This window comes from Thioclava sp. (assembly GCF_048263065.1).
Classification (GTDB): domain Bacteria; phylum Pseudomonadota; class Alphaproteobacteria; order Rhodobacterales; family Rhodobacteraceae; genus Thioclava.
The window spans coordinates 1-56,626 of sequence record NZ_JBLXEM010000011.1; the positions used below are offsets into that span (position 1 = coordinate 1).

Annotated in this window: 54 protein-coding genes, 1 tRNA gene and 2 pseudogenes (1 of these 57 cut by a window edge); 39 read left to right on the forward strand and 18 right to left on the reverse strand. The window is 60.5% G+C overall.

The features are described from left to right. Positions 1–88 precede the first annotated feature (88 nt). The 9 genes from ACN0SD_RS13915 to ACN0SD_RS13955 all read left to right on the forward strand — a co-directional run bounded on the left by ACN0SD_RS13915 (position 89) and on the right by ACN0SD_RS13955 (position 9,868). Complete coding sequence (locus tag ACN0SD_RS13915; RefSeq protein WP_417808836.1) at positions 89–583, forward strand: spore coat U domain-containing protein; 495 nt, start codon at positions 89–91, stop codon at positions 581–583. Positions 584–655: 72 nt separating this feature from the next. Then, a complete protein-coding gene (locus ACN0SD_RS13920; RefSeq protein WP_417808837.1) occupies positions 656–1,093 on the forward strand; it encodes a molecular chaperone in 438 nt (145 codons plus the stop codon). 69 nt (positions 1,094–1,162) lie between these two features. Next, positions 1,163–3,571, forward strand: a complete 2,409-nt coding sequence (locus tag ACN0SD_RS13925) for a fimbria/pilus outer membrane usher protein (RefSeq protein ID WP_417808838.1) — start codon at positions 1,163–1,165, stop codon at positions 3,569–3,571. Then, entirely contained in the window at positions 3,568–4,545 is a 978-nt protein-coding gene (locus tag ACN0SD_RS13930; protein ID WP_417808839.1) for a spore coat U domain-containing protein, read from the forward strand. The genes ACN0SD_RS13925 and ACN0SD_RS13930 overlap by 4 nt, the downstream gene beginning before the upstream one ends. A 134-nt stretch (positions 4,546–4,679) precedes the next feature. Then, a complete protein-coding gene (locus tag ACN0SD_RS13935; protein WP_417808840.1) occupies positions 4,680–6,581 on the forward strand; it encodes an HWE histidine kinase domain-containing protein in 1,902 nt (633 codons plus the stop codon). 4 nt (positions 6,582–6,585) lie between these two features. Then, on the forward strand, positions 6,586–6,993 hold the full coding sequence (locus ACN0SD_RS13940) for a hypothetical protein (protein WP_417808841.1): 408 nt from the start codon (positions 6,586–6,588) through the stop codon (positions 6,991–6,993). Between the two features lie 151 nt (positions 6,994–7,144). Further along, positions 7,145–7,663 carry a hypothetical protein gene (locus ACN0SD_RS13945; protein ID WP_417808842.1) on the forward strand — a complete coding sequence of 173 codons (519 nt, stop codon included), beginning with the start codon at positions 7,145–7,147 and terminating at the stop codon, positions 7,661–7,663. 89 nt (positions 7,664–7,752) lie between these two features. Next, entirely contained in the window at positions 7,753–8,169 is a 417-nt protein-coding gene (locus ACN0SD_RS13950) for a universal stress protein (RefSeq protein ID WP_417808843.1), read from the forward strand. A 58-nt stretch (positions 8,170–8,227) separates the two neighbouring features. Continuing rightward, positions 8,228–9,868 (forward strand): BCCT family transporter, encoded by a 1,641-nt coding sequence (locus ACN0SD_RS13955; RefSeq protein ID WP_417808844.1) that lies wholly within the window; start codon positions 8,228–8,230, stop codon positions 9,866–9,868. A 75-nt stretch (positions 9,869–9,943) separates the two neighbouring features. Here ACN0SD_RS13955 and ACN0SD_RS13960 read toward each other — a convergent pair whose 3' ends face one another. Both ACN0SD_RS13960 and ACN0SD_RS13965 read right to left on the reverse strand, forming a co-directional pair. Beyond that, a complete protein-coding gene (locus ACN0SD_RS13960; RefSeq protein WP_417808845.1) occupies positions 9,944–10,465 on the reverse strand; it encodes a hypothetical protein in 522 nt (173 codons plus the stop codon). Next, positions 10,452–11,180, reverse strand: coding sequence for a response regulator transcription factor (locus ACN0SD_RS13965; RefSeq protein WP_417808846.1), 729 nt, complete (start codon positions 11,178–11,180; stop codon positions 10,452–10,454). The genes ACN0SD_RS13960 and ACN0SD_RS13965 overlap by 14 nt, the downstream gene beginning before the upstream one ends. A 692-nt stretch (positions 11,181–11,872) precedes the next feature. Here ACN0SD_RS13965 and ACN0SD_RS13970 point away from each other — a divergent pair. The 11 genes and pseudogenes from ACN0SD_RS13970 to ACN0SD_RS14020 all read left to right on the forward strand — a co-directional run. Continuing rightward, positions 11,873–13,333: a hypothetical protein gene (locus ACN0SD_RS13970; RefSeq protein WP_417808847.1), complete on the forward strand. Its 1,461-nt coding sequence runs from the start codon at positions 11,873–11,875 to the stop codon at positions 13,331–13,333. 180 nt (positions 13,334–13,513) lie between these two features. Then, complete coding sequence (locus ACN0SD_RS13975) at positions 13,514–15,655, forward strand: hypothetical protein (RefSeq protein WP_417808848.1); 2,142 nt, start codon at positions 13,514–13,516, stop codon at positions 15,653–15,655. Between the two features lie 275 nt (positions 15,656–15,930). Then, on the forward strand, positions 15,931–17,754 hold the full coding sequence (locus tag ACN0SD_RS13980; protein ID WP_417808908.1) for a type I secretion system permease/ATPase: 1,824 nt from the start codon (positions 15,931–15,933) through the stop codon (positions 17,752–17,754). Next, complete coding sequence (locus ACN0SD_RS13985; protein ID WP_417808849.1) at positions 17,751–19,091, forward strand: HlyD family type I secretion periplasmic adaptor subunit; 1,341 nt, start codon at positions 17,751–17,753, stop codon at positions 19,089–19,091. The genes ACN0SD_RS13980 and ACN0SD_RS13985 overlap by 4 nt, the downstream gene beginning before the upstream one ends. Before the next feature lie 76 nt (positions 19,092–19,167). Next, on the forward strand, positions 19,168–20,601 hold the full coding sequence (locus ACN0SD_RS13990) for a hypothetical protein (RefSeq protein WP_417808850.1): 1,434 nt from the start codon (positions 19,168–19,170) through the stop codon (positions 20,599–20,601). Between the two features lie 151 nt (positions 20,602–20,752). Next, a complete protein-coding gene (locus tag ACN0SD_RS13995) occupies positions 20,753–21,070 on the forward strand; it encodes a FeoA family protein (protein WP_417808851.1) in 318 nt (105 codons plus the stop codon). Next, entirely contained in the window at positions 21,067–22,968 is a 1,902-nt protein-coding gene (gene feoB / locus ACN0SD_RS14000) for a ferrous iron transporter B (RefSeq protein ID WP_417808852.1), read from the forward strand. The genes ACN0SD_RS13995 and feoB overlap by 4 nt, the downstream gene beginning before the upstream one ends. A gap of 143 nt (positions 22,969–23,111) precedes the next feature. Continuing rightward, positions 23,112–23,759, forward strand: coding sequence for a HupE/UreJ family protein (locus ACN0SD_RS14005; RefSeq protein ID WP_417808853.1), 648 nt, complete (start codon positions 23,112–23,114; stop codon positions 23,757–23,759). Next, complete coding sequence (locus ACN0SD_RS14010) at positions 23,749–24,552, forward strand: hypothetical protein (protein WP_417808854.1); 804 nt, start codon at positions 23,749–23,751, stop codon at positions 24,550–24,552. Before ACN0SD_RS14005 ends, ACN0SD_RS14010 begins: the two co-directional genes overlap by 11 nt. After that, a complete protein-coding gene (locus ACN0SD_RS14015) occupies positions 24,549–25,133 on the forward strand; it encodes a DUF1007 family protein (RefSeq protein ID WP_417808855.1) in 585 nt (194 codons plus the stop codon). The genes ACN0SD_RS14010 and ACN0SD_RS14015 overlap by 4 nt, the downstream gene beginning before the upstream one ends. A 335-nt stretch (positions 25,134–25,468) precedes the next feature. After that, positions 25,469–25,615, forward strand: a pseudogene (locus ACN0SD_RS14020) (IS3 family transposase); the annotation flags it as partial. Between the two features lie 343 nt (positions 25,616–25,958). Here the strand turns inward: ACN0SD_RS14020 and ACN0SD_RS14025 are convergent. Together ACN0SD_RS14025 and hisF are read right to left on the reverse strand one after the other, a co-directional pair. Continuing rightward, on the reverse strand, positions 25,959–26,267 hold the full coding sequence (locus ACN0SD_RS14025) for a phosphoribosyl-ATP diphosphatase (protein ID WP_417808856.1): 309 nt from the start codon (positions 26,265–26,267) through the stop codon (positions 25,959–25,961). Continuing rightward, positions 26,267–27,025, reverse strand: coding sequence for an imidazole glycerol phosphate synthase subunit HisF (hisF, locus tag ACN0SD_RS14030; protein WP_417808857.1), 759 nt, complete (start codon positions 27,023–27,025; stop codon positions 26,267–26,269). The genes ACN0SD_RS14025 and hisF overlap by 1 nt, the downstream gene beginning before the upstream one ends. Positions 27,026–27,196: 171 nt before the next feature. Here hisF and ACN0SD_RS14035 point away from each other — a divergent pair, with 171 nt between their 5' ends. Next, the gene (locus tag ACN0SD_RS14035; RefSeq protein WP_417808858.1) at positions 27,197–27,670 is read left to right on the forward strand and encodes a hypothetical protein; all 474 of its coding nucleotides are present in this window, start codon (positions 27,197–27,199) and stop codon (positions 27,668–27,670) included. A gap of 31 nt (positions 27,671–27,701) precedes the next feature. Here ACN0SD_RS14035 and ACN0SD_RS14040 read toward each other — a convergent pair whose 3' ends face one another. After that, positions 27,702–28,289, reverse strand: coding sequence for a TetR family transcriptional regulator (locus ACN0SD_RS14040; RefSeq protein WP_417808859.1), 588 nt, complete (start codon positions 28,287–28,289; stop codon positions 27,702–27,704). Positions 28,290–28,401: 112 nt separating this feature from the next. On the opposite strand from ACN0SD_RS14040, the gene ACN0SD_RS14045 reads away from it, so the two are divergent. The 3 genes from ACN0SD_RS14045 to glpX all read left to right on the forward strand — a co-directional run bounded on the left by ACN0SD_RS14045 (position 28,402) and on the right by glpX (position 31,209). Next, entirely contained in the window at positions 28,402–28,653 is a 252-nt protein-coding gene (locus ACN0SD_RS14045) for a hypothetical protein (RefSeq protein ID WP_417808860.1), read from the forward strand. Positions 28,654–28,812: 159 nt separating this feature from the next. Continuing rightward, positions 28,813–30,117 (forward strand): homoserine dehydrogenase, encoded by a 1,305-nt coding sequence (locus tag ACN0SD_RS14050; RefSeq protein WP_417808861.1) that lies wholly within the window; start codon positions 28,813–28,815, stop codon positions 30,115–30,117. Positions 30,118–30,243: 126 nt separating this feature from the next. Then, entirely contained in the window at positions 30,244–31,209 is a 966-nt protein-coding gene (gene glpX / locus ACN0SD_RS14055; protein WP_417808862.1) for a class II fructose-bisphosphatase, read from the forward strand. A gap of 67 nt (positions 31,210–31,276) precedes the next feature. On the opposite strand, the gene ACN0SD_RS14060 is transcribed toward glpX, so the two are convergent. Next, positions 31,277–31,705: a SufE family protein gene (locus ACN0SD_RS14060; RefSeq protein WP_417808863.1), complete on the reverse strand. Its 429-nt coding sequence runs from the start codon at positions 31,703–31,705 to the stop codon at positions 31,277–31,279. 123 nt (positions 31,706–31,828) lie between these two features. On the opposite strand from ACN0SD_RS14060, the gene ACN0SD_RS14065 reads away from it, so the two are divergent. After that, a complete protein-coding gene (locus ACN0SD_RS14065) occupies positions 31,829–32,326 on the forward strand; it encodes a hypothetical protein (protein WP_417808864.1) in 498 nt (165 codons plus the stop codon). Positions 32,327–32,372: 46 nt separating this feature from the next. Here the strand turns inward: ACN0SD_RS14065 and rnd are convergent, their stop codons facing one another. The 3 genes from rnd to purM form a co-directional block, all read right to left on the reverse strand. After that, entirely contained in the window at positions 32,373–33,536 is a 1,164-nt protein-coding gene (rnd, locus tag ACN0SD_RS14070) for a ribonuclease D (protein WP_417808865.1), read from the reverse strand. Between the two features lie 132 nt (positions 33,537–33,668). Next, the gene (gene purN / locus ACN0SD_RS14075) at positions 33,669–34,256 is read right to left on the reverse strand and encodes a phosphoribosylglycinamide formyltransferase (protein ID WP_417808866.1); all 588 of its coding nucleotides are present in this window, start codon (positions 34,254–34,256) and stop codon (positions 33,669–33,671) included. Continuing rightward, on the reverse strand, positions 34,253–35,299 hold the full coding sequence (gene purM, locus ACN0SD_RS14080; RefSeq protein WP_417808867.1) for a phosphoribosylformylglycinamidine cyclo-ligase: 1,047 nt from the start codon (positions 35,297–35,299) through the stop codon (positions 34,253–34,255). Before purM ends, purN begins: the two co-directional genes overlap by 4 nt. A 134-nt stretch (positions 35,300–35,433) precedes the next feature. Between purM and ACN0SD_RS14085 the strand changes: the two genes are divergently transcribed. The 4 genes and pseudogenes from ACN0SD_RS14085 (at position 35,434) to ACN0SD_RS14100 (ending at position 39,357) form a co-directional block, all read left to right on the forward strand. After that, a tRNA-Ile gene (locus ACN0SD_RS14085) sits at positions 35,434–35,510 on the forward strand. A gap of 289 nt (positions 35,511–35,799) precedes the next feature. Next, positions 35,800–38,046: a Hint domain-containing protein gene (locus ACN0SD_RS14090; protein ID WP_417808868.1), complete on the forward strand. Its 2,247-nt coding sequence runs from the start codon at positions 35,800–35,802 to the stop codon at positions 38,044–38,046. A gap of 26 nt (positions 38,047–38,072) precedes the next feature. After that, a pseudogene (locus ACN0SD_RS14095) lies at positions 38,073–38,425 on the forward strand (choline-sulfatase); the annotation flags it as partial. Positions 38,426–38,529: 104 nt separating this feature from the next. Further along, the gene (locus tag ACN0SD_RS14100; protein WP_417808869.1) at positions 38,530–39,357 is read left to right on the forward strand and encodes an aldo/keto reductase; all 828 of its coding nucleotides are present in this window, start codon (positions 38,530–38,532) and stop codon (positions 39,355–39,357) included. Between the two features lie 19 nt (positions 39,358–39,376). Here ACN0SD_RS14100 and ACN0SD_RS14105 read toward each other — a convergent pair whose 3' ends face one another. The 8 genes from ACN0SD_RS14105 to tatA form a co-directional block, all read right to left on the reverse strand. After that, entirely contained in the window at positions 39,377–40,666 is a 1,290-nt protein-coding gene (locus ACN0SD_RS14105; protein ID WP_417808870.1) for a DUF3422 family protein, read from the reverse strand. Between the two features lie 118 nt (positions 40,667–40,784). Beyond that, positions 40,785–42,086: an NAD(P)/FAD-dependent oxidoreductase gene (locus tag ACN0SD_RS14110; RefSeq protein ID WP_417808871.1), complete on the reverse strand. Its 1,302-nt coding sequence runs from the start codon at positions 42,084–42,086 to the stop codon at positions 40,785–40,787. Positions 42,087–42,090: 4 nt separating this feature from the next. Continuing rightward, the gene (locus ACN0SD_RS14115; protein WP_417808872.1) at positions 42,091–43,455 is read right to left on the reverse strand and encodes a glutamine synthetase family protein; all 1,365 of its coding nucleotides are present in this window, start codon (positions 43,453–43,455) and stop codon (positions 42,091–42,093) included. A 3-nt stretch (positions 43,456–43,458) separates the two neighbouring features. After that, the gene (locus tag ACN0SD_RS14120) at positions 43,459–44,157 is read right to left on the reverse strand and encodes a type 1 glutamine amidotransferase (protein ID WP_417808873.1); all 699 of its coding nucleotides are present in this window, start codon (positions 44,155–44,157) and stop codon (positions 43,459–43,461) included. A gap of 220 nt (positions 44,158–44,377) precedes the next feature. Further along, positions 44,378–45,220 carry an ATP-binding protein gene (locus tag ACN0SD_RS14125; protein WP_417808874.1) on the reverse strand — a complete coding sequence of 281 codons (843 nt, stop codon included), beginning with the start codon at positions 45,218–45,220 and terminating at the stop codon, positions 44,378–44,380. After that, positions 45,217–46,077: a twin-arginine translocase subunit TatC gene (gene tatC / locus ACN0SD_RS14130; protein WP_417808875.1), complete on the reverse strand. Its 861-nt coding sequence runs from the start codon at positions 46,075–46,077 to the stop codon at positions 45,217–45,219. Before tatC ends, ACN0SD_RS14125 begins: the two co-directional genes overlap by 4 nt. Next, entirely contained in the window at positions 46,074–46,661 is a 588-nt protein-coding gene (gene tatB, locus ACN0SD_RS14135; RefSeq protein WP_417808876.1) for a Sec-independent protein translocase protein TatB, read from the reverse strand. Before tatB ends, tatC begins: the two co-directional genes overlap by 4 nt. 67 nt (positions 46,662–46,728) lie before the next feature. Beyond that, positions 46,729–46,953 (reverse strand): twin-arginine translocase TatA/TatE family subunit, encoded by a 225-nt coding sequence (tatA, locus tag ACN0SD_RS14140; protein WP_417808877.1) that lies wholly within the window; start codon positions 46,951–46,953, stop codon positions 46,729–46,731. Positions 46,954–47,147: 194 nt separating this feature from the next. Between tatA and ACN0SD_RS14145 the strand changes: the two genes are divergently transcribed. From ACN0SD_RS14145 to ACN0SD_RS14155, 3 genes are all read left to right on the forward strand, one after another. Continuing rightward, complete coding sequence (locus ACN0SD_RS14145) at positions 47,148–47,534, forward strand: helix-turn-helix transcriptional regulator (RefSeq protein ID WP_417808878.1); 387 nt, start codon at positions 47,148–47,150, stop codon at positions 47,532–47,534. 34 nt (positions 47,535–47,568) lie between these two features. Beyond that, a complete protein-coding gene (locus ACN0SD_RS14150; RefSeq protein WP_417808879.1) occupies positions 47,569–48,207 on the forward strand; it encodes a MarC family protein in 639 nt (212 codons plus the stop codon). Between the two features lie 75 nt (positions 48,208–48,282). After that, the gene (locus ACN0SD_RS14155; protein ID WP_417808880.1) at positions 48,283–48,876 is read left to right on the forward strand and encodes a retropepsin-like aspartic protease family protein; all 594 of its coding nucleotides are present in this window, start codon (positions 48,283–48,285) and stop codon (positions 48,874–48,876) included. 2 nt (positions 48,877–48,878) lie between these two features. On the opposite strand, the gene ACN0SD_RS14160 is transcribed toward ACN0SD_RS14155, so the two are convergent. Continuing rightward, a complete protein-coding gene (locus tag ACN0SD_RS14160; protein WP_417808881.1) occupies positions 48,879–50,258 on the reverse strand; it encodes an L-serine ammonia-lyase in 1,380 nt (459 codons plus the stop codon). Positions 50,259–50,413: 155 nt separating this feature from the next. On the opposite strand from ACN0SD_RS14160, the gene ACN0SD_RS14165 reads away from it, so the two are divergent. The 7 genes from ACN0SD_RS14165 to ACN0SD_RS14195 form a co-directional block, all read left to right on the forward strand. Next, positions 50,414–51,427 (forward strand): Hint domain-containing protein, encoded by a 1,014-nt coding sequence (locus ACN0SD_RS14165; protein WP_417808882.1) that lies wholly within the window; start codon positions 50,414–50,416, stop codon positions 51,425–51,427. A 97-nt stretch (positions 51,428–51,524) separates the two neighbouring features. After that, entirely contained in the window at positions 51,525–52,310 is a 786-nt protein-coding gene (rpiA, locus tag ACN0SD_RS14170; RefSeq protein ID WP_417808909.1) for a ribose-5-phosphate isomerase RpiA, read from the forward strand. Between the two features lie 91 nt (positions 52,311–52,401). Beyond that, positions 52,402–53,757, forward strand: coding sequence for a glutathione-disulfide reductase (gorA, locus tag ACN0SD_RS14175; RefSeq protein ID WP_417808883.1), 1,356 nt, complete (start codon positions 52,402–52,404; stop codon positions 53,755–53,757). 55 nt (positions 53,758–53,812) lie between these two features. After that, a complete protein-coding gene (gene hflK, locus ACN0SD_RS14180; protein ID WP_417808884.1) occupies positions 53,813–54,997 on the forward strand; it encodes an FtsH protease activity modulator HflK in 1,185 nt (394 codons plus the stop codon). Continuing rightward, positions 54,994–55,917, forward strand: a complete 924-nt coding sequence (hflC, locus tag ACN0SD_RS14185) for a protease modulator HflC (protein WP_417808910.1) — start codon at positions 54,994–54,996, stop codon at positions 55,915–55,917. The genes hflK and hflC overlap by 4 nt, the downstream gene beginning before the upstream one ends. Then, entirely contained in the window at positions 55,917–56,117 is a 201-nt protein-coding gene (locus ACN0SD_RS14190) for a DUF2065 domain-containing protein (protein ID WP_417808885.1), read from the forward strand. The genes hflC and ACN0SD_RS14190 overlap by 1 nt, the downstream gene beginning before the upstream one ends. A 120-nt stretch (positions 56,118–56,237) precedes the next feature. Then, positions 56,238–56,626 carry the beginning of a DegQ family serine endoprotease gene (locus ACN0SD_RS14195; protein WP_417808886.1) on the forward strand. It continues 1,075 nt past the right edge of the window, so 389 of the gene's 1,464 nt are visible here — the first part of the coding sequence; its start codon is at positions 56,238–56,240; its stop codon lies beyond the right edge, outside the window.

Genomic DNA, 56,626 nt, shown 5'->3' on the forward strand with positions numbered 1-56,626 from the left:
ATCACTCATATCACCGCTCCCTTTTGCAGAGCCGTGAATCAGAACTGAGTGTCGAAATCAATGCATCCTGACCCTAGGAGACACACCAATGCGTTTCACACCTATCAAGCTCTCGCTCCTCGCCATTGCCGCCGGGATCTGCGCCTCCCCGACGCTTGCAGCTGAACAAGCAACCACCACCCTTGGCGTTTCGGCCACGGTGGTTGACACCTGCGTGTTTACCTCGGCACTGCCGCTGGCCTTCGCCACGATCGACACCTCGAAAGACACAACTGAAACCACCGTCGGGTCCGTCGTAATCGCGTGCACGTCCAGCCATACGGGCGTGTCGGTCACGCTTGACGGCGGCAATAATGCCAGCGGCGGCGTGCGCGAGATGATCTCGACCGCAAGCGATACGGTGCCCTACAAAGTCTATACGCAAGCCAATCACACCGGAGAGATCGCAATCGGCGGTGACGCTTGGTCGGGCGATCTAAGCGCGGCCGTCGCACAAACGATCTCGGTCTACGGCACGGTGCCCAAGGGCAATTACCAAACCGGAATCTATGCCGACACGATCACCGTAACGATGAATTACTAAGGCGAGTGGCCCGCCTCGGCGGGCCACCCCTAAAGACTGAACAAAAATAAACGACCCCAACGAGGTAGAGCTATGACCCAGATTCAAAAACCGTCGGTGCTGCGCGCACTTGCCCTCGCCTTGCCACTGCTGGCAGTTGCGCCAAGCGTGCAAGCGGGCAGCGTTTCGGTATCGCCGACACGCCTTGACGGAATCCATTCCAATCAGACCATGCTGACCGTCAAGGCCGGCGGGCGCGATGCATCTCTGGTGCAGTTGCGCGTTGTGAAATGGAAAAAGGGAACCGACCCTAATCGCTATTCCGCAACGCGTGATGTCGTGGTCTCGCCGCCAATGGCCAAGCTTGGCCCGCGTCAGGAACTGACGGTGCGTATCATGCGCACCAGCAAGAAAAAGCCGCGCGGGCAGGAATGCTATCGCGTGCTGATCGACCGTCTGCCCGGCCCCGAGCAGCGCGGCCAAACCGTGAAACTGCAAGTGCGCCAATCGGTTCCGCTGTGCTTTTCGTAAGCGCCACAACCCGGTGACGGCTTTCGCGGGCGGTTCTGTCCCGCGCGAGCCCCACGAAAGGGGCGAAGCATGACCAATCACCCAATTCTTTCGATCGCGTTAAGTGTATTGATGGCGTCGGGCGTAGCTGCGTTCGCACAAACAACCCGCACCGAGCTACAAGCCAACGCCAATATTCAGGCGAACGGCGTCGAAAGCATGCCACTGTATCTGGCGGTGACGGTGAACGGGCGCGACGCCGCGCTGATTGCGCAGTTCAATGCCGGGTTGGAGGGCGAGAATATGTCCTCCCCCCGATCCGAGCTAAAGCAGGTTGGCATCGCAGTTCCTGCGGGCTTGGGCGATGAGGTATCTCTCAGCGCGCTGCCCGGTGTGAGCTATCGCTATGACGCCTCTGAGCAGCGGGTGTATATGTCGGCCTCAAACCGCGCGCTGCTACCCGATGTGATTTCGGCTGCGCGCGCGCCCGACTATGAGGCGCCTGAGAAAAGCTGGGGCGCGGTTTTAAATTACGCCCTGACGCTGGATCATATCAGCGTGGCCAATGGCGCGGGCAGTTCGACGGTCGCGGGCGCATTTGACGGCTGGATCTTTTCGCCCTTTGGCACGCTGCGCTCGACCGGCAGCTATTCCCGCCCGATCCTGACCCAGACCGGCACCACGCCCGGCGGCCGTTTCGTGCGCGAGGAAACCACGTGGCAATATCACGCGCCAAGCAGGGCGGTGACCATGAGCGTTGGCGATTTCACCACCCGCGGCCCGAATTGGATGCGTCCGATCCGCATGGGCGGCGTGCAGCTTCGCCGCGATTTTTCACTGCGTTCTGATCTGGTGACCGATCAGCGGCTGTCCTTTGCGGGGGCGGCGGCAGTGCCGTCCTCGGTCGATGTGTTTATCGAAAACAATCGTGTCTATAGCGGCTCTCTCAATAGCGGACCGTTCCGGCTTGAGGATATTCCCGTCAATACCGGCTCGGGGGACGCCGAAATCGTGGTGACGGGCGATGACGGGCGCACCAAGCGCAAGAAAGTGTCGTTCTTTTCCTCGGCCAACCTGATCAAAAAGGGCATGGCCGATTGGAGCCTGTCTGCCGGACATGCGCGTCAAGCCTATGGGCTTGATAACGCCGCCTATGACGCCAGCACAATCCTGTCGGCCAGTCTGCGCTACGGGCTGAGCCATGCGATCACCGTTGAGGGTTACGCCACCACGACGCAGGATTTTCAGATGATCGGAGCCGGATTCACGGCGGTCCCGCTAGCGCTAGGCGAGGTGTCGCTTGCCGGTGCGCGTAGCCGGTATAACGGGCATTCGGGCAATTTCTGGCAGATCGGTGTGTCCACGCAAATCGGCCCGGTGGATATTGACGCGCGCAGTTCGCGCTCGGATGCGGGGTATGCGGATTTGGCCTATGTGACAGGCGTTGCGTATCTGGGCGCAAGCGCGCTGGTGAGTTCGGCCTCGTTGCTGGAAACGGCGCGCGCGCAGGACGTGATCAGCGTTTCGATCCCAGTTACAGCACAGGCCAATCGCGTCGGGCTGTCTTATGTGCGCTCCAAGCGCAGCAATTCCCATGATCGGCTGGTATCGGCCAGCTACGCGATGCCTTTAGCAGGTGGTCGCGGCGCGCTGAGCGTGTCTGGCTCACATGATTTCACCGATGATGACACGCGTATTTCGATGGGGCTGTCGCTGAAACTGGGCAAGCGCAGCTATGTGCGCACCGCCGCCTATACCAGTTCCAGCGGGCGCCAGACCCGCGATGTCACATGGTCCCGCCCGGTGCGCGACGAGATCGGCGATTTCGGATATCTCGCGCAGGCAGGCCAGCAATCAGGCCAGACCGCGCTGCGCGCCAAGGCGCAATATCGCGGACGTCTGGGGTTGATTTCGGGCGAGGTGCAAAAAACCGAAAGCCAGACCTATCTGCGCGGAGAATTGGACGGATCTCTGGTCATGGCGGGCGGGCATCTTGCGGCAGGAAATCTGGTGAATGACAGCTTCGCCGTCGTCGATACAGGAGTGCCAAATATGCCGATTATGTTGCAAAACCGTGCGGTTGCGAAAACCGGACGCAACGGGCGCGCGCTGATTGCGGGGCTCAATTCCTACCACCGCAACCGCATATCAGTGGATGTCGCTGATTTCCCCGATGGCAGCTCGCCCGGCCTCAGCGCAAGCGATGTGATCCCGGCGCGGCTATCAGGGCGCTATGTCGATTTTCGCGGCTCGCAAGGGGCAGGCGTGATCGCGGTGCTGCGCGATGGCAGCGGCGCGGTCTTGCCCGCCGGAACGCTGGTGCGTGTCGCGGGCGGCGTCGATACCTATGTCGGCTATGACGGTCAGACTTGGCTTGAAAACGCGAGCGCCACTAACAGCTTGCGCGCCGAGTTGGACAGAGGAACCTGCAAGGCAAAATTCGCCTTCCACGCCAGCGGCGATGTGCAAGATGTGATTGATCCGGTGGTGTGCCAATGAGCATGCGGAGCAAATACGCCACGCGCCTTGTCGCGCTGGTCGCCCCGCTGATGCTGGCGCTGACGATGAGTGCTGGGTCGGCCAGCGCGGCAACATGCGACGCAGTGATGAGCGATGTTGATTTCGGCTCGGTTTCGCTGCGCGCCGGGGCGGTCAATCAAAGCTCGGGTTCGCTTAAGATCAGCTGCCGTGGACTGGTCAATGTGCTCACCGTCTGCGTCACGTTTGGCCCCGGATCGGGCGGCGCAGGCGGCGGGAATACCCCGCGCTACATGACGGGCAGTTCGAGCGACCGCCTGTCCTATCAGCTTTCGGCAAGTGCCACCAATCTGACCGGCGCGCCGCTTAATACTGTCACCGTTCCCGTGGCAATCTTGCTGAACGGGGCAGTGTTGGGCATTGGCTCTGGCGATGCGACGGTGCCGATTTATGCCCGTCTGCTCAGCACGGGTAGCGCCACCCCTACCGGTCACTACGAGTCGCAATTTTCCGGCGCGGGGAATTTCTCGATCAGCTATGGCACAGGAAGCTGCACAGGCGCGCTAAGTCAAACTGCCGCTGGCGGCGATTTCAACGTGTCTGCGGATGTCACTGCAAGCTGCGAACTGTCGGTCAGCCCGATGGATTTTGGCCAGTTGAGTTCGGCAATCAACAGCAATGTGGATGCGACGGCGTCGGTCGATGTAAGCTGTTCGCAAAACACGCCGTACTCGATCACAATGGACATGGGCACAGGCTCTGGCGTGTCAGATCCCGGCCATCGAAAGATGCGCAATACGATTTATTCGCTGGATTACGGGCTGTATCGAGACAGCGCCCGCAGCCAGCCTTGGGGGCAAACGCCCGCGCAATCCGCCAGTGGAACAGGCAGCGGCAGCAATCAGCATTTTCCCGTTTACGGCCGCTTGCATGCAGGGCAAACCGGGCATCTGGGCACCTATAGCGATTCCGTTATCGTGACCGTAAATTACTAGTCATAGGTCTGCAATTGCCCCGCGATCGAATTTATGCTCACACATATGTCGTATGACACTGGGAAAGCCGTAAGTTTCAGGTCATAGAACTGGCCTAAGATGGCCCAACCAGCTTGCTGCGGCGTATTGAGTACATGAAGAACGATCTAACCTCCGAGAATGGGCCAAGTCTGTCGCCCATAACTGACACGCGGCGCCTGCGCGCGCTCCATCAGACCGGGCTGTTGGACGCTCCGGCTGAGGAGGCGTTTGATCGTGCTACCCGGCTGGCGACGCGCATCGTAGGCACGCCGGTTGCGCTAGTGTCGCTGGTGGATGAAACGCGCCAGTTCCTGCTGTCGCAAACCGGGGTTGATCCGGCCCGTCTGGGTAGTCGGGAAACGCCGCTCAGCCATTCATTCTGTCGCCATGTCGTGGAAAACGACGACACGTTTCGGGTTGCAGATGCGCGCCAAGACCTGCGGGTGGCCAACAATGGCGCGGTCAAAGATATGGACGTGATCGCCTATCTCGGGGTGCCGCTGCGCTCGGTTGAGGGGGATGTGCTGGGTTCGTTTTGCGTGATCGGGCACGAGCCGCGCGTCTGGAGCGATGAGGATCACGAGACCCTTCTTGATCTTGCCGCCGGGGTCGAAGCTGAAATCAGGCTGCGCCGTCAGACCAACCTCGCGCAGCACGAACATGACGTGTTTCGCGCAATCCTTGATCAAATGCCGGTCGGGGTCGCTTTGGCCGAGGCGGGAACCGGGCGTCTAGTCGATATAAATAGCACTGCGCGCTCTTTTATGGGTCTGGGAAGCGATGAAACCGGCGACCTAAATCGCCCCGATATGCATGCATTTGACAGCGCGGGTCGGCTTTATAGCCATGACGCACTGCCGCTGAACCGCGCGGCCTTGCACAATGAGGTGATCACCGCCGAAGAAGTCACAATCAGACAACCCGGTCGCAGGCCGCATGAGTTGCTGATTTCCGCGCGCCGGATCGAGAGTGACCCGCCGCTGGCGGTTGCCACGCTGCTCAACGTCACCGAACGCAAACGCGCTGAACGCGAGGCGCATGAAAGCACCGCGCGGCTGGCGCATTTCCACGAGGTGACACGCGACGGGATTCTTGAACTCGATGCCACGGATTGCGTGCGCTATTTCAACAGCGTGCTGCGCGAGAGGGTGCATGGTGCCTTTGGAGCGCAACTGGCGGATGCGTTGATGGGCGCCAATTTCTGGCAGGCCTTCCCGCATTTCAAAGGCACTGATATCGAAACCGCGTTTCGAAGTGCGCGCGCGACCTCGCGGCCCCAAACGGCTGATTTTATGGGCTATGACGACCGCATCCTTGAAGCGCGGTTGTTTCCCGAAAATGGCACGCTGCTAATCTATCTGCGCGATGTCACCGATGAGCGCACGCTTGCGCAGGCCCGTGAGATGCTGGCGCGCGAGATGAACCACCGCGTCAAGAACCTGTTTGCAATGATGTCGGGTTTGATCGGGATGACGGCGCGCCATGCCGCCTCGCCCGATGCGATGGCCAAGGGATTGCGCGCGCGCATCAACGCCTTGGCGCGCGCTCATGATCTGGTTAGCCCGACCGCCACGCTAGAAACCGGCTTTCGCGGCGAGGTCGATTTCGCCGAACTGATCCACGCCATTCTGGCACCCTACTCCAATGCGCAAGATCCGCGCCTTGTGCTGACGGGGCCTGCGGTGGTGCTCAATCAGGCGGGGGCGACGAATTTCGCGCTGGTGTTGCATGAGCTTGCGACCAATGCGGTGAAATACGGCGCGCTTGCGCATGAGGGCGCCAAGCTAGACCTGAGTTGGCAGATCGAGGCGGGGGATGAGGGTGCGGTGCTGGCCTTTGACTGGCGCGAAACCGGCTGTCCGACGCGCGATGAACCGCCACAGCCTACTGGCTTTGGCAATCGCCTGATCGACATGACCATTCACGGCCAGTTGCGCGGGGAATATGGAACCGAATGGCCCTCTGATGGGTTCCTTGCACATATCCGCGTGCCAATGGAATTGATTAAGGGGTAACCCAATGTATATTGAGCCCAAGAATTGCTGGCTTCAAGGCTGCAAAGTCCTTGTGGCCGAAGACGAGATGTTGATCGCCTATGACATCGCCTACTCTATCGAAGAAGCGGGCGGCACGGTAGTTGGTCCTGTCGCGACGCTGGCCAATGCGCGCCGACTGTGCGCAAGCGATCAGGTTGATGCGGCGGTGCTGGATATGAACTTGCTGGACGGCAATTCCGAGGCGCTGGTGGGTGAGCTGAGCGCGCGCCATATTCCAGTGATCGTGAACACCGCCGAACGGCTTCCGCTGGCGTTCCAGTCCACCCTGCCCGAGGTGATGGTCTTTGCCAAACCGACCCTGCCCGATGCGTTGGCCGAAGCCTTGGGTCGGCAGTTGCATCCTGAATTTGATATTGAAAACCGCGCGTGAACTTGCGCTTAAGATGCGCTGAGCCCTCACATTTCGTCCGCTTCCCCTGACGTAAACGTGACGGGAGTGTGACATTCAGCCCTCTTGCCGGATCACGGGTTTGGTCGTGGTACTCCCTTGATATCTTGATTGCGTCAAAGGTAGGTGACGCATGACTGGGCGAAACACGAATGCTCGAATCGAGACCCCGCGCCGCACAGCGCCGTTTCACTCGATGAACGGGCGGATTGCCGCGCTTGGTTTTATCGTCTTTGGATTTGAGATTGAGCATGGCGGGGCATCGCAGGCCCGCACCACCGGGATCAAGGCCGCCGACGCTGCCCACGTGGATGCAAACGCGGCAGGGGTGACCACGCAGCTCCCCGCCGATGCAATCTTTTATGCCGCTTGCCCCCATATGTTTGCGGGCGGTCAGGACCGGGTCGCGGCGGCGCAGAACAGATTTGGCGTGCATCAGGAACATATCGATCCGGCCAGTCCTCGGGACAGCGCCCAAACCGCTCTGGATGTGCAACAATCCACCGCGCAAGTCATGCGCTATCCTGGCGAAATGGGCCTCAATCTTGGCCTGATGGAGCCCAAAATGGCAACGCCCCCAGATCGCATTCATGTGCTTAGCGCGCTGGAACTGGTGCGCTATCACCTAACCACCAGCCCACGCCCCAGCTAAAAAATCTAGCTTTTGGTTGGACCTAACCGATTTAGTGCCCTAGTCTTTTCCCCATCAGCGAACTGTGAAAACACAGCCATGGGGGAAAGATGTTTAACGAGATCATGGTGCCAGTGGACCTGCGCCACGTGGCCAAATTGACCAAAGCGCTTACGATTGCGGCTGATATTGCGCGCAAATACGGCGCGCAGATCACCTATGTCGGCGTGACTGGAAACGAGCCTAGCGCAGTTGCCCACACCCCCGAGGAATATTCTGAAAAGCTTGCGCAATTTGCAGCCTCCGAGGCGGCGATGCACGGGCTAACGGCGCGGGGCCATACGATTGTCGCCCATGATCCGGCGGTCGATCTCAACCACAAACTGGCCGATGCTGTGCAGGAATTGCACGCCGATCTGGTGATCATGGCGACCCATCTGCCCAATGTGGCCGATTACGTCTGGGCCTCGCATGGCGGTCATCTGGCCACGCATTCCAAAGCCTCGGTATTTCTGGTGCGCGCCTAAGCTGCGCCCCCGATCCGTCAACAATAACGAAAAACTGCAATAACAAGGAGGACGCCGCATGGCCGAAGCCGACGAAAGTCAGGGCATCCCCGCCCCCGAGGGCGACACCCAACTTATCGACACCGATTACGAGATCGGTCAGGACAACGTCGAGGGCTCGCTTGGGCCGATCGGCTTTGACATTCACAACCCGGTTTTCATGGTCTCCGCGCTAGCGGTCATGGCCTTTGTGTTTTACGCGCTAGCCTTGCCCCAACAGGCGGGCGAAATCTTTGGCGCATTGCGTCCCTGGCTGACTTCGACCTTTGACTGGTTCTTCCTGACCTCGGCCGATTTCTTTGTGCTGTTCTGCCTGTTCCTGATCGTCAGCCCTTGGGGCAAGGTCCGGCTGGGCGGCAAGGATGCGACCGCCGATTATTCCTATATCGGTTGGTTTGCTATGCTGTTTGCCGCTGGCATGGGCATTGGCCTGATGTTCTTTGGCGTGCTGGAGCCGGTCTATCACATGGCGATCTCAAGCCCGCTGGGCACGCCTTCGCCATTCGATGCCGATGGCAATATCATTGCGGCCAATGTGGACCGCGCCAAGGCGATGGGGCTAGCCGCGACAATCTATCACTGGGGTCTGCACCCCTGGGCGATCTATGCGGTTGTGGCGCTCGCGCTGGGGCTGTTTTCGTATAACAAGGGTCTACCGCTGACGATCCGCTCGGCCTTTTATCCGATTTTTGGTGAACGGATTTGGGGTTGGACCGGCCATGTCATCGACATTCTGGCGGTGTTTGCAACGCTGTTCGGCTTGGCGACCAGTCTGGGCTTTGGCGCGCAACAGGCCAATGCGGGGCTGAATCACGTCTTTGGCGTGCCCATCAACATCACAGTGCAGGTAATCCTGATCACCGTGATCACCGGGATTGCGCTGTTTTCAGTGCTGCGCGGACTTGATGGCGGGGTCAAACTGCTGTCCGAGATCAACATGGGCATCGCGACGCTGCTGTTGCTGTTCGTGCTGTTTGCAGGGCCGACCCTGGCGATCATGGGAGACTTCGGCAAAGGTCTGCTGGCCTACGCGCAAGAGATCATTCCGCTGTCAAACCCGATCGGGCGCACCGATGACAGCTACCGCGATGGCTGGACCGCGTTCTACTGGGCGTGGTGGATCAGCTGGTCACCCTTCGTGGGCATGTTCATCGCGCGGGTATCGCGCGGGCGCACCGTGCGGGAATTCATCACCTGCGTGCTGATCATCCCCTCGCTGGTCTGCGTGTTGTGGATGGCCGTATTTGGCGGCGTGGCGATTGACCAAGTGCTGTCTGACCCGGCAACCTCGGCGGTCAAGGCGCAGGTGATCGACAGCTACAATCCGCCGCTGTCGCTGTTTGCGATGCTCGAAGGTCTGCCGCTGTCGTCAATCACCTCGGTGATCGCGATTGTGCTGGTGATCGTGTTCTTCGTGACCTCGTCCGATAGCGGATCGCTGGTGATCGACACGATCACGGCGGGCGGCAAGGTCGACGCACCGGTGCCCCAGCGCGTGTTCTGGGCGACATTTGAAGGCGCAGTGGCGATTGTGCTGCTGGTCGGCGGTGGCCTAAGCGCGCTGCAAGCGATGGTGATTTCCACCGGCCTGCCCTTTACGGTGGTGCTGCTTGTGATGTGTTGGGCGATCATCAAGGGGCTGCGCGCCGAGCCGCGCTAGGCACCGCCCCCGGAAAACAAACGAAAGCGGCGGGTTCATAGCCCGCCGCTTTCGCGTTATCACGATGGGGCGCCGTTACACGGGCATCCCGTATTGCGCCACAATCGCCCAGATCTCGGTATTGAGCGCCCCCAGTTCGACGAGCGCTGCGTTCAGATCGTCCAGCGAGGCGCGATCGAGCACAGCCTCTTCACCGATGCGCAAGCTGGTCTTGCGATCCGCGATACGCATTTGGATCGTGCGCACCGGGCCGCCGCTTGCATCAAAGGCATATAGGCAATGGTTGTAATGATTGCGCAGGCCAGAGACTTTCTTCATCCGGCCTGCGACTTTGAGAATTCGAGCGCGCGCCTCGGGTGGAACCGGACAAGCGCTGCGCTTGGCCAGACGCTCCACCAGATCAAGACGCGCCCGAGTCGTGTTCAGCGTGAGGTGCAAGATCACCGCCGTCTCTTTATCGGTCTGCGCAAGTCCTGCGATCAGGTGAATCAACAAACTCTCGGTATTTGTCCAAGCGTAGTTGATCCGCCCGATCTGCATCAGGAATGTATCAAACTCTGGCGGCGGTGCGCCCGGCGGACCCTCAGGCGCCGCCATTGCGATGAAACCAAATCGCCGCCTCGGTGCGATTCGAGACGCCCAATTTGCCAATAATACGGTGGATATGCAGCTTCACCGTATGCTCGGACAGATTGAGTTGATTGGCGATGATCTTGTTGGCCTGCCCCGATGCGAGCATTCCCAAGACCTCAGTTTCGCGCGGCGTCAGACCGGTGACCGGACGTTCGCCATTGAGCGACGTAATCCCCGGGCCGGCGTCAAAACCGTTCATCCCCGGCAAATGCGGGTTGGACGGGCGACAGCGCGCCAGAGCCGGCGGGATATAATGCCCCCCAGACACCACCATCCGCAGGATCAAAAGCCAAGTCGTCAGATTGACGTTCATCGGCAGCACGCTGATCTGTTTATTGATGATTTGCACGCCGTGGCGTTCCATCAGCGCACGACCAAACTCTTCGTCCTCATAAGCGATGACGAATTTCACCCGCGAGAATAGCGAGTTTGGTTCCTGCGCCAAAGCGATCAACGCCTCGGCATAGGTTTCATCCGCAACAAGCGTGCAAAGATGGCCCACACCATCAAAGCGCCCGTCCGGATTCATTTCGTCCCGCACGGCGTCGATATCAGAGAGCCGCAGGCTTTTAGCCGGCGAAATCTCTGCGTCGACTGTACGCAGAACGGTTTCCGAAAATTGCTGTCCCGATCCTACAAAGCAGATAGCAGCATCGTCACGACGGCACGAAGGACTCATACGCGAGCCCACGAGTTCACTCTTACGCAACGCATTCATGGTGGCCCCTTTCCCCAACCAAGAACTATTGACGTCTATGTCAATCGCAGAGCCCACACGCTCTACGGACTACACCATAACACAAAGGCATGTGGCCTACGTCATACAATAGGTTTACCTAGGGGTAAGGAATTCCAGAAAAAATTCGTAACCCGTTCAAAATCCCGCACTTTTCTCTGATTCTCTGCGTTTTCGACGATGCAGAATGGCAGGGTTTGCGGGTCAGATTTCAGCACCCACAATCCATAGTATGCGTGTCAAAAACGATGCTGCGGCGCAAAAAAAATGCAGCAATTGCGAAAAGAGACAAAAAACACGCAAATATCACAAAAAAGTGTGAATTTTGTGCAAGTTTTTCAGGCAATTGGCCTCTGAAACACCCCTGTTGACCCAATTGTTAACTATGTCAGGGCCCCCTGCTGGCACAGGATATTGGTATCGCAGCTGGGGGCTGTGATCCTTTCTGTTTCTCGACCGCTGTCACATGCGGATCGAACGCAAAGCATCTGTTTTGCGCAGCGATAGAGGCTTGCCTGATGGCAAGGCAGGATGGTTGGGGGAAACCCCGAATCAAACCCCCGTAACTGGTTCGGTAGACCCGTTTGAAAAATGAATGACGGATGCCGGACCCTGTTCAACAGGGAGTTAGACAGATGAGTGGACGTAGACATAACAACTGGGCCGATCCTAACAGCGACCAGTCGCAGGATCAGTCGCAAGACCAAATTGAGCTGCAAGGTCAGGGCCAAGCGCAAGCTGAGCTGCAAGGTCAGATGCAGGATCAAAACTCCACCACCACCAATGTCTCGGATTCCGGGTCAACCTCGGATTCGGGTTCGGGTGCTGGTAGCTTGGCCGGGGCTGGTAGCCTTGCTGGTGCGGGTGCCCTTGCCGGTGCAGGTGCTGGAAGCCATTCGGATTCGGGCAGCACGTCTGGCTCCGACGCTAATGCCAACAGCTCAAGTGCAAACTTGAATGCCAACGGGAACCTCAATGGCAATCTCAACGGCAACCTGAACCACAACTCGAACACCTCGGCGACCAATGTCGATGTGCAGGTTGGCATGAACATGGAAGGCTATGTGCCGACCGATGACGACTTTGCCGATTTCGACCTGAAGGACTCGTATGTCAGTGATACGATGATCGCCAAAGGTGACATCAACTACGATCCCGGCAATGAGTTGAACATGTCCGACATTCTTGATGGTGCCCTGACGGGTGCAGGCAATGATGTTGGCATGGTCTTCGGTCAGTCCAACAACCTCGTGGATAATGACTCGCTTACAGACGCCAAAGTGAGCAATGACGGCACGTTCACCGCGAACGGCACGATCTCGGGCAACTCTGCGACCTCCGATGAGGGGATCAAGGCCGAGGGCGGCGAAGGTGGTAACGGGTCCGATGGCGTCTCTGCCGATGGCGGCGGAGCACTGGCAACGGGCAGCATCGCGCTGGCAACCGGCGGCGTGAGTCTGTCCAAGTCTGATGCAGACGGTGACGGTGGCGACGGCGGCGACGGTGGCGACGGCGGCGCAGGCTTCGGTCTGGGTCTTGGACTCGGCATTGGGGCTGCGGGCGCAGAGGCGACCGATGGCAGCGCCACTTCGGCAGCCAATGACGCAGGTGGTGGCGGTGGTCATCATGGTCATCACGGCGGGGTCGCACCGGGCGACTTCTCCTCGGCGGTTGATGGCGGCGCGATGGCGGGCGCAATCGGCATGGGCGCAGGCCTTGGTGCTGGTATGGGCACCGGGGGCAACGGCGCTGATGGCGGCAACGGTGGCTACGGCTATGGCGCTTCGGGCTCGACGGCAGATGCCACGGGTGGCATGGCGACGGCCACGGGCGGTCTTGCGACCGCTGGGGCTGGCGGCACAGCGATGGGCGGCAATGGCGGCAACGCTGGCGCTCTGGGAAGCTGGGGATCGGGCAATGGTGACGATGGTATCGTGACCGGCCAGTCTTACGCCGATGCCAGCGGTGTTATCGACACCGCAGCGTTCAACCAGTCGATCGTGATGGGTGCGAATATCCTCGGCAATAGCGTGGATACCACCGTGGTCGGCGGGTCGATGACCTCGACCTATATCGGCGACGACGACGCAAGCTGATAGCAAAACGGCGGCGCGCCCGGGCAACCGGGCGCGCCTGCGTCCCACATTCCGATCGCATCCTGTCCGCGATCGTTAGATAGGGACACCAAGGGGGGGGACAGGGTCAATTGCGGTGCAGGAAGCAACGACGGGCAAGCCCCGGATTTGCATCCCGCCCTGAAACAAGGGACCTGAACAATGTTGGACCGTCAGACAGAGATCATCGCCCATTTTATCGGTGCGTTTCAGCTGACAACCGAGCAGCTAACGTCTCGCCATCATTATGATATGTTTCGCGCGCAACAACTGGTTCAGCAGGAACCTGGCCCGTTGCTCAACGTCAAAGTTCATGTGACGTCTGACTATGCGCTTCAGGATTTCACGCCGGGATTGCGACTGGTGATGCTGCCGCCCCTGCCGCCCGAAGCACCTTGGCTGCCGCATTCAGATTTCCTGCGCCTGCCCCAGATCGGGATGCCCGAACTGGGTTGGGGCGAGGAACAAGCCGCGCCCGCTTTCTCGCTGGAATTCTATCAACCGCCCAATTTCTCCGTCACACTCGCGCCGCCCTCCTCAGTGGCGACAGTGACTTTTCAGGCCAACCATCTGGTCGATGACGATCTGCTGATCAACGTCCCGTTCACCTTGCCTGAGCAATATGTCCAAGACTTCTCGCCCGAGGCGATCGCGGCGAAAATGGCGGTGCTGATCGACACTGCCGAGACTTTGGGCGCGCCAAGCGCAGATGCGCAATGGCTTTCGGTGAGTGCCCAAGCCAGCGTCTTGCGGGACACGTTGGACACGCTGGATGGCACAAGCGCCCCTGCGGGGGCCGAGGTTGCGGTGTTTCACAACACGCCTTGGGAATTTGTGACAAGCGACGCGGCAAGCGTGGGTGAAACGGCTGAGCCGCAAGACGCCCCTGCCCCGACAGCCTTTAACGGTGGCGTCGTGATGAATGGGCAGATCGTAAGTGAGGCACCCGACACGCTGAGCGCGCGTCTTGAGGCGCGCTATCCCGACACAAGCGAGGACGAAGCCCTGCCGGGCCAGGTTCAGGTCGAAGATGGCGCCGCGGGCACTGTCAGCAGCGGCACCATGACCAGCGGAGAAATTTCCGCCACGATCAGCCTAAGCACTGGCGACAATCTGGCCCTGAACCAGACGCAGATCGCGCATGATTGGATCGACGCACCGGTGATCGCGGTGGCGGGCATGGCGCAATCGCTGAGCCTGATTTCGCAAATCAACGTGCTGCGCGATCACGACACGGTTGACGGCGGCGCGATGGCGCACGGGACTGGGTTTGATCCGGCCTCGCAGATCGTCAATCTCGCCACGCAAGAGACGCTTTCCAATCCCGCAAACTTCATCGCGCCCACTTTGACGGGTGGCGCAACAATGGTCGGGATGGTGTGCATCCAAGGCGATCTGGTGATCGACAACACCACGTTCCAGATCAACCAGATTAGCGATTCCGATGTCGTCAGCTACGAGTTCGGCACCCATCAAGCCGAGTTCTCACTGGGGGACAACGCGGCGACCAATCTGGATCTGCTGCTGGAAATCGGCGCGCGCTTTGATGTGATCATGGTGGGCGGCGACATGATCCAACTGGCCGCGATCCAGCAGATCAACGTGCTGCTCGATGATGACCTTTACCTTGGCGACGGCACCGGTGGTGGGCTCTATTCTGGCCATGACAACCTACTTTGGAACGAAGCCAACATCACCCATATCGGCACCGATAGCGTGCAAGACATGTCGGACGCATTTCAATCGGCGCTGGGTGATCTCGGCGAGATGTCGGGATCAAACGACGGCTCGGGCACCCCAAGCGGCGCCGAGTTTTCTGCCGTTTCCGGGCTGTTTGCCGACCCACTTTTGGCCGGGCTTGATACGCTGCGGGTGTTGTGGATCGAGGGCGATTTGCTGATCCGCGACACGCTGACCCAGATCAATCTGCTCACCGATAGCGACGTAATTTCAGTTGCGCTTCCGGGCGAAGACATGGGCGCAGATATTTCGTCGGGGGGCAATATTCTAGCCAATGTCGCAGGGCTGAGCGTGGCGGGCGTGGACAGCACGATCATGGCAGGCGAAGGCAGCTATTCCGACGCGGTCCTGTATCAGGCCGGCATGTTCGAGGGGGATCAGCCCCCGTTCGATCTGGCGGGAACCTTTAGCGCACCGCAGGGCGATCTCGCCTCCGAAGCGGTGGTGTTTTTAACTAATGATTTCGACGACGGACCGGGCAGCGGGTTCGACGAAGGCGCGGGCTTCATCCCGGATACGATGAACTCGGGTTCACTTGATGCGCTGCACAGTGTTTTGGCCTGACCGTGGGGGTCACCGACACGCGCTAAATCTACACCAAACTCGAAGGGGAGAGTGACGTGAGCAAGACTGGGGATGCTACCGGTGGGGGACCGGATCGCAAAAACGGGGATAGTAAGACCGCAGCAGGCGAGCGCCTCGTGCTAGACGCAGCGATGCGCACCGAGCGGTTTAGATCCTGCAGAACCAACGGCAGGGTCAAATCTGCCAAAGTAACCGGGCTAACTACGGCGTCAGAAATGGCGTCTGCCCGGGAGGAGGGTGGTGTGGAAAGCCCTATGGGGGTGAAAAACGTCCCCGCGAAAGACGCCTCCGGCTCCCCACCCGCACCACCCTCCGCCAAATTCCACAAGCGCGTCGCACCGCTGGATTACACGCGCACGCTAACGCAGATGAAACACAAGCTGCGCGCCAATATGGCCTTTGTCGTGTTGATGACCTGTGCCACCAATATCTTGATCCTCGCCGTGCCGATCTATCTGTTCCAGATCTCGGACCGGGTGTTTACGTCGCGCTCGATTGACACGCTGGTGATGCTGACGATCGTCATTTTGGGCGCGATCATGGTGCAGACGATACTGGACGCGTTGCGCCGGCTGGTGCTGATGCGTTCAGCGGTCGATGTCGCAGCCCGGTTGGGCGCGCCAGTCCTGTCCGCAGCCGCGCAAGCCTCGCTGCATTCCAACGGGCGCGAATATCAGGTGCTGGGCGATCTGGGCGCGCTGCGCAGCTTTCTGGTCTCGGGCACGTTGTTATCCTTTCTGGATGTGCCTTTCGCGCCGATCTTTATGCTTGTGGTGTTTCTGATCCATCCGCATTTGGGAATGATCGTGGTGGGCACGGCGGCACTGCTCGCGGTGTTCGCCTGGGTGAACCAAAAGATCACTACCGACGGGTTTCGCCGCGCCAACATGGCGCAAACCCGCGCCAACCTGCATCTGGAATCGATGTCGCGCAACAGCCAGATCATCAACGCAATGGCGATGATCCCCGAGGCGGTGGCGATTTGGGGGCGTGACACGGCCCAGTCGCTCAAGGCGCAGATCGAGGCGCAGGACCGCAACGTTTATACCGCCTCGCTGTCGCGGATGTTTCGTCTGTTCACCCAGATTGCAATGCTGGGTTGGGGGGCGTGGCTGTCGCTGGACGGGCAGATCACCGGCGGCATGGTGATTGCGGCCTCGATTGTGGCGGGGCGTGCGCTGGCACCGATTGAGGGCGCGATTGAGGGCTGGAACAGCTTTCTTCTGGCGCGCGGAGCCTATGACCGGGTGTCGCAACTGCTCGCCTCGGCGAAAAGTCGCAATGACAAGCTGCGCCTGCCCAAGCCGCTGGGTCGGCTGGATGTCGAGCGGCTGCTATATGTTCCCCAAGGCACCAAACATGTCGTGCTGAATGCGCTGACGTTTTCGCTGGCGCCGGGCGATCAATTGGCGGTCATCGGCAATTCCGGCGCGGGCAAAACCACGTTAGGCAAAATGCTGGTGGGGTCGATCCTGCCGACCTCGGGGGCGGTGCGGCTGGATCTGATGGATCTGCGCAACTGGGATCCGCGCCAACTCGGCGAAATCTTGGGCTATCTGCCTCAGGACGTGCAGCTGTTCCCCGGCACGATCAAAGCGAATATTGCGCGGATGCGTGAAGATGCCAGCGACGAGGAGATTCACCGCGCCGCCGATCTGGCTGATGTGCATGACATGATTGCCAGCCTGCCGCAGGGCTATGAAACCGTGGTGTCCAGCGATGGCGCGCCGCTGTCGGGCGGGCAGAAACAGCGCATCGGGCTGGCGCGCGCGTTCTTTGGCGATCCGAAATTCGTCGTGCTGGATGAGCCGAACTCGAACCTTGATACGCTGGGTGACGCTGCCCTCGTGCGTGCGTTGGGCCATGCGAAACGCTCGGGCATCACGACGATTGTGGTGACGCAAAAGCCCTCGCTGCTGAGTGCGGTCGACAAGATCATGCTGCTCTCGGATGGCAATATCGCGCTGTTTGGATGGCGCGATCAGGTCTTGGCGGAACTCGAGCGGCGCAAACGCCCGCAGCAGCCCCAAGTCGCGCCGCAAGCGCGTGCGCCCGAACTACAAGGAGCACCGGCATGAGTGATCGTCAGGACGTATCCGATAGCGATGGCTGGTTTGCCGAGGTGCCGCGCTCGATCCGGAGCATGGTGATTATCGGGATGGCCGTGTTTGTTGCAGCCTTTGGCGGGTTTGGCGTCTGGGCGTTCAGCGCGCCGCTGGCGGCGGCCATCATGGCACCCGGCTCGTTCGTGGCAACCGGGCGCAACAAGATGATCCAGCACCTTGAGGGCGGGATCATCAAGGAAATCCACATCTCCGAAGGCGATTTCGTCACCAAGGGGCAACCGCTGATGCGACTCGATGAAACCTCGGCGCTGGCAAACGAGCGCGCGCTGTTTTTGCGCCGCGCCCGGCTTGAGGCGATGGAGGCCCGCATCACCGCCGAATATGACGGCTGGCGGGAATTGCGCCTGCCCGATTGGCTGCTAGAGGCGCGCGCTGATCCCGAAGTCGCTGCGATGCTGGATGCGCAACAGCTTTCGTTCAACGTCACCAAAGCCAAGGTGGAAAGTGAGTTGGACTTGCTGTCGCGCAATATCGCCGCGATGGAAAGCCGCATGCGGGGCTACAAGGCCCAGCTGGAGGCGACGCAGGCCCAGCGTGAGATGTTGGCCGAAGATCACGGCAGCAAAAAGCAACTGTTTGAACAAGGGCTGATCCGGCGCACCGAGTTCAACGCGATCCGGCGCGCGCTGGCGGATGCGGACGGGCAGATCGGGCGGCTCGCCGCAGAAGTGTCCGAAAGCGAGGAAATGCGCGCGAAATATGAGGCGCAGACCACGCAGACGATTGAAACGCACCGTCAGGCGGCACTGGATGAGTTGGAAACCGTGCAGGCCGAACTGGATGGCGTGCGCGAACAGGAACGCAAGGCCAGTTCGATCCTGAAACGCGTGGTGATCGAAAGCCCCGTGTCAGGCACCGTCGTGGCGCTGAACTATACGGGCGCGGGCGGTGTGGTCGAGGCGGGCAAGGTGATTGCCGAAATCCTGCCCTCTGAAGCTCCGCTGATTATCGAAACGATGATCGCGCGCACCGATATTGACGCGGTCAAGATTGGCCAGATGGCTTCGGTGCGCCTCACCGCGCTGAACCAACGCACGACGCCGATCCTGAAAGGCGAGGTCTATTACATCTCGGCGGATGCGATTGTCGAGCGGTCGGGCAATACCCCGCGCGAGGTTTATCTAGCGCGCATCCGCCTGCCGCAATCTGAATTGCGCCGGGTGCCGGGGTTTGCACCTATGCCGGGGATGCCGGTTTTGGTGATGATCGAGACCGCCTCGCGCACATTTGCGCAATATATCGCCAAACCTGTGTCGGATTCGATGCAGCGCGCCTTTCGCGAACATTAAAGCGGACCGCAGGGTTTGACGCCGGATGCAACGCGGGGCCATATGAGTGGGCCCGCGTTCTATTCTAGGTTGTCCAATGTTGCACCGCTCCCTCTTGTCACTCGCCTTTGTCGCCAGCTTGATGCCTGTGGGTGCGAACGCGTTTGAAATCGGGGTGAGCTATGACACCCTGAACGATCCGCGCACCCCGATCGAGGGTTTGGCGCGGATCTATTTCGGCCGCGATTTTGGGCATGGAATCAGCTTTGGCCAGGCGATCTATGCGGGGGCTAAGGGCGATGGCGGGGGCGCGTTTTTCTGGGGAATCGAGGGGGTCAAGCGGTTTGCGTTGACCGACCGGCTTTCGCTTAACACCTCGCTGTTTTTGGGCGGTGGTGGCGGCGCGGCGGTCGTCGTCGGTGACGGGTTCATGACCCGCGCGGGCGTTGGGCTCGGCTATGCGCTCAGTGATCGCGTCGATGCCGAACTGGGCGCGAGTTATATCAACATCTCAGGCGCTGATATCGAAAACACGGCGTTCAATGCCGGGCTGACTTGGCATATCGGGGCGCATGAGGACCAGCGTGCGCTGACCGGATCACCGCTGTCGATGCCGCTACGGTCGGTCACGATCCGCGGCGCGTATATGGATATGGGCGGCAGTCGTGATCGCACAGGCGCTGCGCAGGCGAACTTGAAACTGGCGGGCGCTGAGGCGAGCTTCCTGCTGGGCGGGCGCAACGAGTTGGTGCTGTCTGCTGATGGCGCGGCGAGTGGCGGCGAAGGTTATATGCAAATCTCTGGCGGGCTGCGCCATCGTATTGCGCTGGGCAATCGCGCCTCGGTTTATGGCCAAGCCGCGCTTGGCTTTGGCGGCGGCGGGCTGGTTGATACCGGGGGCGGCGTGTTGCTGGATGCAGGTCTTGGCGTCAGTGTGGCCGTGCTGCCTTGGGCCGATCTGGACCTGTCCGTTGGCAAAACCATTGCGCCCGATGGCGATATGGATGCCACGGTTGCGCGGGTCGGTCTAACGCGGGTGTTCCGCCGCAGCGTCGACGCTGGGCCGGTGAGTGCTGCGCGGCAACGCTGGGCCTATACGCTCGGGATTTCGACGCAAGACCCCAATGCGGCGTTCCGCAAGCCGGGCGCAACGGCGACAGGCAATCCGGTGATGCAGGATAGCTCGGTCGATCTGTTCCTCAACGACAATCTGTATGTCACCGGCAATGCGCAGACCGCATTGGGCGGCGATGTTGCGGGCTATGCTATCGGAATGCTGGGCCTTGGCTGGCACCAGCCGCTCACGGATCGCTGGGCGATTTCGCTTGAAGGGCGCATAGGTGCGGCGGGCGGCGGCGGTGTTGATGTATCAGGCGGCGTGATCGGATCGGTGGCGGTTGAGGCCGATTATGCGCTCAATGATACGATGAGCCTGTCGGTCGGTCTGGGCAAGATCAAGGCACTGAAAGGTGGCGGTATGGCCCCCACTACGTTGACCGCAGGTCTCAAGTTCCCATTCACAACCCATTGAGCGGAAAACCCGTTCAGGCCGAATTTGCGTTAAAAAACAGCGGCCGATCTATTCCTGACAAAAATAATCGCCATTTTTTTGTGAAAAATACCAGAGTTGAATTGTCAGAGATCAAATCGCACGCTATTTCCTGATGATAAGGATCAGGATAGTGAGTCGTATCCGCCATGGAGTTGATCGCATGATGGCCAGCCCTGAGAAAATCGAAGCCGCTGTTTCCGCCCTGCCCCTTGGCGCTTGTCGCCGGGGTTTTCGCGGCACGCTGGTCTCTGTCTCGCCCGTGGCGACTCAAGGCGGGTTTGATCCCGAAGAACTGGAACGCCGCTTGCTTGAACTCGGCTTTATCGAGGGCGCTTCGGTTCATATCCTGCACGAAGGTCCGTTTGGACGCGACCCGATTGCGGTGCGCGTGAATGACACCACGGTCGCGCTGCGTCGCCATGAAGCTATGGCCATCCTCGCAGAATGAGTTCGGCGCCCGCCATATCCCAGCCCGCCAGCCAGACAGATCCCGACGCGCTACGCCTTGAGGTGGCCCTCGTAGGTGCCCCCAACTGCGGCAAGACGGCCCTGTTCAATGCGATGACAGGTGCGACCCAAAAGGTCGGCAACTATTCCGGCGTCACGGTTGAGCGCAAGGTCGGCATTGCCACGACCCCGGCCGGGCGGCGGTTCTCGCTGATCGATCTACCCGGCACACATAGCTTGCGCGCACGTTCACCCGATGAGGAAGTGACGCGCGACGTCTTGCTCGGCCAGCGCAAGGGCGAGCGTGTGCCCGATATGATCCTCGCGGTGGCGGATTCCACGAACCTGCGCGGCGCGCTGCGTCTTGTGGGCGAGTTGAAACAGGTCGGCCTGCCGATTGTTCTGATCCTGAATATGATCGACATTGCGCGCCATCGCGGCTTGCAGATTGATCATGAGGCGCTGTCGGATGAATTAGGTATTCCCGTTGTCACCGCGACCGCTGTGCGCCGTGGTGGGCTGGATGCGCTGTGGTCCTGCGTCGACCCGATGCTGGATGCGGGCGTCGAACCTGCCAAGCCAAGCACATGGCAAGCGCCCAGTTCGCATGATCTGCGCGTGGCAATGCGAGAGGCAGAGCGCCTTGTGAACGCCCATGTGATCCGCCCGCCCGAACCCGATACCGTGTCGGCCAAGATCGACCGTGTGGTGCTAAACCCGATTGCCGGGCCGGTAATCTTGCTGGCGATCCTGTTCACGATGTTTCAGGCGGTGTTTAGCTGGGCGACTCCGTTTATGGATGCCATTGACGCGACCTTTACCGGGCTGGGCGTGCTGGTCAGTGACCTGCTGCCCGACGGGTTGATCCAAAGCTTTCTGGTGGACGGGGTGATTGCGGGTATCGGCTCGATCATCATTTTCCTGCCCCAGATCCTGTTCACCTTTTTCTTCATCTTGCTGCTTGAAGATTTCGGCTATATGGCGCGCGCGGCGTTCCTGATGGACCGGATCATGGGCAAGGCGGGGCTAAACGGGCGCGCCTTTATTCCACTGCTATCCAGCTTTGCCTGCGCGATCCCCGGGATCATGGCCGCACGCGTGATCGACAACAAACGCGACCGCCTGACGACGATTTTGGTCGCGCCGCTGATGACGTGCTCGGCGCGCATCCCGGTTTATACGCTTATCATCGCCGCTTTCATCCCCGACACCAAGGTCGCAGAGCTTAGCCTGCAGGGTCTCGTGATGTTCGGCCTCTATGCGGCTGGAGTGCTCAGCGTGTTGGTCGTGGCCTTTGTCGCGCGCTTCCTGTTCTCACGCGAGGAACGCAACGCGCCGCTGATGCTGGATCTGCCCGATTACAAACTGCCCCGGCCCCGCAACATCTTTCTCGGCCTTTACCAACGCGCCAAGGTATTCTTGCGCCGCGCAGGCACGGTGATTTTCTGGGCGATGGTAATCATCTGGGTGCTCTCGACCTTCCCGATGGCGCCAGAGGGCGCAACGGGCCCAGCGATCAACTATTCCTTTGCCGCGATGATAGGCAAGTTCATCGCCCCTGCCCTCGCGCCGCTGGGCTTTAACTGGCAGATCGCGGTGGCGCTGGTGCCGGGCATGGCCGCGCGCGAGGTCGCAGTGGCGGGTCTGGCAACCGTTTACGCGGTGTCTGGCGAAGGCGGGTTGATCCATACGCTGGCAAGCCAATGGAGCCTTGCAACCGCGCTATCGCTGCTGGCGTGGTATATCTTTGCACCGCAATGCATCTCCACGCTGGCGGTGATCCGGCGCGAGACGGGCTCGGCGAAATGGATGTGGGTCGCGCTGATCTATATGTTCGCGCTGGCCTATGTCGCCTCACTTCTGACCTATCAGATCGCCGTCGCACTGGGCGCGGGTTAGGCGTTATCTGGGCGCGCAACGCTTTGATCGCGCGCGCCGCAACATTTCTCAAGGGATGGTGAGGGCATAGGCCCAATTGGCGTCTTGAGTTTTCGGGTGTGATCAACAAGATGCCGCGATCAGTTACAACCGAAAGATCGCCCATGCCTCATCGTCGCCTTGCCGCTCTTGCAGCCCTGATTTTGCTTATCATCCCACAAATGGCGGCGGCGCATATCACGCAGACCGGATCGGGCGGGTTTACCGCCGGGTTCGAGCATCCGCTGTCGGGATATGACCATTTCCTCGCGATGTTCTCGGTGGGTCTTTGGGGCGCGCAGATGGGCGGGCGGCGCGTGTGGTCGCTGCCGGTGACCTTCCCGATGATCATGGTCGTGGGCGGCATCATTGGCATTCTGGGCCTGCCGCTACCGGGGATTGAGATTGGCATCGCGCTGTCCATCATCGTGCTTGGGCTGGCAATTGGAGCGGCTTGGAAACCTGCGGAATGGGTGTCGCTGGCGATCATCGCGGTGTTTGCGCTCTATCATGGCTATGCGCACGGGGCAGAATTGCCGATGGCCGCCGACCCTGCCGATTACGCGATTGGTTTTGTGCTGGCGACCGGGTTTATTCACGTCATTGGCGTGGGGGTCGGGCTGGTGCTCAACCCGATCTGGAAGGGGCGGCTCTCGCAGGGGCTGGGCCTGCTCATCGCAGTTGTCGGCCTTGGTTTCCTTGCATTGGCGCTGGGATATCTGCAATCTCAACTGGATTTCTTGAACGCGGGGCTAAGCATCTTTGGATCTTGAAAACGCGCCTTCCCGGCCCAGCGGCTTGGGCTGGTTACGCCACCTTTGGGTACTGCTTGGGCTGACAGCACTGATCGTGCTGGCGCTGCTGCCAGTGGCGCAGCGCGGCGAGGTTGGCGCGTGGCTGATCCGCGATGCGCTGGCTGTCGAGCGGCTGTTTCCGCTGTTTGGTTTTGGCATCGCACTGGCGCTGGTGCCGATACGCTCTGCGCGCGTCGCTTGCGCCTTGTGGGTCGTGGGAATGGCTGCAGGCTTGGGTCTGCGCGTCGAGATCATGGACGCGTTGCAACAAATTCCCGGCGCGATCACGCATCATTTCCTGACGATGCCGATATCGGCCATCGCGATTGGCGCGACGCTGGCGCTGGGGCGCGCGCCGCGTCCGGTGCTGATCTTGCCCGCCGCGCTGATCCTTGGCGTGATGTATGCGCTGGCGACGAAACTGTCTGACCCAAGCTATGGCGGCAAGCCGTGGGTGTTTCTCGCGGGTGCGGCGCTGGGGGTCTGGTTGACCGGTGCGGTGGCACTGAGCTTACGGTCGTGGCGCGCGGGCTGGTTTGAAATTGCGGGCCGGATCGTGGGCAGTTGGCTGGTCGCGATCGGGATTTTGTATGGCGGCGTGGCGTTGATGGGCAACAAGCTAAAGGCGAAAACCGCGTCCCCGCAAAACGCCGCCTCGGAAAACCCGCCCGCTGCGCAATCCGCGGTGCCCGAGGCCGATGCCTTTCCCTCATTCGGTGCGCCCCCGCCTGCCGCCCCGCCGGGTGAGAAGAAACCGGAGTTCCAGCCATGATCGCGCGCCCGTTGATCGCCGGGCTTTTGGCCCTGACGCCGCTGGTCGCTACCGCCCACCCTGAGGACGAATTGCTGGTGCGGCTCCTGGTAGGCATGGACAAGGGCAAGATCACTCATATCGGCGAAAGCTGGACGTTTGACCTCTCGGTATCACAGTGGCTGTTGCAGACCTTTGACACCAATGGAGATGGCAAATTCGACGGGGCCGAGTTGGACGCGGTGCATAAGGCGACCAAGCAAAACACCGAAGGCTCGTTTTATTACACGCGCATCTGGAAAGGAGCAGAGCAGCTTCCTGATCCCCTGATTTACGGCTTTCAGGCGAGCGTGAAAGACGGGGTTGTGACGTTGGCATTCGCCTTGGGTTTAGCTGCGCCCGAAGACCCTAATGCGCTGCGCATTGAAATGTATGACCCCGAAAATCTGACCGGGCTAGTACCCGTGAAAAACGACCCGGTGGTCATTCGTAGCACCGCTGAGGGGCAAACCTGCGTACCCAATGTCGCGGTGAACAAGCCCGATGTGCATGGCGGGCCTGATGACATTCCGATTGCGCTGACGCTGGCCTGTAGCGGATAGCAGGTAGCGTGGTTCTAGCCCGAAGAGCTATCCGACAAGATGTGCGTTAGTTGATTATCTTCAGCCCATTCTTACCGTTTTTCGTAGTGGGTGTCCAAATGTCTTCCAACGGCATGGGCGACGTGCCGGCCGTTTGCTGCTAGTGCGATGGCACTGGATATACTTTTCCAGAGCCGACATTCGCCCTAGCGCGGAACGCTCGCCACGCCACAGACAACTCATATCTCGAAAACTCGTACAAAAAGCAGCGCCATGATCAGCAGGAACAGCGTTTCAACAATCAGGATCATGCTGTAGTTGGGTTTAACTTTGACAATTTGCGCAAGGCTGGTCTTTACCGCAGCCGTCGTGTCAGTCGCAGGCAACGATCTGATTTGGTCACGCTTGCGCCCATTAAGAAACACTCGCGTCGCAATCTCGGGAGCTATGGCTGGCCAAGAATAACGGAAGAGCGAAAGGAAATCGGCCGGGACGCGGGACACCACATTCAGTCCGCGTTCTGAAGCGGCTCTTGACCTCTCTTGCAAGACCAGCAACGGCTGCATCTAGCCAACGAACACTTGGGCAATTTGGGCCGAAGGATCGCCCTCATACCGGATGCAGAAAATCCACAGCACCTGAGCGCCGCAGAGCAGTTGATACTCCTGATCGAGGAATTCAAAGGGGATCGACAAATAACGGTCAAGCTGGGGGCGCTGCCCCCACTTCGGCGTTGCCGAATTCACCCCCGGGATATTTGGATCAAGAGGAAGGGCACGCGCGTTCCCGCTTCCAAGTGTTGAAAATATCCTGGGGGAGGCCGCAGGCCGGGGGCAGCGCCCCCGACTATCGCGCAGCTTTTTCGGCGATGCCAGAGGTGCCTTGGCGGCGCTCAAGCTCGGCAAGCACTTCGGACAATGTCACATCTCGCGCGGCCAGCATGACCAGCAGATGATAAAGGACGTCGGCAGATTCATAGACCAAGTTCTCGCGGTCGTTCTTGACGGCCGCGATGATCGCCTCGACCGCCTCTTCACCGAATTTCTCGGCTGCCTTCTCAGGGCCTTTAGCCAAAAGCTTAGCGGTCCAAGAGCTGTCGGGATCAGCTGTTTTGCGCGCTTCAATCGTGGCAAAAAGTGTTTCTAAAGTGTTCATCACAACCTCACCGCAATGCCCGCATCGGCCATATGTTGTTTGGCCTCGCGGATCGTGAACTCGCCGAAGTGAAAAATCGAGGCGGCCAGTACAGCGCTGGCCCCGCCTTTGGTCACGCCTTCGACGAGGTGGTCAAGCGTGCCCACGCCCCCGCTTGCGATCACCGGCACATCAACCGCGTCGGAAATCGCACGCGTCAGCGGCAGGTTGAAGCCCGCCCGCGTGCCATCGCGATCCATTGAGGTCAGCAGGATTTCCCCCGCGCCTTTGGCCGCGACGGTGCGGGCGAAGTCTACCGCGTCGATGCCTGTGGGTTTGCGCCCGCCATGAGTGAAAATCTCCCAGCGGCCGGGCTCGACGGTTTTGGCGTCAATCGCACAGACGATGCATTGGCTGCCAAAGCGATCGGCAGCTTGCGCGATCACGTCCGGATCGGCCACGGCGGCCGAGTTGAAACTGACCTTGTCCGCCCCGGCCAGCAGCAGCGCGCGCACGTCCTCATGGCTGCGCACGCCGCCGCCCACGGTGAGAGGCATGAAACATTGCTCGGCGGTGCGGGTGACCAGATCGAACATCGTGCCGCGGTTTTCATGCGTGGCATGGATATCGAGGAAACACAGCTCATCCGCGCCTGCCGCGTCATAGGCCTTAGCGGCCTCGACCGGATCGCCCGCGTCGATCAAGTTGACGAAATTCACGCCCTTGACCACGCGCCCATCGGCCACGTCGAGACAGGGGATGATGCGGGTTTTCAGCATGGCGTGGAGCTCCTTTGGCGCCTTCTTAGCGCGCAAGACCGCAGAGGCAAAGAGGGCATGGCGCGCACCCGTGTCACCATGCCACGACCAAAGCACGGAATACCGCGATTGTCGCCCTTTTCCTAGCGGTGGTAAAATACACTTGCGCGAACGTCAAAAGGGGAGACGATCATGATGATGCGCAAACTTACACTTGCTGCGGCTTTGGCTTGCGTCGCAAGCGGGGCGATGGCGGAGGATACCAAGGGCTTTGTCGGGCTGAACTGGGTTTTCGGTGCACGCAGCAGTGGGTTTGAGGGCGTTCTCGGCGCGATGCGTTACGACGTTGACCCCGATGGCGACACGAATGGTGCGAAGCTCTCGTTGCATCTGGGCTTTGGCCAAGGACCGATCACTGGGAAAATCAAGCTGACCGGGCTGACGGGGCGCAATACCGCGATGGCCGAGTTGGGTCTGGGCTATGCCAGCTATGGCTTCTTTGGCACCGGTGGCGTCTGGGGGCAGCATTGGAATGTCGGCGGAGATCTGTCGTTCAACGGCGATTGGGACGGCTATGTCGGGTTACATTCGCTGAAACTGGATCGTCCGAGTTCGGCGCCGACGGCGACCATAATCCCGCCCCCGTCGAGCTCAGAACCAAACTAAATCCGATGTCATTCGCGCAAGGCGGCTCGGGTCACGCGCCGACCGCTTTGCGCACCATATCCCAGTAAATATCCTCGACCATAGGGCGGCTCAGTCGTCCGCCTTCGCGAAACCATGTTGTGACGCCGGTCAGCATGGCGATGATCGCCATCGTCGCCAGTTTGGTGTCGGGGATCAGGAACGCGCCCGTCTGTTGGCCCGCTTTCAGAATATCTTCCAACTCGTTCTCGTAGGCGCGCCGCTGGCTCTCAATCATCGCGAAATTCTCGGGGCCGAGGTTGCGCAGTTCCATATAGCTGAGAAACACCGCATCGGCGCGGCTGAGGTTGAAGCCGATGTGAAAGCGCACGAAGGCCTCAAGAGCCGCCATTGGCCCGGTCCCGCGTGGCTGGGCGGCCCATGCGGCCAGCAGCTCGTCCATATGGGTTTTGAGCAGATCAAACAGCAGCGCCTCTTTGTCGGGCGTATAAAGATACAGCGCCCCCGCCTGCACCCCGACCGCCGCTGCGATCTGGCGCATCGAAACGGCTGCAAAGCCGTGACGGGCGAAAAGTTGCTGCGCCTGCTCGCGGATTTTCGGACCGGTAATTTGTGAATGTGAGCCAGTTTTGCGTGCCATAGCGCGAAGTTAACTGAACACTCGTTCAGCATCAAACCCGAAAGCGCAGAAATCGGCGCTGGTGCTGTGCAGCGTTGCACCATATCTTGAGGGCGATCTGACAGGAAACAATATGCTGCGCACCCCTTCCCTTCTGGCCCTTATCTGCCTGACAGCGGCTTGCGCGGGTGCGCCGGGTGAGGAATATCCCAAGCTGGTTCCCCTCGACACTCTGCTTAGTGATGAACCGCTAACTCCCAGCCCCGCCCCCGAACTTGAGGCGCGCGCAGATGCGTTGCGCGCACGTGCCGACGCGCTGCGCCGCGTTGATGTGGTGGATGAGAACGATCTAGCCGCGCAAAATAGCGTTACGACTTCACCTTAAGACGTACTTTATCGTTTTTCGCGTTCGACCGAAGGGAGAGGCAGCGAACAAACGATTCAAGATTAAGTCGAAACGCTTTAGGGGCGGCGATGCGCGCCGTTGCGCGGGGCGCGCTTTCCCGCTAACAGGGCGCAATTCCGATTTTACACGAGGTTTCCCATGTCTGCGCCAGCCCCTAGCGACCAGCCCTTGCGTCTTGGCATTGCGGGTCTTGGCACTGTGGGGATTGGCGTCGTTAAAATCGTGCATCGTCACGCCGATCTGCTGGCCGCGCGGGCTGGTCGCCCCGTTGTGATTACGGCCGTCTCGGCGCGTGATCGCACCAAGAACCGAGATGCGGACCTGTCCAATTTCGCTTGGGAAAGTGACCCGGTGGCTCTGGCCACGCGCGAAGATGTCGATGTCTTCGTCGAGGTGATGGGCGGGCATGAAGGCGCGGCCAAGGATGCCACCGAAGCGGCACTGCGCGCGGGCAAAGATGTGGTCACCGCCAACAAGGCGTTGCTGGCCCATCACGGGCAGGCGCTGGCGGAACTGGCTGAAAACCTAAATCGCGCGATCCGTTTTGAGGCGGCTGTGGCAGGCGGCATTCCGGTGATAAAGGTGCTCACCGAGGGGCTGGCCGGCAACGGTATGCGCCGCGTAATGGGCGTGATGAACGGCACCTGCAACTATATCCTGACGCGGATGGAAGAAGCCGGTCTGCCCTATGACACGGTGTTCGAGGAAGCCCGCCAACTGGGCTATCTTGAAGCCGATCCCAATCTTGACGTGGGCGGAATCGACGCGGGCCACAAGCTGGCGATCCTCGCCGCGATTGCCTTTGGCACGCAGGTCAGTTTTGACAATGTGGTGCTGGAGGGGATCGGGCGGATCTCGATCGACGATATCCGGCGCGCGGGCGATATGGGCTACAAGATCAAACTGCTGGGCGTGGCTCAGATGACCGGGCGCGGGCTAGAGCAACGCATGACGCCCTGCCTTGTGCCGGCCTCGTCGCCTCTGGGGCAGCTGACGGGCGGCACCAATATGGTCGTGCTTGAAGGCGACGCCGTGGGCCAGATCGTGTTGCGCGGAGCGGGCGCGGGCGAAGGCCCGACCGCCAGCGCTGTGATGGGCGATGTGATGGATCTTGCACGCGGCCTGCGGCTGTCGACTTTTGGTCAACCCGCCGCGAAGCTGGTGAAGGCAACGCCCGCCGTGGCCCCAAACCCCGCGCCCTATTACCTGCGCCTGCAGTTGGCCGACAAGCCGGGGGCGCTGGCTAAGGTGGCGACGATCTTGGGCGAATCGGGCGTGTCGATCAGTCGCTTGCGCCAATATGGCCATGCCGACACCTCGGCCCCGGTGCTGATCGTGACGCATAAAACCACGCGCGATGCGATAGATCACGCCATCGCTGCCCTGCCTGCCACCCGTGTCGTCGAAGGCGAGCCGGTCGCGATCCGCATCGAAGAGCTGTAAACCGCTTGCAACGCGCGTCCGCCGCAAAGCGGCGCGACCGTTAGCGTTCACAGGGTTGCCCTTGCACGCGTGGCGGGGTTTATCTGTGCGCGGTGGCCTATCGCCGATGGCAAACAGGAAAAGAACATGACCCCTCTGAGTGATTTCAACGACCGTATGCTTTCGCTGGGCCTTGCCCGCGTCTCCGAGGCGGCCGCCCATGCTTCGGCCGATTTGATCGGGCGCGGCGATGAAAAAGCAGCCGATCAGGCGGCGGTGAACGCGATGCGTGACCAGCTCAACAAGCTGGACATCCGCGGCACCGTGGTGATTGGTGAGGGCGAGCGCGACGAAGCCCCGATGCTGTTTATCGGCGAGGAAGTCGGTGCCGGCACCGGCCCGGAGGTCGATATTGCGCTCGACCCGCTGGAAGGCACAACGCTGACGGCCAAGGACATGCCTAACGCGCTGACCGTGATCGCGATGGCACCGCGCGGCTCGCTGCTGCATGCGCCCGATGTCTACATGGAAAAGCTGGCGATCGGGCCGGGCTATGAAAAAGATATCGTCAGCCTCGATATGAGCCCGACCGAGCGGATCGAAGCCTTGGCGCGCGCGCAAGGGGTGGAGCCCAAGAACATCGCGGTCTGCATTCTGGATCGTCCGCGCCACGAGGACATGATCGCCGAAGTGCGCAGCACCGGTGCCAAAATCCGCCTGATCACCGATGGCGACGTGGCCGGTGTGATCCATTGCGCCGAACCTGATTTCACCGGAATCGATATGTATATGGGCTCAGGTGGCGCGCCAGAGGGCGTTCTGGCAGCCTCGGCGCTGAAATGTATGGGCGGTCAGATGTGGGGCAAGCTGTTGTTCCGCAATGATGACGAGCGGGGCCGCGCGAGAAAGGCCGGGATCACCGATTTCGACAAAATCTACACACGCGATGACATGGTGCGCTCGGATGTGATCTTTGCGGCAACCGGTGTAACAGACGGCTCGATCGTCAAGGGCGTGAAGCGCGAGCCGACCTATATCGAAACCGAAACGATGCTGATGCGCTCGAAAACCGGGTCGCTGCGTCGCATGATCTATCGCAACCCGGTGCGCTAAGGCGCGCCGCTTGCAACGTCAAAGGGGGCCGCGCGGCCCCTTTTTTAATGCGCGAACAGTGGACGTGTCAGGCGCTCGCGGCCTCGGCAGCCAGCTTGCGAATCCGCTCGATCATCGCGCGCAGCCCGTTCGAGCGCTGAGCCGACAGGTGATCGTTCAACCCCAGCCGCGCCAATTCGCCCGCTGCATCAACTTCGCCCACCTGCGTCACGCTCAGACCCGAATAAAGCGCGTGCAAAATCGCGATCAGCCCCTGCACGATCATCGCATCGCTCTCGCCCTCAAAATCGAACTGCGCCTGCGGGCCGGTGCCATCGATGCGCGGCAGCAGCCAGACCTGACTGGCACAGCCATGCACCTTGGTCGCAGGCACCTTCACCGCCTCGTCGAGCCCCGGCAATTCGCGCCCCAGCTCGATCACATGGCGGTAGCGGTCCTCCCAGTCGTCGAGAAATTCAAAGGTCTCGGCAATCTCTTCAAACGCTTCGCGGGCCATCACGGGGTTCCTTGCATCAACTTGAGGCTCTTGGGTAACGCGCGCGCGCGTCTGCGTCCAGACGCGGCTTTTCAAAAGCTGCGTGATCGGCTACCAGAGATCTTGGACAGCTTCGGAGCGACCATGAACAAAGCCCTGATTGCGGCACTTGCCTTAACACTTGCCACCGCTGGCTGCGGCACCATTCGCGGCAGCAAACTCAACCCGTTCAACTGGTTTGGCAAAAGCCAACCAGAGGCGCAGACTACGCTCGCGCCCAAGGGCGGCTACCCGACGCAAATCGGCAAGCCCTGGCAGCAGCCTGTGGCGCAGGTTCTCAGCCTGTCGGTCGACAAAGCCTCCTCTGGCGCGATTGTCACCGCGATGGGCCTGCCCCCGACGCAAGGCTATTGGCAAACCGATCTGGTCGCGCTCAATGACGGCAAACCCGATGCGAATGGCACGATGACCTATCGCTTCATGCTGACGCCTCCCGCGGCGGACAGTGCGGATGCGCGGCGTGTGTCGACGCAGCAATCGCGCGAAGTGTCGGCGGCGGCGTTCATCAGCAATTACAAGCTGCAAGGTGTGCGCAAAATCGTGGTCGAGGGCGCCGGGAACGCGCGCTCGGTGCGTCGCTAAGCACTACGTCCAAACATCGCGTTTAAGTAGCGCCGATTCCCCGGCGCTACAGATCCACCAGTTCGACCGATCCGCTGCGCGCGGTCAGCCCGACCTCGCCTTTGGCCAGTCGCAGCGCATCATGGCCAAACACCTCGGCGCGCCAGCCGTGCAGTGCCGCGACATCGCGTTTGCCCGCAGCGATCCGGTCCAGATCCGCAGAACTTGCGATCAGCTTGGCCGCCACGCCCGCCTCTTGCGATTTCGCCTTGAGCAGCACGCGCAAAAGATCGGCCAAGGCGGTATCGACCTGCAATTGCTGGCCTTGATCGGACGGGCGCGGCAGCGAGTCATGCGGCGCCTCAAGCCCCTCTTTCACCGCCAACATGATACCCTCGGCGATTTCGCCGCGCCGCGCCTCGCGCAGCAGCAGACGCGAGCGGTTGAGGTCTTCAAAACTGGCGGGCTTGGTCGAGGCCAGTTCCAGCAGCGCGTCATCTTTGAAAATGCGCGAGCGCGGGATGTTGCGGTTTTGCGCATAGCCTTCACGGAACTGCGCCAGCGCGCGCACGATACCCAGGAATCGGGCCGAACTGGTGCGGGTTTTGACGCGTTTCCACGCCTCTTCCGGGCGGTTGATATAGGTTTCGGGGTTCAGCAGCACCGCTTCTTCCTCGTGGACCCAAGCCTCGCGCCCGGTTTCCTTAAGCTGCTTTGAGAGGAATTCGTAAATCTGGCGCAGATGTGTGACATCGGCAATCGCGTATTTTTTTTGCGCCTCGGTCAGCGGGCGGCGCGACCAATCGGTAAAGCGCGAGGACTTATCCAGCGATTCCTTGGCGATCTTGCGCACCAGCGTCTCATAGCCCACCTGCTCGCCAAAGCCGCAGACCATCGCGGCGATCTGGGTGTCAAACAGCGGATCGGGAAAGACATTTCCCTCGGTGAAGAAGATCTCAAGGTCCTGACGCGCGGCATGAAACACTTTGACCGTCGCCGTGTGGCGAAACAAATCATAAAGCGGCTCAAGCGAGAGGTCGTCAGAGAGCGGGTCAACCAGAACCGCATCGCCCTCTTGGTCATCGTGGTTTGGTAGGGCCATCTGCACTAGGCACAGCTTGGACCAATAGGTCCGCTCGCGCAAAAATTCGGTGTCGATGGTAACGTAAGGCTCCAACTTCGCCTTGTCGCAGAATGCCGCGAGGGCGTCGGTCGTGGTAATGGTCTGCATGTCGCGCTTTCGCAAGGGAACGCGGGGTCATCCCGCAAGGTTATCGACCTTTAGCCCTGCGCGCGCAAAATGAAAAGCATCGCGCGAAATCGCGCCTGCGCCGTGGCGCGAAAGCCGCGATTGGGCCGCGCGTTACAGGATCAGCGGCGTGCGATCCCCTTGCGCGAACCGGCGCAGCACAGCGGGATAGAGGCGATGTTCCTGCACCAGCACCCGCGCGGCCAGCGTCTCGGGCGTGTCGCCCGACGCGATTGCCACGCGCGCTTGGCCCAAAATCGGGCCGTCATCCAGCACCGGGGTGACTTCGTGCACGGTGCACCCCGCCTCGGCATCTCTCGCCTCAAGCGCGCGCGCGTGGGTATGCAAGCCGGGATATTTCGGCAAAAGCGAAGGGTGAATATTGAGCATCCTGCCCGCGAAGCGACCAACGAAATCGGGCGTCAACACACGCATGAACCCGGCAAGGCAAAGGATATCGGGCTGGGCAGCAAGAATTGGTTTGAGCAATTCCGCCTCGAACGCGGCGCGATCTTTGCCGTAAGGGCGGTGATCAATCGCCGCCGTGGGCACGCCCATTCGCGCTGCCTTTTGAAGCCCCGCCGCATTTGCATCATTTGACGCCACCAGAACGGCACGCGCGGGGTGATCGCCGGTCATACTCTCAACCAGCTTGATCATATTTGACCCGCCGCCCGAAATCAGGATGGCGACCCGTTTCACAGCAGGCGCCCCGTGTAAGCCACCCCCTGCTCGGTGCCGATCGTGCCGATCCGACTGACGGTTTCACCCGCTTCGCTCAGTAGCGACGTGATCGCATCGGCACGCGCGGGATCGACCACGACGATCATGCCGATGCCACAGTTGAAAGTCTTGAGCAGTTCACCCTCAGCCATGCCCGCCGTATTCGCCAGCCAGCCAAAGACCGGCGGCAAGTCCCAAGACGACAGGTCAATCTCTGCGCCCAAACCTTCGGGGACCACACGCGGCAAGTTCTCGGTTAGCCCGCCGCCGGTGATATGAGCGAGCGCATGCACCCCCCCTGCACGCACCGCCGCGAGCGTCTGCGTCACATACAACCGAGTCGGGGCCAGCAGCGCCGCACCCAGCGTGCCATCGCCAAACGGGCAATCCGCATCCCAGCCAAGGCCCGACATCTCGACCACTTTGCGTACAAAGGAATAGCCGTTGGAATGCACCCCGTTCGAGGCAAGACCCAGCAGAACATCGCCCTCGGCCACGCCTGCGGGCAGGTCGCTGCCGCGCTCCATCGCGCCCACGGCAAAGCCTGCAAGGTCGAAATCGCCCTCTGTGTACATGCCCGGCATTTCCGCCGTCTCGCCGCCAATCAGCGCACAGCCCGATTGCGCGCAGCCCTCTGCAATGCCGTTGATGATGCGCGTGGCCTGATCCAGCTCCAGCTTTCCGGTCGCGAAATAATCAAGGAAAAACAGCGGCTCGGCACCCTGACACACCAGATCATTGACGCACATCGCCACCAGATCGACGCCGATCGTGTCAACATTGCCGGTGTCAATCGCGATGCGCAGCTTGGTGCCCACACCATCGGTCGCACCCACAAGGATTGGATCGTTATAACCCGCCGCCTTGAGATCGAACAGCGCGCCGAACCCGCCCAGCCCCGACATCGTGCCGGGGCGTTGCGTGCGCTTGGCGGCAGGCTTGATTTGCTCGACCAAAGCATTGCCTGCATCAATATCCACGCCCGCATCGGCATAGGTCAGGCCCGGTTTCTTATCGGTCATGGCGGCGCTCTCCAACAACGATCAACTGGGGCGCAGCCCTAGCGCAAGACCCGGGGTCAAGCAACGTCTGTTGGCCAAAAGCACGCCAAATTCTTGACGCCGCCTGCGCGCGTGATAGAGGGAGAGGCAATGGTGGGCCTGTAGCTCAATTGGTTAGAGCAGGGCGCTCATAACGCCTTGGTTGGGGGTTCGAGTCCCTCCGGGCCTACCAGTATTGCGATGCGGCGCGCAGGAGGCGTCCAGACCAAGCCGACCTGTATAAAAAGACAGTAGCTTGGCGGCGTCAATCACAATTCTGCCACAAAGATACCGCATGAAATGCACCATTCAACTATAAATTGAATGCGACAGCTGATATAGAAAATCAATCAAAGCAGTAACCAGTCGTCTTGTACTCAATCTCTCGAACCGGGACAGGTCCCCGTTGATCCCCGCCTATGCGGATTGGATGAGTTGGCAATCGCGATGGAAGCTGCGCGCAACCTAAGGGCTTTCGCGTTATGGCGACGACGTTCAACTGGATCTTTTTGGGCAACAGCTCAACGGACATCGATCGCTTCGAGTGGAGGTCGGGCGCTGAAAACGCCAGCGCTTTGACCGGCACCACATACGGCTCAAGCGCCGACCCGCTTTTCTCCCATATCACTTCCGCCACCATGATCGACAATGGCGGCAATTCCGGGCAGCTCGATACGGATACGTCGTCTTACGATCAGTTCACGACTGATATCGGCAATGGCGTGCAAACCTATGACTACGACGCGCTCGCGCTTTATACATCTACTCTGACTTATGCTGACGGCACCACCGCGACGGTGTCTGCCGTCATCGTGCAAGATACCGACGGCAACCTGTATCTTGCGCCCGAGATGAATTCGGCCGGCGCGGCTGATACCGCTGCCTATGAAGCCAAGCCCATTCGCTCGATCACGCTCGATACGCTCACGAGCAACAGCGCGGGTCTGGCGACAGATCGAGTGGTGACGGGTTGGGACGATGGCTATATCGACGGCACATCGGGCAATGACCTGATCGACAGCTCTTATGTCGAGCCGATCGCGAATGGCTCAGACAAGGTCGATAACAATGATGCCGGGCTGGCAGGCAGTTCGGGCGATGACGACTATATCCGCGCGGGCGCTGGCAACGACACGGTGCTTGCCGCACTTGGCAATGACACGGTGATGGCGGGCACCGGCAATGATTCTGTCGATGGCGGCTCGGGCAACGACTCGCTTATGGGCGAGGACGGCAATGACACACTGATCGGTGGGACGGGGAACGACACGCTTGATGGCGGGACGGGCAATGATTCGCTCAACGGAGGCGACGGAGCCGACAGCCTGCTGGGCGGCGATGGCAATGACACGCTGATCGGTGGCGCTGGTAACGACACGCTTTCAGGCGATGCGGGCAATGATAGCCTTGATGGCGGCACGGGGAATGACTCGCTTATGGGCGGTGAGGGCCTCGACACGCTGCATGGCGGCGCGGGCTCGGATGTGATCAGCGGCGGGGCCGGCATGGATTATGCCGATTACACCGATAGTGGCGCTGGCGTGAATATCGATCTGGGCGCGGCCACAGCCTCGGGCGGGGATGCTGCGGGTGATACACTGTCGGGCGTGGATGGCCTTTATGGTTCGGCCTATGGCGATACTTTGGTGGGGTTTGACGGGTCTTCGTCCGACCCCACAGACGGCTACACCAACGTCTTTTACGGCAATGCTGGCAATGACTACCTTGACGGTGCGGGGGGCGATGACAGCCTGTATGGCGGCGCAGACAATGACACCGTTCTGGGCGGCGATGGCAACGATCTTGTTGATGGCGGTAGCGGCAATGACAGTCTGGATGGCGGCGTGGGTGACGATACGGTCACGGGCGGCGCAGGCAATGACACGCTAACCGGCGGGGGCGGGGCCGATACGCTTTCGGGCGGCGATGATCAGGATCTTTTCGTTAACCTAACGGATGGCGATGTTATCGACGGTGGCGAGGGCGGCAATGACGCCGACACGCTTGATCTCAGCGACTGGGGCAAAGACCTTACGAACATCACGTTTGATCAGTCCAATCCTGAAAACGGCTCGGTCGAATTCCTTGACACATCGGGCAATGTCATCGGCACGATGACCTTCAGCAATATCGAGCGTGTCATCCCCTGTTTTACGCCGGGCACCCGGATTGCGACGCATCACGGCGAGCGTTTGGTCGAAGAGCTTGTGGTCGGTGATCGCGTTCTGACGCGCGACAATGGCTACCAAGAGATCCGCTGGATCGGGACGCGCCATTTGACGGCGCGTGAACTGCGCGCCTCGCCCGCGTTTTACCCGGTGGCGATTGCGCCCGGCGCCTTGGGCCCGAACATGCCAGCGCGCGCGATGAAGGTCTCACCGCAGCACCGCCTGCTGCTCAACGGGCCGCGCGCCGAATTACTGTGCGGCGAGTCTGAGGCGTTGGCAGTCGCGCGCCATCTTGACGGAATGCCCGGCATTGCGATCGACGACAGTGCTCAAGAGGTGACCTATATTCACCTGATGTTTGATCAGCACGAAATTCTGTCTTCGGACGGGCTGTGGAGCGAAAGCTTCCAGCCGGGCGTCGCGACCCTGCGCGATATGGAAACCGGCGTGCGCGACGAATTGCTGGCTTTGTTTCCGGACCTGGCAACAGGGCTGCATGCCTACCCCGCGGCGCGCCCGAGCCTAAAACGCCATGAGGCGCGGCTGGTCTTTGCTGCCTGAAGGGTGCGGATCGGATCGTCGGGGTTGCGTCGGGGCGCGCAGCGTTCATGTCGGGACAGTTGCCCTCGCGCAATGGCATTTATGATAACGCGGTCGAGTTCCGCTTGGACATTCCGAGCTACGCTCATCATCTGCGCCGCGCGGGCTATCAACCCTGCCTCTCGGGCAAGATGTATTCCGTCGGCCCCGATCAGTTGCAAGGTTTTGAAGAACGCCTGACCACCGATATTCACCCCGCCGATTTCGGCTGCCCCCCGATTACCGAAAACCGAGAGAGCGGATCGACTGGTGGTACCATAATTTGGGGTCGGTCACCGGTGCGGGCGTGGCCGAGACCACCAACCAGTTGGAGTATGACGCCAATGTCGCGCATGAAGCTGTATGATCTGGCGCGCGGAGAATGACCTCGCGCATAGGTGCCCCCCTGTTCGGAACCGCGCGGCGCCCTATCCTGTTGGCAGATAGCGAACACAGGAGAGCGCAATGACAGTCCCGATGATCACCCTCAACGATGGCACGAAAATCCCGCAACTCGGGCTTGGCGTGTGGAAAATGCCCGATGATGAAGCGCCCGGCATCATAATGAGCGCGCTCAATAACGGCTATCGCCATATCGACACCGCAGCGATTTATGGCAACGAGGTCGGCGTGGGCAAAGGTATCGCCCAAAGCGAAGTGGCGCGCGACGAGGTTTTCGTCACATCGAAACTTTGGAATGACCGGCAAGGCTTTGATGAGACTCTGCGCGCCTTTGATGAAAGCATGGGCAAGCTGGGGTTCGAGACGCTTGATCTGTATCTGATCCACTGGCCGATGCCGGCCAAAGACAAGTTTGTCGAGACATGGAAAGCGTTTATTCGGCTGCGCGAAGAGGGTCGCGTGCGCGCGATTGGCGTGTCCAATTTCCTGCCCGATCAGCTAGAGCAGCTGGTTAAAGAAACCGGCGTCACGCCCTGCGTCAATCAGATCGAGTTGCATCCGCGCTTTCAGCAAAAGGCCCAGCGCAAAGTGCATGACAAGATGGGAATTACGACCGAATGCTGGTCGCCGCTAGGGCAAGGCGAGCTGCTAGGCGAACCCGCCCTGATCGAGATCGCGGCGCGTTATGGCAAATCCGCCGCGCAGGTGATCTTACGCTGGGAGGTTCAGCTTGGCCTGATCACCATCCCGAAATCCTCGAACCACGACCGGATGCGTCAAAATATCTCGGTGTTCGATTTCGAACTGACCGACGGGGAAATGGCGCAAATCGCCTCGCTCGACTCCAAGGATGGCCGGATTGGCCCGAACCCCGCGACGGCAGATTTCTGAGGCACTTGCGTGGGCGGGCCTAGTGCTTGCCCACGCTATTATGAATGCGCCGGATCATCAGCCAGACCAGCAAGATCACGAGCGGCGTTAGCCCGGCGACCATCAGCTCTTTGGAAATCCCGATCTGTTTTGCAACCGGGTAAGTCAGATAGCCCGCAAGGCTGACGGCGTAATAGCTGATCGCGACGACCGACAGCCCCTCGACCGTGTGTTGCAGCTTGAGTTGCAGGTCGGACCTACGATCCATGCTTTCCAGCAGCTTCTGGTTCTGCGCCGAGCGTTCGACATCAACCCGCGTGCGCAGCAACTCGCCCGCGCGCGCCGCCCGCGTCACCATTTGGCGCAGCCGGGTCTCGGCAGATTTCACCGTGCGCACCGCGGGATCATAGCGCCGCGCCATGAACTCGCTTAGCTTTTGGCGACCCTCGAAACGAGTCTCGCGCAGGCTTTCAACGCGCTCGCGCACGATCGCCTCATAGGCGCCCGTGGCCGAAAAGCGGAAGGAGTGCTGCACCGCAAGACCTTCCAACTCCGCCGAGATTTCAAGCAACCCGTTCAAGGTCGCTTCGGCCGAGCGCGCATCATCGCCCATCCCCTCGACCAACTCGGTAAGGCGGGGATCAAGCGAATTCAGACGCCGCGATAAATCGCGCCCGCGCGTCAGCCCCAGCATCGACATCGCGCGATAGGTTTCCAGCTCGCAGATGCGCTGCACCGTGCGCCCGACCCGCCCCGGTCCGGTGCCGGGACGCACGAAAATCGCGAACCGCATCTGGCCATTTGGATCAAGCCGAAAATCGCCAGCGACTACTGCGCTCCCGTCCAAAACCCAAGTACAAACAAGGCTTTCCGCGACGAACCATTGCGCCAGAAGCGGGTCGATTTCATCGGGGTTGGCGGGCAGTTCCTCGATGCGGATCTGCACCGCCGCAAGCCGTCCACCCGGGCCTGCCGCAACCCATGCCGGAGGAAAAACCTCGGTTTCCGCCGGATCAAAAGGGCGCGCTGACGTGCCGGGCGCAAAGGCAAGATAGGTTGTGAATTCGGTATGGCTTTCCCATTTCAGCTCGTGTCGCCCGATCTTGCCCGCGAAATGGGTGATCCCGGTTTGTGGCGGGGTCGTGCCGCTGCGATTGAGCAGATCCACCAGATGCGCCTGATCCTTGGCACGGTCGCGATTGGCCGCATCGCGCGGCTCTTTGAAAGCGACGTAGACGGCATGGCTTGGCACGCCCAGCTTGGGATAGGGACGCGCGTGCAGCTCGTTTACAAGCGCATAGCGCTGCGGGTGATCAATCGTCGGGTCCATCGCAATTTCCTGAGGTTCACAGGGCTGTTACAGCTTGCTGAGACGAAATCGCCCCGCAATCAAGCTTTTGAGGGTATGCAACAGTATATCGTGCAAATCTGCCACAGCGAGGGCGGCGCTATAACCCGATCCGGTCGCGCATCGCAAACCACGTCATTGCTAGCATCAAAAGCGGGCTGCGCAGCATGCCGCCACCCGGAAAAGCCGGAACCTTCAGCCCCGCCATGAGATCAAAGCGCTCGGCTTGACCGGCAACCGCCTCGGCCATGATTTTCCCCGCCAGCGTAGCCATCGCCACGCCATGTCCGGAAAACCCGCTGGCAGAAAACGCGTTTTTCAGCGGCCGCGCGAAATAGGGCATCCGCGAGCGCGTAATCGCAAGCGTGCCGCCCCAAGCGTAGTCGATGCGGGTATCGGCAAGGCCGGGATAGACCTCAAGCATCGGCTTGCGCACGGTTTTCAGGATATCGGGAAAGCGGTAACCATAGCTTTCGCCACCGCCAAACAGCAGGCGGTTATCCTCGGACAAGCGCCAGTAATTCACGACGAACTTCGTATCAGCCACGGCCACGTTTTCACGCAAGACCTGTGACACGCGATCGCCCAACGGCTCAGTCGCGACGATGAAGTTGTTGATCGGCATGACGCGGCTGGAAACGCGCGGCGCAAGCTGGCCGAGATAGCCGTTGCCCGCAAAGATCAGATGATCGGCGTCGATATGGCCGTGGCGCGTCTGCACCCGCACTTTGGCGCCGGGGCGGATGTGATGCACATGCGAATTCTCATGGATCTGCACGCCCGCCTTATCGCACGCCAGCGCCAGACCTTGCGCGAAGTTCAGCGGATGCAAATGCCCCGCACCCCGGTCGATATCGCCGCCAAGATAGGCATCGGATGGCAGGATCGCGCGCAAGGCGTCACGGTCCAGCGGCTGCACCTGATCATAGCCATACTCGCGCGCCAGCTTTTCGGCCATGCGGTGGGAATGGGTCACCTCAGCAGACGTGCGACACGCATGAACGATGCCGGGATGCAAGGTCACGGGCATCGCGTGATCCGCAATCAGATCACGGATCAACTGCTTGGCCTCTTGGCCCAGATCCCAAAGCTTTCGCGCCATCTCGGGGCCATGCGTGGCCTCAAGATCGTCTTGCTCAAGACGTTGGCCGGACCCGACCTGTCCGCCATTGCGCCCGCTTGCGCCAAAACCGACGCGATGCGCCTCTAGCACCGTCACGCCAAAGCCGCGCTGCGCCAGATGCAGCGCCGCCGACAACCCCGTGAACCCCGCCCCCACGACACAAACATCGGTGTCGTGACGGCCCTTCAACTCGGGCCAGCGTTTGTCCGTTAGCGCAGTCGCGGCGTAATAGCTTGGCGCGTGCTCACCCTGTTTGTCATTGGCGAAAAGCAGATCCATCAGATCACACGTTCAGCAACAAGTGCTCACGCTCCCACGGGCTGATAACTTGCAGGAACTCTTTGTATTCATTGCGTTTTACCGCCTCATACACATCGCAGAATTCCTCGCCAAGAACGCCACGCACAGGGTCACTTCCGCTCATCAGATCCAGCGCGTCGCCCAAGGTCACCGGCACATCTTCGGCCGACATATAGGCATCGCCCAGACATTCCGGCTTGGGCAGTTTGCGCTCTTTCAGCCCCAGATAAGCGCACGCCAAGGACGCCGCGAGCCCCAGATAAGGGTTGCAATCCATCCCCGCCAAGCGGTTCTCGATGCGACGCGCAGCCGGCCCCGAGATCGGCACCCTTAAGCCGGTGGTGCGGTTGTCACGCCCCCATTCCAGATTGATCGGCGCGGCAAAGTCGGGGACGTAGCGGCGATAGCTGTTCACATAGGGCGCGAGTAGCGCAATCACTGCTGGAAGGTGGCTTTGCAGCCCCGCGATGCAATGCATGAACGCCTCGGTTTCGCTGCCATCGGGGTTGGAGAAGATATTCTCGCCCGTTTTGATGTCGATCACCGACTGGTGGATATGCATCGCCGAGCCCGGCTCGCCCTCAATCGGCTTGGCCATGAAGGTCGCAAAACAATCATGGCGCAACGCAGCCTCGCGGATCAGCCGCTTGAAGTAGAAAATCTGATCGGCGAGATGCACCGGGTCGCCATGCGCGAGGTTGATCTCGATCTGGCCTGCGCCGCCCTCTTGCAAGATGCCGTCGATCTCAAAGCCCTGCATTTCCGCGAAATCGTAGATGTCGTCGATCACCTTGCCATATTCATCGATCGCACTCATCGAATAGGCCTGCTTTGCCGCCGCGCGCCGCCCCGAGCGCCCCATCGGCGGGATGATCGGCTGGTTGGGGTCGATATTACGCGCCACAAGGAAGAATTCCATTTCGGGCGCGATGATCGGCTTCCAGCCCTCGGCCTCATAAAGTGCGAGCACACGTTTGAGCACATTGCGCGGCGCGATCGGCACCGGGTTGCCCTCTTGATCCTCGACGTCGTGGATGATCTGCAAGGTCCAGTCCGCTGTCCAAGGCGCGGCCGTAGCGGTAGAAAAATCAGGCGTCAGGATCATGTCCGGCTCGGTAAACGCGCCGCTGGGATTGTCGGTCCACTCACCCGTGATCGTTTGCAAAAAGATCGAGTTTGGCAGGAAAAACCGGTCCTGAAACTGGAACTTCGAGGCCGGCATAGCTTTGCCGCGCGCCACCCCTGCGATATCGGCCACGATGCATTCGACCTCATCGAGGCGGCGCCCTTTCATATAGTCGCGCGCCGCTTGCGGGATCTTGTCGGTCCAATCCGATGTCTGGCTCATCTGTCAGCTTTCCGGGCGCGCCTGCGCCCTGTCTTGCAAGAAAAAATCCGCGATCATGTCGGCGATGCGTTGCGATCCGTTAGGCTGCCCCAGCCGCGCCCGCGCCGCCTGCATCAGAGGCTCGGGCACCACGCCTTGTCCGCGCGTTGCCATCAGCCCGTCAACGAAAGCGTCGCGAAACTCTGGATGGGCCTGCACCGAAAACGCACGATCCCCGTAGATCAGCGCAGGATAGCGGCAAAAATCGTTCTGCGCTATGGGCTTGGCCGAAGGTGGAATTTCCGTCACCTGATCCTGATGCCACGCGTTAAGCGTGATCGTCTCACCCTCAAAATCATAATCCTGCGGCCCTACGGCCCAACCCTGCTGGTATTTCTCAACCCGACCGCCGAGCGCCTGCGCGATGATCTGATGGCCAAAACAAATCCCCACCAGCGGCACATCTGCAGCAACCGTGTCGCGGATAAACTGCTCAAGTGGCGCGATGAACGGGTGATCCTCATAGGCACCGTGGCGAGAGCCGGTAATCAACCAGCCTTCGCACTCATGCACATCTTTGGGCAGTTCCATATTCTCGACATCGTAGCGCACGAACTCCAACCCGCGCCCGGCCAGAAGGCTTTCGAACATGTCGGGATAATCCCCCGCCTGAGCCCGCAGCACATCGGGAGATTGTCCGGTTTGAAGGATGCCTATTTTCATGAACGCTCCGAGGGCTTTGAGGGCGCGATGTAAACCGCTTTGGCGAAAGGCTATTCCTCTGCGCAAGCCGCCGCAAGAGGGGCTGCACCGGTCTTGTTGCACGAGGCTCCCGAGGCATCTGGACCAAGAAGCAAAGAATACTATGCATTTCTTCTTGGCAAAAATTATCCCGGGGGTGAATGGCAAAGCCAGAGGGGGCAGCGCCCCCTACCCGGCCCCATCAGATCGCGACGCCTTGGCGTCCGGCGAGGTCGGTGAAGAACTGCCACGCCACCCGCCCCGAGCGCGAGCCGCGTGTGGCTTGCCACTCAATCGCGTCGGCGCGCAGCTGGTCGGGGTCGGTTTGCACGCCGTAAGCGGTACAATAGCCTGCGATCATCGCGAGGTATTCGTCTTGGCTACACGGGTGGAAGCCCAGCCACAGCCCGAAGCGGTCTGACAGCGAAACCTTTTCCTCGACCGCCTCGGACGGGCTGATCGCGGTAGAGCGTTCGTTCTCGATCATGTCGCGCGGCATCAGGTGACGCCGATTCGAGGTGGCATAAAGGATCACGTTGTCGGGCCGTCCCTCGATCCCGCCATCCAGCACCGCCTTGAGCGATTTGTAATGCTGATCATCATGGCTAAAGCTGAGATCGTCGCAAAACAGCACGAACCGCAGGTCGGGCGCGGCGCGTAGATGCGTCAACAGCCGTCCCACCGAGGGCAGATCTTCGCGCGCCAGTTCCACCAGCTTGAGCGGCAGCCCCTCGGCCACAGCCGCCGCATGGGCCGCCTTGACCAGCGAGGATTTTCCCATCCCGCGCGCGCCCCACAATAGCGCATTGTTCGCCGCCCCGCCGCGCGCGAATTGCAGCGTGTTGGTCAGCAGCGTGTCGCGCGAGCGATTAATGCCGTGCAACAGCGCCAGATCAACGCGCGACACCTGCGCGACAGGTTCCAGCCGATCGGGCGCGGTGTGCCAGATAAACGCATCCGCCGCGTTCAGATCGGGCGCGGCTTGCGGCGCAGGGGCGAGACGCTCTAGCGCCTCTGCGATGCGCGCGAGGGCGTCAGCGCTCATGAATGGTCCTCTTCGTCTTCATCCTCATCCCACTCGTCGGGATCAATCCAAGTGCCTTCGGCACGCATCCGGGCCTCGCGGGTCTTTTCGATCCGCTTCACCAGTTGAATCGAGATTTCATACAGCCCGTAAACCACAGTGAACAAAATCACCTGAGAAATCACATCTGGCGGCGTCGCAATCGCGGCCACGATAAGGATCGCGACCACCGCATATTTGCGCATATTGCCAAGACCCGCCGCCGACACTAGCCCTGCCTTGCCCATCAGAGACAGCAGCACCGGAAGCTGGAAGCAGATCCCGAACGCCATGACGAATTTGATCGTCAGCGAAAGGTATTCCTGCACCGAGCCCTGAAAGCCGATCGCCGCCATCTCATTTGCGCCTTGATGCGCGCCGATCTCGCCTTGTTGGAAGCCAAGGAAGAAGTTAAAGGCCAGCGGCAGGATCACATAATAGGCAAACGCTGCGCCAAGGAAAAACATGATCGGCGAGGCAACGAGGAAGGGCAGAAACGCGTTCTTTTCATTTTTATAAAGACCGGGCGCCACAAACCGCCACATCTGATAGGCGATGATCGGGAACGCCAGCGCAAAGCCGCCCAAGAATGAGATGTTGATTGCGACGAAAAAGCCTTCTTGCAGCTTGATCAGATACAACCCGCATTGCTGGCCGCGATCTTCGAGCGCGTAACAGACCGGCTTGGTGAGGAAGTTGAAAATCGGGTTCCAAACCGTGTAGCACACCACCATCGCCGCCACGAAAGCCGCCAGCGAATAGAGGATCCGGGTGCGTAATTCCGCCAGATGCTCGATCAGCGGGGCGGCGCTTTCCTCCATGTCATCTGTGTCGCTCATGCGTCATCTTTCTTGGGCGCGGGCTTGGCCGAGGCGGTCTTGCGCGGGCTGGCCGGGGTTTTTGCCGCTGCCGTTTTGCTGGCCGCTTTGGCGGCGGTTTTCTTGGGGGTTGCGGCTTTCGCCGCTGGTTTTTTTGCAGCCGTTTTAGTGACTGGGGGCTTTTTCGCAGCCGGGGCTTTCGCCGTTTTCTTGGCCGCAGGCTTTTTCACCGCCGGTTTCGCACTCTCGGACGCGGGTTTGGGCGGGGCGGCCTCGGGGTCGGGCAGCGGCGTAGACGCGGTTTTTCTGGAAGGCGACTTTGGGTCCCATTTCTCGAAACTATCGGCGGCCTTTTCCAGCGCGTCCAAGCCCAGCGCCTTTTTCGAGGTCAGGCTTTTAAGATCGCGCACAGATCCTGCCGCCTCATCCAGACCGCTATCCTTCGCTGCATCCTCCATCGCACGCGAAAACTCGCGGGCCATGGATTTGGCCTTGGCGGTAAAGCGGCCAAGTTGATGAAACATCTTGGGCAGATCCTTTGGACCCACCACGATCAGCGCCACAACGCCAATCAGGAGAAGCTCGCTCCAACCGATATCGAACATGCGAAATCAGACCCTCCGGCCATGGCTACAGATGGCAACGCGCACGCGGCGCATAGCCGTTGAGGCCTCAGACCTTGTCTTTTTCTTTTGCCGGGGTGACGTCGCGCGCCTCGGTCTCGTCTTCGATCGAAGCATTCTCGATCTCGTCCGTGCCCTCTTTGACGCCTTTTTTGAACGAGGTGATCCCCTTGCCGACTTCGCCCATCAGCGACGAAATCTTACCGCGGCCAAATAGCACCAGCACCACAACCGCGATCAGCAAAAGGCCGGGAAGGCCAATATTGTTGAGCATTTTCTTTTCTCCTCTGGCAGAGGCCCGCCGCCTGTGCCCATTTTTTCAAGGTCAAGGTTTATGACCAACAGCCCGCCAATCCTAGAGCGATTCGCCCTTTAAGCGGGGCGGAAACGCAGATTACTGACAGTTCATTGTCAGTTGCCCCTAGGGGCGCTAGGGTCGCGATCACTCGCATTTCTCGGAGAGTTCCCATGACCCGCGACGAGCGGCTGCAACAAATCATTGCGATCTTGCGTGACGGTAAAATGCACCGCGCCCGCGATCTTGCGCAGCGGTTGGGGGTTTCCGATCGCACGATCTGGCGCGATATGGCCGAGATCTCCGCCTATGGCGTTCCGGTCGAGGGCGAGCGCGGGGTGGGCTATATTCTGCGCCGCGCGATGGGCCTGCCGCCGCTGGTGCTAACGCGCGAGGAGCTGGCCGCGCTGGATCATCTGCTGACACTGGCCGAGACCGCCACGGATACGCGCATTGCGGTGGGCGCAGCCAGCCTTGCCGCCAAGATACGCGCGGCCCTACCCCCGCCCCCCGCACAAGACGCCGCGGAAGGGCTGGCGGGCGATGAGGCAAGCGGCTAGGCTTGCGCCACCGCTAAAAAACACCGGAGGGATCGTGATAGGCGCCGAATATATCACCGCGTTCGTGACCCTTTTCGTCATCATCGACCCAATCGGTCTGACTCCGGTTTTTGTGGCCCTCACCTTGGGAGAAAGCCATAAGGCCCGGATGCGCGTCGCAATCCGCGCAGTGCTGATCGGGGGTGGGTTACTTACCTTATTCGGGATCTTCGGCGACAAGATTTTGGCTGGAATCGGTATCTCGATGCCCGCGTTTCGCATTGGCGGGGGTATTTTGCTGTTTCTAACCGCGCTGGACATGCTGTTTGAGCGGCGCACGAAACGGCGCGAGCAGCAGGGCGAGGAGCACGAGGTCGAACCCGATCACGACCCTTCGGTTTTCCCCCTCGCCACGCCGCTGATTGCCGGCCCCGGCGCATTGGCCACGATGATCCTGCTGGCGGGCAAGCCGGGCGCTGACTGGTTGCATGTCGGGGCCATAATTGGTGTGATGTATGGGGTTCTGGCCTGCATGATGGCGATGTTCCTACTCGCCTCACCGATTGAGCGCGCGTTGGGGCGCACCGGAACGATGGTGGTCACGCGCTTGCTGGGGATGTTGCTCGCGGCCCTTGCGGTGCAGTTCATTCTGGACGGGTTGCACGGCGCGGGGCTGATGGGTCTGGCGAGATGAGGCAAAGCGCCCTCTGGGAATTCCAATCCGCCCGCCCTACATCTTTGTGCAGCTTAGTTGGGTAACGAGGGTTTCGTGGTAGAGTCGATCATTAGCGAGAATTGGGGGCGACTGGTCTATCTGGGCCTGCTTTTGGTGGCTGTGGGCGGTTACTTCTTTCTCGAAGTGCGCCGCCGTCCCAGCCGCACTTTGCAGCAAGCCGCGATCTGGGGGCTGATCTTTCTGGGTACATTAGCAGCGGCAGGGCTGTGGTCTGACATCCAGCGACAGGTGGTGCTTCCCGATCAAGCGGTGATGAGCGATGGCAAGATTGAGGTCAACCAAGCCCCCGATGGCCACTATTACCTGACAGCACTGGTCAACGGCACGCCAACGCGCTTTGTCGTAGATACTGGCGCGAGCCAGATCGTGTTGACGCAACGGGCCGCAGAGCGCGCGGGCATCGACACCAACGGGCTGGCCTATATCGGGCAGGCCTCGACCGCGAACGGGATCGTGGCAACGGCCCCCATTCGCATCGACAGCTTTGATCTGGGGCCGATCCATGACCAAAAGCTGCGCGCAGTGGTCAATCGCGGACAGATGGACACATCGCTGCTGGGCATGACCTATCTCACGCGCTTTGCGAAGGTCGAGTTTTCGCGCGGCAAGCTGATCCTCGAACGCTAATTTCAACAGTTAGGCACATTCACCGCCAAACCGCCAAGGCTCGTTTCCTTGTAGTGTTCGTGCATGTCGCGCCCGGTTTGACGCATCGTTTCAATCGCGGCATCGAGGGGCACGAAATGCGTGCCATCCCCACGCAGCGCCAGCGAGGCTGCCGAAATCGCCTTGATCGCGCCAAGGCCGTTGCGCTCGATGCAGGGCACCTGCACCAGCCCTTTGACCGGATCGCAGGTCATGCCCAGATGATGCTCCAGCGCGATCTCGGCGGCGTTTTCGATCTGCTCAGGCGTCCCTCCCAGCACCGCCGCCATTCCCGCCGCCGCCATTGCCGCGGCTGATCCGACTTCGGCCTGACAGCCACATTCCGCGCCTGAAATCGAGGCATTGGTCTTGATCAAACCGCCCACCGCCGCAGCCGTCAGTAGAAAATCGGGGATCTTGGCGCTGCTGGCCGAGGGCACATGATCCAACCAGTAACGGATCACCGCAGGCACCACCCCCGCCGCACCATTAGTCGGCGCAGTCACCACTTGGCCTCCGGCGGCGTTTTCCTCATTCACCGCCATCGCATAGGCGGAAATCCAGTCGTTGATCTGATGCGGCGGCGCAAGGTTGCGGCCCCAATCGACGCGCAGGCTTTCATGGATCGCCTTGGCACGCCGCTTGACGCGCAAGCCACCGGGTAATTCGCCATCCGTGGTTAGGCCACGATCCATGCAATCGCGCATCGCCGCCCAGATTTTCGCCAGCCCCGTATCCAGTGCCGCTACATCGCGAAATCGCAGCTCGTTGCGCCGCTTCATCTGCGCGATGCTCAGCCCCGAACCATGCGCCATCGCCAGCATTTCCTCGGCTGTGCGAAACGGAAACGGCACCGGCGAGGGCGCGTCGCGCGCGGCATCATCGACCGCGTCTAGCTCGGCCTGACTGCGCACGAACCCGCCACCGATGGAATAATAGACCTCTTGCAGCAGCACATCGCCCTGCGCATCGAGCGCCGAAATCACCATGCCATTTGCGTGGCCGGGAAGTGGCGGGCCGTAATCGAAAATCAGATCACTGTCCGGGTCAAACGCCAGCGGCGACAGGCCCGGCGGGCACAGCCGCTTGTCGCGCGCATTCGCCGCCAGCGCGGTGTCGGCGGCGTCGCGGTCGTAGTCTTCGGGGGTGAACCCTGCGAGGCCAAGGATGCTGGCGCGATCGGTTGCATGGCCCTTACCGGTAAAGGCGAGCGAGCCGTGCAGCCGCACCCGCACGCCATGCGCCGCAAACGGTGAGGCGCGCAGCCTGTCCAGAAACCGCGCCCCCGCCACCATCGGCCCCATCGTATGCGAGGAGGACGGCCCGACGCCGATCTTGAACATATCAAAAACGCTTAGAAACATTCGCCCCCCTGCCCGGCTTGCCAGTTCGTTCAGAGTGGCGGGTTTGGCCGCGTCGCAACAGCCCCAAAGCGACGTTCGCTGCGGAAAAACAGGCATGGTTGACGGGATTTTTACCAGTTTGAGCGAATGTGCAGGGCGGCAACTTTGGTGGTAAGATGGCGATCGTCTACGCATGGCAATTTTCGGACCTGAGAATATCAGGCACTGATCCGTTTGCCTCCGACACATCCGCGACTAAGGCGGCTGTGGACAATGCCAGCTTCACGCTGTCCCCTAAGGCCGCCACGCAAAAGATCCTGATCAGGGATGAGGATTTGAGTTTCGAGGGCGACGACGAAACCTATCAATACCTAGCGCAAGACACAGCTTTCGACGAGATGGAATGGAACGTCGAAAGCCCGATCACAACGCCCTACAGCTATATCGTGCGCCCGTCGGGCTCGGACGATCCGGCTGACAATATCACGATTTTTGTGGTGTCTCTGAAGGGCGAGGTGCATGGGCTTGCGGCCTCGGCACCTCTGCTCGCAGGGCAAAGCTATGACATTGTCGATATCGAGAACTGCGCCCCCAGCGTCAGCTATTCCAATATGGCGGTTTGTTTCGCGCGCGGCACCCGGATCGCCACGAAACAAGGCCCCGTCGCGGTTGAGGATTTGCGCCCCGGAATGCGCGTGCAAACGGCCGATAACGGCTATCGCGCGCTGATTTGGACAGGGCGCTGGCGGGTGCATGGGCGCGCTCAAAATGCGCCGATCCGCATTGCTCAAGGGGCGCTTGGCAATGACCGCGCGCTTGAGGTCTCGGCCCAGCATCGCATAGTATTGCGCCCGCGTCAGGGCGGCTTGCGCGGGCACGAACTGCTATTGCCCGCCAAGGCGCTGCTGGATCTGCCCGGCATCACCCGCGCGCCGCGCCCACGCGTTGAGTGGCTACATCTGCTGTTTGAGCGACACGAGATCGTCTTTGCCGAAGGCGCACGCGCCGAAAGCCTGCTGCCCGGCCCGCAAGCCATGCGCGGAATTGACCCCTCGCAAGTCGCCGAAGTGCGCGCACTCGCACAGGCCAACCCGCTCGCGAGTTTGCCCGCCCGCGCGTTCCTACCCCCCGACCATGCGCGCCGTCTGTCCAAGCGGCGCGGCGGTTTAGCGCGGTTTTTGCAAGCCTAAAGCATCAATTCTGGCCCTTTGCGGCGTAATTCGCGCTCGCGCCGCTTTGCGTGATTGCCTATAAGCGGTGCAAATGCTGCTTGATGGAGTGACCCCGATGCCTGCCGACCTCTCCCCTATCGACAAGGCGAAATTCGCCGCCGCCCGCCGCGCCGTTGACCTGATCGAAGACGGGATGCGCGTAGGCATGGGAACTGGATCAACCGCCGCTTGGATGGTGCGCTGTCTGGGGGAACGCGTGCGCCAAGAGGGGCTGCGTTTGCAAGGCGTACCGACCTCAACGCGCACTGCCGATCTGGCGCGTCAGGTGGGCATCGACGTCGTATCATTGGACGAGGCGAAATGGCTCGATATCACGATTGACGGGGCCGATGAATTCGACCCCGAATTGAACTTGATCAAGGGCGGCGGCGGCGCGTTGTTGCAAGAAAAGATCGTCGCGACCGCGTCCGATCAGATGGTCGTGATCACCGACGCTTCCAAAGAGGTAAACCATCTGGGCGGCTTCCCGCTACCCGTCGAGGTGATCCCCTTTGGCTGGCAGACCTCGCGCGCGCTGATCGAGGAGTTGCTGGAATCGATGGATGTGCTGGGGCGTCAAACCACGCTGCGCCTGAACGGCAGCCAACCCTATGTCACCGATGAGGGTAATTACATCGTCGATCTGCATCTCAACCGGATCGGCAATTCGCGCCAACTCGCGCTGGTGCTCAACCAGATTCCCGGCGTCGTGGAAAACGGGCTGTTCATCGACATCTGCGATATGGTGATCATCGGCGGCGCGGATGGCAAGGTCGAGATCCGCGATATCAACGAGGGCAGCATCAGCACAGAAACATTCGACTTCACGGAAGATGACAACATTTTCGCAGATCTGGATTAATCGCGCGACATAGGCCCGGACGGATTCCCAAACGGCATTGCGGCGCAGCGCGTATCCGCATCGCGAGACCAAAGACAAGGCAAGAGAACCCATGCAATTTGATTACGACCTTTTTGTCATCGGTGGCGGCTCGGGCGGGGTGCGTGCGGCGCGGATCGCGGCCTCGGAATACGGCGCCAAGGTCGCGCTGGCCGAGGAGTATCGGATGGGCGGCACCTGCGTGATCCGAGGCTGCGTGCCCAAAAAGCTGATGGTCTTCGCCTCGACCGCGCCCGGCGCCGTCAGCGAGGCGCGCGCCTATGGCTGGGATGCGCAATGCGGCAGCTTCGACTGGATGGCGTTTCGCACGAAACTCGACGCCGAACTAGACCGTCTTGAGGCGATCTATCGCAAAGGCCAGTCCAATGCCGGCGTGACTGTTTATGATCAACGCGCGACTGTCGCTGGCGCTCATGAAGTGAAGCTGGCTGATGGCAGCACCATTTCGGCCAAGCATATTTTGGTGGCGACTGGCGGGCAGCCCTTTGTGCCCGACTTCCCCGGCAGTGATCTGGTGATGACCAGCAATGAGATCTTCAAGATGGAGGCCTTGCCAAAACGCATCCTGATCGTGGGCGGGGGCTATATCGCCTGCGAATTCGCCTGCATCCTCAACGGCTTGGGCGTCAATGTGACACAATTCAACCGCTCGCCCCTGCTGCGCGGCTTTGACACCGAGGCGCGCGATTTAATCGTCAATCAGATGGCTGCGGGCGGGATCGACATTCACACCCATATCGTGATCGCCAAAATCGAGAAAGACGGCGACGAACTGCTTGTGACCTGTGGCGATGAACGTCAGGACCGTTTCGACGCGGTGCTGTATGCCACGGGGCGCGTGCCCAATACCGGCAATCTGGGTCTGGAAGATGCAGGCGTGAAGGTCGGCGAACGCGGCGAGATTGACGTGGATCAATGGTCGCAAACCAATATCCCCTCGATCTATGCGGTGGGCGATGTGACCAATCGCATCAACCTGACGCCGGTTGCGATCCGCGAGGGGCACGCCTTTGCAGATACCATCTTTGGTGCGAAACCCACCTATATGGATCACGATCTGGTGGCCTCGGCCGTGTTCACCCAACCCGAATTTGGCACCTGCGGCATCACCGAGGAAGAGGCTGCCGATCGCGGTCAGGCCGAAGTTTATGTGTCGAGCTTCAAACCGATGCGCTCAGGCTTTGCCGGGGCCGATGACCGCGTGCTGATGAAGCTGATCGTGTGTCGTGACACACGCGCGGTTCTGGGCTGTCATATTGTCGCGCCCGATGCGGGGGAAATGATCCAGATGATCGCCATCGCGATGAAGATGGGCGCGACCAAAGAGCAATTTGATGCGACCTGCGCGGTCCATCCAACGATGGCCGAAGAACTGGTGACCATGCGGAACCCGGTGCGCCATTATTGAAATCACGAACGGAATACCCAAGTGTTCAAAGAGATAACGGAAAGGTGAGGACCATATGAGCAACGGAGGCCCCTGGGGCGGCGGTGGCAGTGGCGGCGATGATGACCGCGACGACCCGCAAGACAACAAACGGCCCGGACAGCGACGCCCCGGCGAGGGCGGCGGCCAAATTCCCGAAATCGAAGACTTCATGCGCAAGGGCTCGGAACAGCTTAAAGTGCTGATGGGCGGGCGCGGAGGCAATGGCAACCCCAATCGTCCCTCCGGCGGCGGCGCTGGCGGCCCCTTCCCGACCAAACTTGTCGTTCTGGTCGGTGTGATCGCGGTGGCTGGTTTTTGGGCGTTCTCCTCGTTTTATAAGGTCAATCAAGGCAACCGCTCGGTCGAACTGATGTTTGGGCGCTACATCGCGACCAAGGGTCCGGGTCTGAACTTTGCGCCGTGGCCGGTCGTCACCTACACGAAGGTGCCCGTCACGCGCGAGCAGACGGTCGATATCGGTTCGGGACGCTCTGGCACAAATGATAGCGGTCTGATGCTTACGGGCGATCAGAATATCGTCGATCTGGAATTCCAGGTGGTCTGGAACATCAACGATCCGGCGAAATACCTGTTCAACCTTGCAGATCCGCAGGGCACGATCCGCGCCGTGTCGGAATCCGCGATGCGTGACATTATCGCGCGTTCGCAACTGGCGCCGGTCCTGAACCGTGACCGCGGTGTCATCGCCGCCGATCTGCAATCGGCCGTTCAGGGTACGCTCGACAGCTATGATGCGGGCATCAACATTGTGCGGGTAAACTTCAACCGCGCCGATCCGCCCTCTGAGGTGATCGACAGTTTCCGCGAGGTTCAAGCCGCGCAACAGGAACGTGATCGGCTGGAAAAAGAGGCCGATAAATACGCCAATACCGTGACGGCAGGAGCCCGCGGTGAGGCGGCTCAACTCAAGGAAGAGGCCGAAGGCTATCGCGCCAAGATCGTGAACGCCGCCGAGGGTGACGCCGCGCGCTTTAACTCGATCCTCACGGAATACGAAAAAGCGCCCGAAGTGACCAAGCGCCGGATGTATTACGAAACGATGGGCCGGGTGTTGTCCGGGCTCAACAAAATCGTCGTGGACACCAAGTCGGATGGAAATGGCGTCGTGCCCTATCTGCCGCTTGATCAACTGCGTCCGGGGGGGGCAGCCGCCTCCAGCGCCGCCAAAACGACAAGCAATACCGGGGGGAGCAACTGATGCGTGGACCTTTTGCATTCGGTGTTCTGGTGATCCTCGTGGCACTGGGGCTGAACTCTTTCTTCGTAGTGGATGAAAAGCACCGCGCCTTGGTGCTGCAATTCGGACAGGTGAAACAGGTCAAAACCGATCCGGGACTTGGCTTTAAATGGCCGGTGATCGACTCGGTCGTGCAATATGACGACCGCATCCTCAGCCTGATGACGCAACCCCTTGAGGTGACACCGCTTGATGATCGTCGCCTTGTGGTGGATGCGTTTGCGCGCTGGCGCATCACCGATCTGGTGCGCTTCCGCGAAGCTGTGGGCACCAGTGGTGAAGATGGCGCACGCGACCGTCTAGATCGCCTGCTCACCGCGAAAATTCGTGAGGTACTCGGTGCGGTTCCCTCGACGGCCGTGTTGTCCAAAGACCGCACGCCGCTGATGAACCAGATCCGCGACTTGGCCCGCAAAGAGGCGGCCTCGCTGGGGGTTGATGTCATCGACGTGCGTCTGACGCGCACCGACCTGCCCGATCAGAACCTGTCGGCCACCTATGCCCGGATGCGGGCGGAACGTGAACGCGAGGCGGCAGACGAGCGTGCACGTGGCGCCGAGGCAGCACAACGCGTACGCGCCACCGCCGACCGCACCGTGGTCGAGGTGACCTCTCAGGCCCAAAAAGAGGCCGAGGTGATCCGAGGTGAAGCAGATGCGACGGCCAACAAGGTCTATGCCGATGCCTATTCCAAGGATCAAAGCTTCTTTGCCTTTAATCGCGCGCTGCAATTTTATTCAGAGTCGATGAAATCGCAAAGCTCGTCTTTGGTAACGCAGCCTGAAAGCCTGTATTTCAACTATGACGACTTCCTGCGCTCGATCGGGGAGGTGCCCAAGCAAACCGCCTCGTCAGTCGCACAAGGTGCTGCGGGCCAGTAATGGCTTGGCTTTTAACCGGTGTTGGACTGGTTCTGGTAATCGAGGGGCTGGCGCTTGCGCTGGCCCCTTCGCGTATCGAGGAGGCGCTAGAATTTCTGCGCGACCTCGGGCCTGCACGTCGGCGCGCGATGGGCTTGATTGCACTGGCAATTGGGGTTGCGATCTTATGGGGGCTGCGTGCCTTTGGCGTCGGATTTTGAGGCTTTGGTGCAATTTCCGGCAAAGGAAAACTTCCCTTCACGCCCCTGCGCCCCTACATTTCAAGAAACCGAGAGCAAATCGCGCGGGCTTTGTGAGCGCTGCGCAACAGGGAGAGGCTTATGAAATTCGTCACCGAGACCAGATTGGCTCTGCGTGGGGGGATGGGTGCTGCAATGTTGGCGCTCGCCTTGGCTGTGGCACCGCTAGCAACGCCCGCTTTTGCGCGCGCCGCCCCCGAAAGCTTTGCCGATCTGGTCGATCAGGTCAGCAATTCGGTCGTCAACATCACCACCTCGACCACCGTCGCGGCCCCGACGAATGTCGGCCCGAATTTTCCGCCCGGCTCTCCGTTTGAGGATTTGTTCAAGGATTTCGGCCTGCCCGGACCCAATGGCGAGAAAGGCCCGGCGCGCCCGCGTCGATCCAACGCGCTTGGCTCGGGCTTTGTGATTTCCGAGGACGGCTATATCGTGACGAATAACCACGTCATCGACGGCGCTGATGAGAT

Excerpts from the sequence above, each read along its gene's own strand:
- ACN0SD_RS14040 (WP_417808859.1), bottom strand. The coding sequence starts at position 28,289 with ATGGCACGCAAAACTGGCTCACATTCACAAATTACCGGTCCGAAAATC.
- ACN0SD_RS14120 (WP_417808873.1), bottom strand. The coding sequence starts at position 44,157 with ATGAAAATAGGCATCCTTCAAACCGGACAATCTCCCGATGTGCTGCGG.
- ACN0SD_RS14105 (WP_417808870.1), bottom strand. The coding sequence starts at position 40,666 with ATGGACCCGACGATTGATCACCCGCAGCGCTATGCGCTTGTAAACGAG.
- ACN0SD_RS14025 (WP_417808856.1), bottom strand. The coding sequence starts at position 26,267 with ATGAACACTTTAGAAACACTTTTTGCCACGATTGAAGCGCGCAAAACA.
- ACN0SD_RS14005 (WP_417808853.1), top strand. The coding sequence starts at position 23,112 with ATGCCTCATCGTCGCCTTGCCGCTCTTGCAGCCCTGATTTTGCTTATC.
- ACN0SD_RS14100 (WP_417808869.1), top strand. The coding sequence starts at position 38,530 with ATGACAGTCCCGATGATCACCCTCAACGATGGCACGAAAATCCCGCAA.
- ACN0SD_RS13940 (WP_417808841.1), top strand. The coding sequence starts at position 6,586 with ATGTATATTGAGCCCAAGAATTGCTGGCTTCAAGGCTGCAAAGTCCTT.
- purM (WP_417808867.1), bottom strand. The coding sequence starts at position 35,299 with ATGACCGATAAGAAACCGGGCCTGACCTATGCCGATGCGGGCGTGGAT.
- ACN0SD_RS13965 (WP_417808846.1), bottom strand. The coding sequence starts at position 11,180 with ATGAGTCCTTCGTGCCGTCGTGACGATGCTGCTATCTGCTTTGTAGGA.
- tatC (WP_417808875.1), bottom strand. The coding sequence starts at position 46,077 with ATGAGCGACACAGATGACATGGAGGAAAGCGCCGCCCCGCTGATCGAG.
- ACN0SD_RS14115 (WP_417808872.1), bottom strand. The coding sequence starts at position 43,455 with ATGAGCCAGACATCGGATTGGACCGACAAGATCCCGCAAGCGGCGCGC.
- gorA (WP_417808883.1), top strand. The coding sequence starts at position 52,402 with ATGCAATTTGATTACGACCTTTTTGTCATCGGTGGCGGCTCGGGCGGG.
- ACN0SD_RS13930 (WP_417808839.1), top strand. The coding sequence starts at position 3,568 with ATGAGCATGCGGAGCAAATACGCCACGCGCCTTGTCGCGCTGGTCGCC.
- ACN0SD_RS14035 (WP_417808858.1), top strand. The coding sequence starts at position 27,197 with ATGATGATGCGCAAACTTACACTTGCTGCGGCTTTGGCTTGCGTCGCA.
- ACN0SD_RS14145 (WP_417808878.1), top strand. The coding sequence starts at position 47,148 with ATGACCCGCGACGAGCGGCTGCAACAAATCATTGCGATCTTGCGTGAC.
- ACN0SD_RS14045 (WP_417808860.1), top strand. The coding sequence starts at position 28,402 with ATGCTGCGCACCCCTTCCCTTCTGGCCCTTATCTGCCTGACAGCGGCT.
- ACN0SD_RS13945 (WP_417808842.1), top strand. The coding sequence starts at position 7,145 with ATGACTGGGCGAAACACGAATGCTCGAATCGAGACCCCGCGCCGCACA.
- hisF (WP_417808857.1), bottom strand. The coding sequence starts at position 27,025 with ATGCTGAAAACCCGCATCATCCCCTGTCTCGACGTGGCCGATGGGCGC.
- ACN0SD_RS14125 (WP_417808874.1), bottom strand. The coding sequence starts at position 45,220 with ATGAGCGCTGACGCCCTCGCGCGCATCGCAGAGGCGCTAGAGCGTCTC.
- ACN0SD_RS13920 (WP_417808837.1), top strand. The coding sequence starts at position 656 with ATGACCCAGATTCAAAAACCGTCGGTGCTGCGCGCACTTGCCCTCGCC.
- feoB (WP_417808852.1), top strand. The coding sequence starts at position 21,067 with ATGAGTTCGGCGCCCGCCATATCCCAGCCCGCCAGCCAGACAGATCCC.
- ACN0SD_RS14050 (WP_417808861.1), top strand. The coding sequence starts at position 28,813 with ATGTCTGCGCCAGCCCCTAGCGACCAGCCCTTGCGTCTTGGCATTGCG.
- ACN0SD_RS14060 (WP_417808863.1), bottom strand. The coding sequence starts at position 31,705 with ATGGCCCGCGAAGCGTTTGAAGAGATTGCCGAGACCTTTGAATTTCTC.
- ACN0SD_RS13955 (WP_417808844.1), top strand. The coding sequence starts at position 8,228 with ATGGCCGAAGCCGACGAAAGTCAGGGCATCCCCGCCCCCGAGGGCGAC.
- ACN0SD_RS14090 (WP_417808868.1), top strand. The coding sequence starts at position 35,800 with ATGGCGACGACGTTCAACTGGATCTTTTTGGGCAACAGCTCAACGGAC.
- rpiA (WP_417808909.1), top strand. The coding sequence starts at position 51,525 with ATGCCTGCCGACCTCTCCCCTATCGACAAGGCGAAATTCGCCGCCGCC.
- ACN0SD_RS14110 (WP_417808871.1), bottom strand. The coding sequence starts at position 42,086 with ATGGATCTGCTTTTCGCCAATGACAAACAGGGTGAGCACGCGCCAAGC.
- ACN0SD_RS13970 (WP_417808847.1), top strand. The coding sequence starts at position 11,873 with ATGAGTGGACGTAGACATAACAACTGGGCCGATCCTAACAGCGACCAG.
- ACN0SD_RS13985 (WP_417808849.1), top strand. The coding sequence starts at position 17,751 with ATGAGTGATCGTCAGGACGTATCCGATAGCGATGGCTGGTTTGCCGAG.
- ACN0SD_RS13980 (WP_417808908.1), top strand. The coding sequence starts at position 15,931 with ATGGGGGTGAAAAACGTCCCCGCGAAAGACGCCTCCGGCTCCCCACCC.
- ACN0SD_RS13935 (WP_417808840.1), top strand. The coding sequence starts at position 4,680 with ATGAAGAACGATCTAACCTCCGAGAATGGGCCAAGTCTGTCGCCCATA.
- ACN0SD_RS13975 (WP_417808848.1), top strand. The coding sequence starts at position 13,514 with ATGTTGGACCGTCAGACAGAGATCATCGCCCATTTTATCGGTGCGTTT.
- ACN0SD_RS13950 (WP_417808843.1), top strand. The coding sequence starts at position 7,753 with ATGTTTAACGAGATCATGGTGCCAGTGGACCTGCGCCACGTGGCCAAA.
- ACN0SD_RS13960 (WP_417808845.1), bottom strand. The coding sequence starts at position 10,465 with ATGGCGGCGCCTGAGGGTCCGCCGGGCGCACCGCCGCCAGAGTTTGAT.
- ACN0SD_RS14065 (WP_417808864.1), top strand. The coding sequence starts at position 31,829 with ATGAACAAAGCCCTGATTGCGGCACTTGCCTTAACACTTGCCACCGCT.
- ACN0SD_RS14165 (WP_417808882.1), top strand. The coding sequence starts at position 50,414 with ATGGCGATCGTCTACGCATGGCAATTTTCGGACCTGAGAATATCAGGC.
- ACN0SD_RS14160 (WP_417808881.1), bottom strand. The coding sequence starts at position 50,258 with ATGTTTCTAAGCGTTTTTGATATGTTCAAGATCGGCGTCGGGCCGTCC.
- rnd (WP_417808865.1), bottom strand. The coding sequence starts at position 33,536 with ATGCAGACCATTACCACGACCGACGCCCTCGCGGCATTCTGCGACAAG.
- tatB (WP_417808876.1), bottom strand. The coding sequence starts at position 46,661 with ATGTTCGATATCGGTTGGAGCGAGCTTCTCCTGATTGGCGTTGTGGCG.
- ACN0SD_RS13915 (WP_417808836.1), top strand. The coding sequence starts at position 89 with ATGCGTTTCACACCTATCAAGCTCTCGCTCCTCGCCATTGCCGCCGGG.
- ACN0SD_RS14015 (WP_417808855.1), top strand. The coding sequence starts at position 24,549 with ATGATCGCGCGCCCGTTGATCGCCGGGCTTTTGGCCCTGACGCCGCTG.
- glpX (WP_417808862.1), top strand. The coding sequence starts at position 30,244 with ATGACCCCTCTGAGTGATTTCAACGACCGTATGCTTTCGCTGGGCCTT.
- ACN0SD_RS14190 (WP_417808885.1), top strand. The coding sequence starts at position 55,917 with ATGGCTTGGCTTTTAACCGGTGTTGGACTGGTTCTGGTAATCGAGGGG.
- ACN0SD_RS13925 (WP_417808838.1), top strand. The coding sequence starts at position 1,163 with ATGACCAATCACCCAATTCTTTCGATCGCGTTAAGTGTATTGATGGCG.
- ACN0SD_RS13990 (WP_417808850.1), top strand. The coding sequence starts at position 19,168 with ATGTTGCACCGCTCCCTCTTGTCACTCGCCTTTGTCGCCAGCTTGATG.
- tatA (WP_417808877.1), bottom strand. The coding sequence starts at position 46,953 with ATGCTCAACAATATTGGCCTTCCCGGCCTTTTGCTGATCGCGGTTGTG.
- hflK (WP_417808884.1), top strand. The coding sequence starts at position 53,813 with ATGAGCAACGGAGGCCCCTGGGGCGGCGGTGGCAGTGGCGGCGATGAT.